The sequence below is a fragment of the Mycolicibacterium lacusdiani genome, assembly GCF_021916785.1.
GTDB lineage: Bacteria > Actinomycetota > Actinomycetes > Mycobacteriales > Mycobacteriaceae > Mycobacterium > Mycobacterium lacusdiani.
Genome location: NZ_JAKCFC010000004.1, coordinates 115,344 through 164,880 on the forward strand (window position 1 = coordinate 115,344; position 49,537 = coordinate 164,880).

Genomic DNA, 49,537 nt, shown 5'->3' on the forward strand with positions numbered 1-49,537 from the left:
GCAACAGCGTCTTCAGCGGCTCGTCGGGCAGCGGCGAGACGAATACCTGCTCGGCGATCTTCGCGACGTCGCTCGACTCGATGGCGGGCGGCGCGACCAGGTCGTAGGAGTTGGTGGCCCGCAACGCGGCTGCGGTGGTGCCGTTGACCTTTGCGACCCCGTCGGGCAGCACCACGTAGAGCTGCTCGCCGGACTCGGTGACGGTCTTGAACACCGAGCCGATGACGAGGTTCGGCGGCAGGCCGACGCTGTTGGGAGCGCCGGCGGCGCGGATCTGCGGCAGCTGCCACGGCCCGACGTTCGGCAGCGCGTTGAACAGCCCCTCGGAGATCGGCGTGGCCTTCGCGGTCACGGGGATGCCGACGGCCGAGGTCACGGCCCGGTCGGACAGGTCGATGGCGTGCCTGCCGGAATCGGTGACCAGCCAGTCGTCGCCGTCGAAGGTCACCAGCATGGCCTGGTCCGGGCGCATCGGGCCGACCGTGGTGTCGGTGATCAGCGGCAGCACGATGACGGACGTATCGATGGTCGGCGCAACACTTTCCGCCTTGGTGACGGTGTCGCACAGCGTCCACGTGGACTCGGCGACGGGTGACACGGGCGTCGCGTACGGCGCACCGGGGATCCCGATCGGCTGCCCCTTGGGCATCCGGTTGAGTTCCTCGGACTTCACGGCCGACGGCGTGCCCGGGTTGCCGAGCACCAGCCGCGCCGACGTGAGGTTGTACACCGGCCGCAGCTGGTCGGTGTTCGGCATCACGATGTAGAGCTGGTTGGTGGTCCGGTCGACCAGCAGGCTGTCGCCGCCGCGCTTGCCCAGGGGCTTGAAGTACGCCATGAGCGCCGCGCCCAGGCAGATCACCACCGCGAGCACGATGCCGAGGAACACTGCGCGGCTGTAGAACTGCAGCGGGTCGTCGAACATCCTGGTGTCGCGGCGCACGATCGCGTGCTCGACGCGGCGGAGCAGGAAGCGCCAGCCGCTGACCTGGATCTTGGTGGTGAGTCTGAAGCCTGCCATGGGATACCCGGCCTAGCCGCTGATGTTCAGCCGCGCGTGCACGGCATCGATGGCATCGGCCATGTCCTGGCCGCTGATCTCGCTGAGCTGTTCGACGTCGAGGCTCTCGAAGTCCAGCGACCTCGCCAATCTCATGTCGCGGCACTGCTCCCCCGCCTCGACCAACTGCCGGGCATACCGTCCGTTGCCTGCGATGTCGAGGGCGGGCTTGCCGTTGAGCGACCGCTGACCCAGCAGTGTCGCCGCCTCCAGCACTCGCTTGGCCGCCTCCTCGCTCAGCGCCGAATCATTGCTGCCGGCGAGCACTTTCGCGATCGCCACGATCTCGTCGGGCGCATATGAGTCGAATTCGACGCGGGTGGCGAAGCGCGACCGCAGACCGTCGTTGGTCTCCAGCAGGCGGTCGATGTCCGCGCTGTAGCCCGCAATGATCACCACGAGGCGGTCACGGTCGTTCTCCATGCGGGCGAGCAGCGTGTCCAGCGCCTCGGTGCCGAACGGGTCGGCCTGCCCGTTGCGCTCCTGCACCAGGGTGTAGGCCTCGTCGATGAACAGGACGCCGCCCAGCGCGCGGTCGATGGTGCGGGCCGTCTTCACCGACGACTGCCCTTCGTACTCCGCGACGAAGTCCTTCCGGCTGGTCTCGACGAGCTTGGGTTCGGTGATCACGCCGAGCCCGGCCAGGATGTTGGCGACCACTCGAGCGATGGTGGTCTTGCCGGTGCCGGGCGGACCGGTGAAGATCATGTGCTTGGACTGCTGGGCCACCTTCATGCCGCGCGCCGCCCGTACCTTCGCCATTTGCGTTGCCGCGCGGTAGCGCTCGATCTGATCCTTCACTCGGCTCAGCCCGATCTGCCGGTCGAGTTCGGCTTGCGCCTCTGCCAGCAGCTTCTCCCGGCCGCTCGTGTCGGCGACCACACTGTCGGGGTCCCACGGGTCGCGGCGGGAGGCGATCTGCTCGGCGGTGGTCGTCTGCAGCCGGTAGGTCGGATCCCGAAGCGCGGCAGTGACCTTGGGCTCCGGATGAGTGGCCTGCAGCCACTCCAGCAGCGCGACGGCCGATTCCTCGTTGCCCTGGCTGCGACGCGTCATCGCGAGGAACCAGGCGATTGCGGTCGCGCACGCCTCGCCGGCGGGCGACGAATTCGATTCGGTGAGACGGCGTTCCGCCTCGGTGAACAGACCCAGGTTCGCGGCGGCCACGCCGTGCGCCACCCCGCCGGCGGCGCCGAGGAACTTGTCCGGCCAGTTGCTCGCCCCACGCACCTCGTCGATGACGTCGGTCCACCGCTGCGCGGCGGCGTAGGTGACGGCCTTGACCCACGACAGCAGGTGCTCCGCCCCCGCGGCGGGGGCGTCCTCGAGCGCGTCCATCGCGTCGGCGAAGTTGCCGCCGTTCGCCTCGTTGACGGCGAAGCCCATCGTGATGGCCAAGGGCGAGTTCACCGGGTAGGTGATGTCGCCGAACTGGCCGCCTATCGGCATCCGGGCGTTCACCGCATTCATCGAGATCTCGGCGGCGCCCGCGAGCTGCCCGAAGTTGCCGCGCGAGTACCAGGCCCGGAACACCGTGACGCGGTCCGTATCGCCGCATCGGATCCGGCCGACCCACGCGTCGCACGCCGTCTCGTCGATGTTCGTGATCTCCGTGAACATCTCGAGCGAACGCGCCGGCGATGTGGGCAGCATGCCCACGGCGCTCCCGAAGAGTCCGGCCAAGTGGTCAGTCATCATCACCTGCATATCGTGTCGCGAATACGGATGCTCGTTCCCTGTCGGCTTCCTCCGGTGACGGCAGCTCGAGGTCCCGGCTCAGGAAGTCCCGCGTGGACGCGTCGTCGTGGCCCTGCTGCCGCATGCCCTCGAGCATGAATTCATACTGCGCCGACCTGGCATCCTGCGTCGCCAGTCGGGCCAGCACGACGACCTCGTCGGCCAGCTGCGACTCCGACATGCGGGACACCCTGGGGGAGAGGTCGATCCGACTGACCCGGCCGTCCATGAACGCCGTGACGGTGACCGTCCCAGGCGGGTTCGTGACGCTGAACAGCGGCACGGGGACACCGTCGTCGTCCACCTCGGGCAGCCGTTCGGTGATGACCGGATCGGCGACGGCCGCGGCCTCCGCCGGGTGGTCCACGAACTCGTCGAAGGCGGCCAGATCGGAGTCGAGACCGGCATCGGGCGCGGAGAAGTCCAACGCGGACAGGGCGTCGTGGTCGTCGTCCGGTCCGTCGTCGAAGTGATCAGGCGAATTGTCGTTCACCCCCGGTTTGCCCTCTCTCCGTTCGCCATCAGTCTGGGTAGGCGTCGCGCCCGGCGCCACCAGTTCTAGTCGTGCATGTCCCCGTCGAAGTCACCGCGATCGAACCACCCGCGGGACGGCAGGAACTCGAGCAATCCGTCGAGCGCCCGCTGCAAGTTCTCCTTGGTACCAGACAGGAAGCTCCCGTAGAGGTCGCCGTTGACCCGCCGCGGGATCGACACGATGCGGCCCTGTCGCGCGTCGAGCACACCGGCGGCGACGTCGGTGTGCGTGGTCGTTCCGCCGGGATGCCGCTCGATGGCAGTGATCTCGACCCAGCTGTCCGGTGCGGCGACGGCGTCGGCGTAGATCCTCGCCGAGGTCGGCGCGATGCCGAACTGGCCCAGTTGATTCGCGGTCGCCGAGTCACCCAGCTTGCTGGCCACCCCGGTGAGCGGTTCGACTTCCGCGGGCGTGCCTGGCCCGAGTACGACGTTGACCATCCCGGCGAGACCGATCTGCGGGGCCACGCGCTGCAGGACGATGAGGTCTTCGTCGCGAGCAGCGATGACGTGCCGATCTCCCTTGCGGCACACCGTGAATCGGACCATCTTGCCGCCCTGGTCGCGACGCCACCATCGCCCCTCGAGCGTCCGGTCGGCGCGGCTGAGCGTGTCCAGCATCGCCGCGACCTCCGGGTGCGGCTCGCCGAAGACGTCGAGGACGCCCTGCGCCATCAGGTCGCGGGTGACCTGATCCCACACCAGATCGCGCAGCTCGGGAATCGGGATGTTCGGACGGATGCCCATCGATGGTGGGAAGTCCACGAGGTTGAGCTTGTCGGCGATGAGCAGGAGGCCGTCGATGGTCACTTCGACGCCCACGACGTCGTCGAAGTGGGTGCCGCCGTGGCCCGCGCCGAATGCACTCGTCATGGTCACCTCGGTGCCATCTGCGCACCGAGCAGCGCGCCCGCGTCCTGATCGGTCGCGTCGTACCGGCTCGCCGCGGTCCGAAGGTCGTCCTGGAGTTCCTCGGACGCCTGCCCCATCGCGGTTCCGGCCGCCACGCGTGCGTGCTGTGCCGCCTCCACCGCCCCTGCGGTCGACCAGGCGATGACGCCGTGGCTGAATCGCACCGCCGTGTCCACGCCGGCCGTGACCTCGGTCGCCGACCGGATCTCCGCGGCTGCCTGCCCCTGCTTCGCGGCCAGCTCCCGGACGTGTGCCGTGGTGACCTGCAAATCGCTCGACATCTAGACCCCCCTCGCTCTCATTGTTCTACCGTGCCGCCACTGCCGTCGACCCGGTTCCTGCATCCCGGCCGTCCGACGACCCGATTCGGTCGCCCACCGGCCGCTCGGGGTCGACGGGCGCGCGCTCGCCGCCCGGCGCTCCGGGCCCTGCCCCAGCGGCGTCGGGCTTGCCGTCGCCATCGGTGTCCTGTTCGACGTCGAGCACTCCGTCGCGGTTCTCGTCGTCCTCGGCGTCGGTCACGCCGTCACCGTCGGAGTCGTCGCGCACGTCGGGCACGCCGTCGCGGTCCGAGTCCTTGCCGGCCTCGTCCTTCGCCTTCTGCTCGGCGTTCTGGTTCAGCGCCTGCTGCACCGCTGACTGGATCAGGCTGGCGAGTTGGGCGGCATTCACGCCCGCCGCCGTCGCGGCGGGTAGCGCACCGGCAGCGGCGGGTGATGCGGCGGCGGGCGCGGCTCCCATCGGGGGTGCCATCCCGCCGCCGGATCCCACCGACCCGGCCGGCGGGGACGCGGGTGCGCTCGGCAGGTCGGACGCCGGCACGTCGTCGTCCGCCGGTGCTGCGCCGACGTCCGAGGCCGGGGCTCCGCCCGATCCACTGCCACGGGACGCCCCGCCACCCGCGCTGCCGCCACCCGGGGTGCCGCCCAGCGCTCCGCCGGGATGATCGCGAGAACCTTCGTCGCGGTCGGTCTGCTCACCGTCGGAGGACTCGCCGCCGGGCTCGTCACCGGGCTTCATGCCCCCGTCGTCGGTTGGCTCCGACGGCGGCGGCACGTCGGAGCCCAGAGTCTCGATGCTCGGACCCCCGCGCGACATGGTTCCCAGCCCGGTGACGCCCTGGTACCGATCGGCGGTCTGGTGGATCTCCGCTGCGTTCGCGTTGACCTGCTGAGTGAGTTCGACGAGTTGGGTGGTGCAGACGCCGAGTGCTCTGGTGACGGCGGCGATCTCCATCGCGAGGGCGGCGCCCTGCCCGACATACGGCGTGGCCGCGACGAGCATCGACACCAGGCCGACGTCGGCCAGCCAGTCGCCTTGGTCGTCGAGTGCGGTGCGGGTAGCGACGATCTGATTCGCTTCCCGGGTCAGAACCGCGTTGACCTCTTGGTCCGCCGCCGACACCGCCCGGACGCGGCCGACCTGTCGCTCGTTGGCATCCCCGTAGGCGCCCGAGCCGCGGCCCGACCAGCAGTCGTCAGGGTGCGCCGACGACAGCGTCGCGCCTGCCCGTTGGAACCGCGCCGCGCCCTCGCCGAACCGCGCGCCGTCCTCGGGGGCGCCGAAGCCCGTCGTGAGCTTCATCCCGCCGATGGCCTTCTGGCCGCCACTGAGGATCGGCCGGTTGGCGCGCTTGAGGAACCGCTGGACGTCGGGACGCGCGAGGAACTTGCACGCGTCGTCGGCGTAGTTCGACAGCTTCCGGCCGAGCTTGGCGAGATCTGCCAACCTTCCGACAGGGGAGAACCGTTCGAAGAGGTTGCCGAGCCCCTTCAGCCCGCGTGCGAGCGTGTCGGCTTCACCGGCCAATTCCTGTCCTGCCTTGCCCACCTCCCACAGCGCATCGCCGACGTCCTTGATGTCCCCGACCAGACTCATTCACCCCAACCCCTTCGCCGATGAGGACGCTACCAGCGGTTCCTGCCCCTTGGATGCACCAATTTTCAGCGCTCAGTGAGTGCGGTCGGCGTCAGGTCACCGCAGCTGAGACGGTGCTCCCGACGCCGTCACGTCGGCTGACTTTGCTCCGCAGCGCACCCCGAAACGTCGAAACAGGTGTTTGCTGACGATCACCGCGCAGCGGTCGGAACGCTGCGCTGCCTCGGGTCTGGCCGCGGCGTGGTTGATACTGGCCGTGGTTGTCATTGGCGAAAGTCGAACTGGCGATCAGACCGCCTCGTTCCATATCCGGGAAGGGAGTCGTGTGCCGTGAGCGATCGCGACGATGCTCTGCGCAGACAGCTCGGGTGGACAGGACCCGAGGAAACCGACTACGAACCGCCACCGGCGGAGCCAATGGCGGCCCCGGCGGCATCCCCGTTGCCCAGCCGGCCTCCCGTGGACCCCCCGCAGTACGCCCCGCCACCGCCTCCGCAGCCACAACCACAGCCACAGTGGAACCAGCACCAGGCGGGCTGGCCGCAGCAGTACCCGCAGCAGCCGCCGCCTCCCCCGCCGTCGCAGCCGCCGCACGGCCAGCATCCGCAGCGGCCGGGTGGCCCGATGCACCCCGGCCAGCAGGCGCCGGGCGGATGGCAAGGCCAGCCCCCGATGCACGACACCCGCGTCATGCCGCCCACCGCACCCGGGTCCTACGCCGATCGCATCCGCGCAGACCAACTCGTCCCCGCCAAGCGCACTGCACCGGCGCGCGGTTGGCGACGCACGCTGTTCCGCGCCAGCTTCGGCTTGATCAACCTCGGACCGTCGCCCGACGAGATCCGCCAGGCCGAACTCGAGGCGCGCATCCGCGGCGGCCTACGCGGCCACTACAAGATCGGCGTCATGGGCAAGGGCGGTGTCGGCAAGACCACCGTCTCGGCCAGCATCGGCTCGGTGTTCGCCGAACTCCGACAGGACGACCGCGTCGTCGCGATCGACGCCGACACCGCGTTCGGCAAGCTCGGCTCCCGGGTCGACCCCAAGGCGATGGGCTCCTACTGGGAGTTGGCCGCCGACCAGCACCTCGAAACCTTCGCCGACATCCGCAGTCGCGTCGGCAACAACGCCGCAGGCCTGTTCGTCCTCGCCGGTGAGGGCAGCCCCGCCCGCCGACGCGTCCTCGATCCGGCGATCTACCGCGAGGCCACCGCCCGCCTCGACAAGTACTTCACCATCTCGATCGTCGACTGCAGTTCCACCATGGACACCCCCGTCACCCAGGAGGTGCTGCGCGACCTCGACGCGCTGGTCGTCGTGTCCTCGCCGTGGGTGGACGGCGCTGCAGCGGCCGGTCAGACCTTGGATTGGCTGGCGGCGCGCAACCTGCACAGCCTTCTGCAGCGCACGGTCGTCGTGCTGAACGACTCCGATGGGCACGCCGACAAGCGGACGCGAGGCATCCTCGCCCAGCAGTTCGCCGGGCAGGGCCAGAAGGTCGTCGAGGTGCCGTTCGACGGGCACCTGCGGCCCGGTGGCGTCATCGAACGCACGGCAGAGATGGCACCCGCGACGCGGCGCAAGTTCCTCGAGATCGCCGCCGCGCTGGCCGAGCACTTCCCGACGAGCGACGACCGGGAGCGCGGCCGCGACCGGTTCTAGCGGTCAGCGCCAGTCGATTTGGGTCACCAGCGACTCGATGAGGTCGGTGACGTCGTCGGGCACCGTCTGCCCGGCCTCGGTGGCGACCACGGCCGAGTCCGGCACGCCGGCGGCCTGGGCAGTCTCCTCGATCGTCAGGTTGGCCCGGCGCCGCGCAGCGTAGAGCCGCTGGCCGAGCGGCGCGCCCGGTGCCGTCGCACCGAGCAACGACAGGTCGTCGATCTGGCGTCGCACGGCGCTCAACGCCTTCAACAGCGACGGCGTCACTCGGCCGATGCGGGCCGCGCTCGCCGCCACCGACTCCAGTTGACGGAGGTCGGCCAGCATCGCGGTGACGCGCGGCGTGAACCCGGAGTCCTCCACCGGCGGTAGCGATGTGGCGGCGTCGGCCAGGGAGCGGACGGCTGTGTCCACGGCCTGCGCGACGAGCGACACCTCGTCGCCGTTCGCGGGCGGTGCGCTCGGTGGCGGTTCGGGTGCGGCGGCCGTGGCGACGCCTTGGCGCAGCCGGGCGATGGTGCCCTGGGGCCACTGCAGCACTTCCTCGAGCTTTGCCCGAGTGCGCTCCCGCGGCCAGCTGCGCCCCTTCTCGAACGAGATGAGCGCGCCGGCGTTGATGATCCCCTCGGCGGCAAGGCGGCGCTGACTGATGTCGAGTTCGCGGCGGCGGGCGGCCGCGGCAGCGCCGGCGCGAACCATGCCCGGGTCGACGGAACCAGCCGCATCGGCTGGCTCGACGTTGACCACGCGCCGTCCCTCTCGTTCAACTGCTGCACTGCTACGTCTGACCCACCTTAGACGGGTCAGCCGGTCACCGAAAGCGTTGCGGCCCGGCAATTACAACCATGTCATTGCGATGGTTCGGCGGCAGAGTGTCAGCGCTGTGCGCACCGTTTGCCCGTACCACGCCCCGCCTGACGTGCCTTGATGCGTCGAAACGCACCCCGCTCGAACCAACCATTGCAAAACTGTTGCATCGCTACGGTTACTGCTATAGATTCGCTCCATCGCGCATCGGCAACGTGGCGCACGACCCAATAGGAGCCAGAAATGAACGCAGTGGGGATGGACGGACTGCCCGTCGGAGAATGCACCCGCGACCCCGAACGCTGGGTGTCCAGGGCCGACGAGGAAGCCAAGGCCATCTGCCGGCTCTGCCCGCGCCGATGGGCCTGCGCCCGGGAGGCCGTCGAACTCCCGCGCGCCGAGGGCCTGTGGGCAGGCATCGTCATCCCAGAAGCCGGCCGGGGCAGGACCTTCGCCCTGCGTCAGCTCCGCTCGCTGGCCGAGCAGAACGGCTACTCCGTCCGCGCCCGCAGACTGTTCCTCGAATCCGCCTGAGACCGCCTGACCACGCGCCTCGCTGCCGGTTTCGAGGGGACGGCAGCGGGGCCGCGAAATTCGTGGGCCCGGTAGGAACAATCTTGGGCGAGAGGCCGTTAAGCTATTCGTACGGCTCCGGACAATGCCCCGGGTACCACCCCTTAAGTCGCCGAGAGCGACCACTTGCCGAGAGGCGCATAGGCGGGGCCGTACTTGGAAGCCGCCGACGCTCACGCGTCGGCGGCTCTCCTCGTCTTTGGGACCAACACGCCTGTTGGGGCCGGACGCTCCTCCTGGACCGAACGCGCGCCGCGTAACCCGCTTGCGCGGCGTGTGAACCATCCACGCGCAATCGCGACAAGCTAGCAGCGGACCCGTCGACAACCACCCACGACGACCTCCGGCGACCGAACCGCTCACTTTTGCTTTTCGGCCCGAGATCTATAGGGAGAAACCCTATCCCTCGCGCAAGCGGCAACCATTGCCAAAGGCGGGCGTTACCGTCCGAACATGAACGAGCAAGACATCACTGCCCAATCAATCGCCGTCACGCTGAAGAGGTCCGCCCGTATCGCGGCGGCGCTTCCCGACGAAGTCCAACTCATCCGCGACATAACGATCGAGCGCCTCAAGTCCGGTCCGAAAACTGAAACGGCCGACTTGTGGGCACACCTCGGCGAGCACATGCGAGAGGTCATCCCAGGAGTTCTGAACGACCCTCGCTTGGCGGGACTCGGCGACAAACTCGAGGCGGAGAACAAGAAAATAGAGGAAACGGGCCCAGAACACTTCAGCCCGGCGAAGGTCGCCGGCACGGCAGCCGGCGCTATCGCCATCCTCGCCATAGCCGTCGGTGCATACTGCACCACCGGCCCGTATCCCGCGAAGGGCGAGTCTCTGCCAGCTCATTGCACCTAGGCCGCGAAGCGGGGGTGTACTTCCTTCATCGCCGAACGATCCCGCGCCTGTGGATGAACTCGCCACTGTGGATGACCAACGCGATCTGTCGTGAACCGCTCCTAGCGTGATCTCCATGACGTACTGGATCAACACGGTCAGCCGGGGCCACGTGCAGCGCGGCGTGGCCGGTGGCTTCACGCAGGCCAATCACGGACGACCGCACATGCTGCGCAAGATGGTGAAGGACGATTGGATCGTCTTCTATTCGCCGAAGACCGACTATCCCGACGGCGATCCGCTGCAAGCGTTCACCGCCATCGGACAGGTCACCGACGACGAGGTATATCAAGCCGACCTAGACCCCGAGTTCCAGCCCTGGCGTCGCGGCATGCGCTTCCTGCCGTGCGCGGAGACACCCATCCGCCCGCTCCTGGACGACCTCGACTTCGTCGTCGACAAGTCGCGCTGGGGGTACCGCTTTCGGGCCGGCGCCTTCGCGATCGACGAGCACGACTTCGAGGTGATCCGGACCGCCATGACGGGCTGAGTAGACCGCCACCTCACTACTGTGGTTGCGGTGAGCAACACCGAGGTGGCGCCGGACGAAGTCGCCTGCGGCGCCGAGCCGTTGGCGACCGTGTCGACGGAGGTCCTGCATCCTCGCGACGTCCCGCTGGGCGGTCCCCGCGCCATCCGGGTGCGCCGTACGCTCCCGCAGCGCGACCGTTCGATGGTCGGCGCATGGTGCTTCGCCGACCACTACGGGCCACACGACGTCACCGGTGGGTCGGGCATGGACGTGCCGCCCCATCCGCATACCGGTCTGCAGACGGTGAGCTGGCTGTTCGCCGGTGAGATCGAGCACCGCGACAGCGGCGGCGTGCACGCCATGGTCCGGCCAGGGGAACTCAACTTGATGACTGCGGGCTCGGGCATCTGCCATTCGGAGGTATCGACGCCGAGCACGACGACGCTGCACGGCGCTCAGCTGTGGGTGGCGCTGCCCGATGCCGACCGCGACACCCCTCGCGACTTCGCCCACTACGTGCCGCCGGCCCGGACCCTCGGCGCGGCAACGGTGCGGGTCTTCCTCGGCGAGCTGGCAGGTGACCGCTCCCCCGTCGCCACGTTCACGCGACTGCTCGGCGCGCAGATCGACCTGCCGGCCAACGGGACCGTCACCCTCGACGTCGATCCCTCGTTCGAGCACGGCGTCCTGCTCGACCAGGGTGATCTTCGCGCCGGTGGCGACGACCTCGGCATCGGTGATCTCTGGTACCAGTCCCCCGGCTGCGATCGCGTCGAGTTGACCAACCGCGGCGACACCCCCGCCCGCGCCCTACTCCTCGGCGGCCCACCGTTCGAGGAGCAACTGGTCATGTGGTGGAACTTCGTGGGCCGCAGCCACGACGAGATCGAGGCGTTCCGCGCGCAGTGGCAGGATCAGGACGAGCGGTTCGGTGAGGTGACGGGATATCCGGGTACCCGGCTTCCGGCGCCGTCGCTGCCCAACGGCAGGCTGCGCCCCCGCCGCAACCCGACCCAACGAGGAGCACCGTGAGTTCCGAACCCATGACCGACAAGACCGGCGCACCCGTCACGGTCTCCGAGGAGCCCGGCCGGTTCACCATCGCCGTGGACGGCCGCACGGTCGGCCTCGCCGACTATCACGACCGCGGCGGTCAGCGCGTCTTTCCCCACACCGAGGTCCAGCCGGAGTTCGAGGGTCGGGGCCTAGGCACGATCCTGGTCGCCGAGGCGCTACGGGTCACCCGCGAGGAGGGCCTGCGCATCGTGCCGTCGTGCTCAATGGTGGCCCACTACATCCAGAAGCATCCGGAGTACGCCGACATCACCGACTGAACCGGTTCCCCGGCGTCGGCTTCGCACTGGTGGAGAACACCACGGTGCGACGGCGCTGCGCCTTGGCGGCGTACATCGCGCGGTCGGCGACGCGGAGCAGCGTCGCGCCATCGCGATCGTCGGCGGCGCCGGTCTCGACGACTCCGACGCTCGCGCCCATCTGCACCGCGAAGCCGGCGACGACCACCGGCTCGGCGAGCATCGTCTGAATCCGCTCGGTCACCGCAGGCAGTTCGCCCGGTTGGAACGGCCCCACCAGCAGGACGACGAACTCGTCGCCGGCGAATCGGCACACCACGTCGTCCTTGCGCACCGCGCCCCGCAGCCGTTGCGCTGCAGCCTGGATGACGGCGTCGCCGGCGTCGTGGCCCAGCGAGTCGTTGACACCCTTGAGGTCGTCGAGGTCGATGAACAACACGGCCGCCAACTCGCCGTGATCCCGTAGCCGTCGCACGCTGTCGAGCAGGTACGCGCGATTGGGCAGGCCGGTGAGAGGATCGTGCAGCGCCTGATGGGCGAACCGCTCGGTTGCCGACCGGCTGGCCGAGATGTCCCGGAATGAGATGAGCACGGCCGAGCGGTCCCCCTCCTCGGGATTCAGCCGGCACGTGCTGATGGCCAGCCAGCGTGCTTGGCCGTCGGCGGCATTCATGTTGAGCGCCTCACCGGTGAAGGGCGTGCCGTCGCGCAGCGTCTGCAACACCGGCGGCTTGGAGAACGACCGGATCGGCGCACCGTCGGCGTCGTAGACGAGGTACTCCCAGTGCTCCGACCACACGCGCGTCAACTCGCGATAGCCCACCACGAGGTGGTCTGCAGTGACACCGAGTAGCCGCTTCACGGCGGGGTTCACCGAGAGAATGCGGCCGGTGTGGTCGAGTACCAGTACACCCTCGTCGAGTGAGGCCACCACCGTCTCGAAATGCTGCTCGGCACGCCGCAGAGCCGTCTGGTCCGTGCAGAGCAGAACGTAGCCGTCGTCCATCGCCGCCGCCGAGACTCGCACGGTGAGCATGCGGCCGCCGACGTCGTAGTGCGTCATGGTCGCCACGCCGCCGAGGTCCATGATCTTCTGCGGATCGAGTTCGGCGCCAACGGCTTCCGTCACCGGCCGCCGCATCACCTCGTCGGCCGAGCGGCGGTAGATCGTCTCGGCGGCCGGGTTCCAACTCGTCACCTCGCCGTCCGCGGTCGTGGCGATGATCGCGTCGCTCACGTGCTGGACCAGCGCCGCCTGGTAGCGCAGCGCCGCCTCGACTGCCTTCTGCGCCGACACGTCGCGAAAGATCACCTGATAGGCGGGCTCACCGCTCCATACCGTCAGCACCGACACCGCTTCGACGTCGAGGCGGGTCCCGTCGAAGCGCAGCATCGTCGCCTCGGACGGTTCCGAGATATCGCCCTGGCGACGCAGGCCGGCGATGCGCGACAGCATCGCGGGAACCGATTCGGGATTGACGAACGCCGTGATCATGTGGCCGATCATCTGGTCCGCGGAATCCGCTCGCATCCACCGCAAGCCGGCCTTGTTGACGTAGACCAAGCGACCGTGCTGATGCACGCAAATCGCATCCGGGCTGTGTTCGAGCAGCCGTCGGTACCGCTCGTCGGCGGACTCGTTACCGGCTAGGGACAGCTCCGCGGGAGAGTCATCGGTAGCGCTGACGTCTGCCGCGGCGTCAATCTCGTCATCCCCCAGTGTCACGAACATCCTCGGCGATTTCTGCGTTGCGTCTGACAATCCAAGGTAACACCGAATTCTGGGCCCTTCCTGCGCAAATTCGATTCACCTGACTGGTCAATAAGCCCTCGGTGACGGTTAATCGAAGGCAGGCGGGCCCAACCCTGGGCTCGACCAATCGGGAATGGGGAAATCACATGCGTGCAATTCACAACGGCACCAACATCATCGGCGTCGGAGCGGTGACTGGCTACGGCTGGGGCGCCGGATTGCTGTGGGACGGATTGATGAGCAGCAAGCCGGCCGCGGACCTGGTCGACGGCTACGGAGCCGACGGTGAAGCGGCCTGGCTGGCAAAGGTGCCCGTGGGCGGCGACGCCCGCGACGGAGCGAGCCGCTCGGCGCGAGCCATGCGGTTCGCCGCCCGCGAGGCCATCACCGACGCCGGGGAGCGCGGCTGGACGCCGGGCCGCCGGGTCGGCCTGCTCCACGCCGTCGTGCTGCCCGAGATCGAGGAGTGGCGGCAGTTCTACCTCGCCGACGGCGGCCAGCGGAAGGTGCGCGACTACCTGGCGCTCATGCCGTCCACGCCGGTGTCGATGCTGATGCAGGAGTTCGGCTTTCACGGTCCGGCGATGAACGTGTCGGCGATGTGCGCGTCGGGCAACGCCGGACTGATCACCGCGAAGATGTGGCTCGACACCGGTCTGGTCGACGACGTCGTCTTCGTCGCCACCGACCTGTCGCTCACCCCGGAGAACGTCGAGCACTTCGTCAAGCTCGGCGTCGCGGTGATCGACGCCGAGCCGCTCGACGCGTGCCGGCCGTTCCAGCAGGGCAGCCGGGGGTTCGCCGTGGGCGAGGCGTCGGTCGCGTTCGTCCTGTCCGGCAAGGGCGTCGTTCCGTATGCCGAACTCCTCGGCGGGTCGATGACGCACGACGCGTTCCACGTGACGTCGGTCGACCCGGCGCGCACGCTGGTCGACGAGTGCGTGCGGGAGGCTCTGGACGCATCCGGGGTCACACCGGCCGACATCCGGTACGTCAACGCCCACGGACCCGGCACCCAGCAATGTGACACCGCCGAAGCAGGCGTGGTCGACGAGGTCCTGCGCGGCCGGCCACAGATGTTCTCGATCAAGCCGCTGGCCGGGCACTGCCAGGGCGCGGCCGCGGCCGTCGAGGTCGCCGCGAGCGCACTCGGCTACGAGTACGGCGTGATTCCCGCGCCGCCCTCGGTGGCGCCGGGCCACGCGCGCCTGCTCGACGGCCCGACGCCGATCTCGGGCGGCCTGACGCTCAAGACGTCGCTGGGCATGGGCGGGCAGAACTCGGCCGTGGTGCTGGCACCTCCAGGCGTCCGGGCGGCGTGACGTGGACGGGGTCGTCGTCGGTCGGTCTCGGCGGTGGTGCGACCATCGAGCACGGCCGACGACGCTCCGCTCGCCGTGGCGGACGGGCGGACCGCCCGTAGCGGTCTGCGTCCGTACGTGGTCTTCGCGTTAGTGTGCCTTGGCCGGCCCAGGCGTCCGATCAGATGGAAGAGTTGAACGATCCATGACTGCAGCAGCTGAACCGTTGGCACTCGAAGCGCGGGTCGGACACTGGTACCAGATGGCCGACACCTACGTCGTCGGGCGCGAGAAGATCCGCGAGTACGCCCGCGCCGTGCAGGACTACCACCCTGCGCACTGGGACGTCGCGGCCGCCGCGGAGCTGGGTTATTCGGACCTGGTGGCACCGCTGACGTTCACCTCGACCCCGGGCATGACCTGCAATCGCCGCATGTTCGAACAGGTCGTCGTCGGCTACGACACCTACATGCAGACCGAAGAGGTCTTCGAGCAGCACCGCCCGATCGTGGCGGGCGACGAACTGCGGATCGACGTCGAGCTGACCTCGGTGCGCAGGATCGCGGGCAGGGACCTCATCACCGTCACGAACACGTTCACCGACACAGCAGGCGAGCGGGTACACACCCTGCACACGACGGTCGTCGGCGTGACGGCCGATGACCTCAACCCCGAGATCAAGACCGCGGTGCAGAACGCGATGATGCACGACGTCGACATCTTCGGCGTCGGCGAAGAGGAGTACCACAAGACGGAGCGTCCCGACGGGGACGTTCGGCTCTCCGACGGCGTCTTCAGCCGTACGCCGGGCACGCCGTCGTTCGATGACGTGAAGGTCGGCGACGAACTGCCCGCGCGCCACGCCAAGTTGTCGCGCGGCGACCTGGTGAACTACTCCGGCGTGGCCGGTGACGCGAACCCGATCCACTGGGACGAGAGCATCGCCAAGCTGGCCGGCCTGCCCGACGTCATCGCCCACGGCATGCTCACCATGGGACTCGGCGCGGGTTTCGCGTCGTCGTGGTCCGGCGATCCGGGCGCGGTCAGCCGCTACGCGATCCGACTGTCGGCACCTGCGATCGTCTCGGCCACCGAGGGCGCGGACATCGAATTCAGCGGCAAGGTCAAGTCGCTCGATCCCGAGACCCGCACCGGTGTCGTCATCGTTGGCGCGAAGTCGGCGGGCCGCAAGATCTTCGGGCTGGCGACGCTGGACGTGCGCTTCCGCTGACGCTCGGCCGTCACTGGGCCGACGGGGCGTCCTCGACGACCGCCGAGGTGGCCTCGTCGATGATCGCGCGCATCGCCTGCTCGGCCTGCTTCTCCTCGCCCATTCTGATGGCACGGGCAACCTCGTCGTGCAACGCGATCGCCGCGATGTTCGGCCGTTCCGGCATCATCCCGTGATGCGTTCGGCCACTGAGCAATTCGGCCACCACACCGTTCAGTGCCCGGAACATCTCGTTCCCGCTGGCCTCCAGCAGCGCGCGATGAAACGCCCTGTCGGCCACCAGATACGCGTCGAGATCACCCGACCGGCCGGTGACCACCATGTCGGACACGGCGGCGGCCATGATGCGGCACTGGTGTGGATCGGCACGCCGCGCTGCCAATGCCGCCGCGGCCGGCTCGAACCCGAGGCGTAGTTCGGACAGCGAGACGAGCAGGGCGACGCGGTCGCCGACGTCGAGTCGCCACCGGATCAACATCGGGTCGAAGACGTTCCACTTCGACGCAGGCTGGACCGTGATGCCGACCCGGCGTCGCGACTCGACCATGCCCATGGACTCCAGGACGCGGATCGCCTCCCGCGCGACGCTGCGTGACACTCCCTGGTCGGCACTGACCCCCTCCAGGGTGAGAACGCATCCGGCGGGGTACCGGCCGGACACGATGGCCGTGCCCAAGGCAGTAACGACGCTGCCGTGCAGTGCGCCACCATTGGGCCGGTCGACCATCTTCAAATGATGTCAGAGAGTCGCATCGGGCGGTAGAGATCGCATCTTTGCGTCCACCCCTTGCAATCGTATGACGATTGTTGGAAGCTGTGTGATGTCGCACACAGGAAGGTGGAGGGCATGGCCACACCGATCGTCGTCATGGGGGTCTCCGGGTCGGGCAAGTCGACCGTTGGGGCCGCACTGGCGCAACGGCTGCGAGTCCCGTTCGCCGACGCCGACGACTTCCACCCGCCGGCCAACATCGCGAAGATGACGGCAGGCCATCCGCTCGACGACGACGACCGCCTTCCCTGGCTCGATTCAATCGGGGAGTGGCTGGCGGCGCACGGCGACGGTGGCGTGATGAGCTGCTCGGCCCTCAAACGCAAGTACCGGGACCAGTTGCGCGGGCATTGCCCGGCAATCGAGTTCCTGCATCTCGAGGGCACGCTCGAGACCATCGGCAGGCGGCAGGCCAGCCGACCCGGACACTTCATGCCCGCAGCGCTACTGGCCTCGCAGTTCGCGACGCTCGAGCCCCTCGAACCCGATGAGCGCGGCGTCAGGATCGACGTCGACCAGAGCATCGACACGATCATCGAAACGTACGTAACCACAACGGATTCACGCTCAACTGAGGAGGACCAATGATTCGGGGCATTGAGATCGACGTGATTGGGGGGTCTCGTGGAGGCCATTGATCCGGCGTACGGAACTGCGACGCTGCTGCTGATCGCGGCGGGCGCGGTCGCCCTACTGCTGTTCCTCATCATCAAGGTGAAGCTGCACGCCTTCCTGGCACTCGTGCTGGTCAGCCTCCTGACGGCACTGGCTGCTGGCATCCCCGTCGCCGACGTCCCTAGCGCGCTGTCCTACGGGTTCTCCAACACGCTCGGCTCGGTGGCCCTGCTCGTCGGCTTCGGCGTGATGATCGGTCGCCTACTCGAAATCACCGGTGGCGCGCAGGTTCTCGCCGACACCCTGATTGGTCGGTTCGGCGAGAAGCGGGCACCGCTGGCGCTAGGCGTGGCCGCGCTGCTGTTCGGCTTCCCGATCTTCTTCGACGCCGGTCTCGTCGTCTTCCTGCCGATCATCATGACGGTGGCCCGGCGCTTCGGCGGCTCGATCCTGTTGTACGCGTTCCCCGCCGCAGGAGCCTTCGCCGCCATGCACGCGCTGGTTCCTCCGCACCCGGGTCCGGTGGCCGCAGCCGAGCTGCTCGGCGCCAACATCGGCCTCACCCTGGTCATCGGCGTTCCGGTGGCCATCGTGTCCTGGTACGTCGGCGCGTTCCTGGTGTCCCAGTTCATCGGTCGGCGCATCCACGTCGACATCCCCACCTCGCTGTTCGGTGAGATCAACGGAGGCCGCGACGCCGACGCGGGCGATGGCGTCGACGGCGTGGATCGCGACGGTGGCGCCGGGGTGTCCGACACGGGCGGCGCAGCCGCGACCGGCACGGCACGCACGGCAACCCGCACGGCGCCTGCCTTCCCGACCGTGCTCGGCATCTTGATGCTGCCGTTCGTGTTGATCTCGTTCAACACCGTGCTGGACACCCTGATGACTGCGGGTGTCATCGAGGAGGGCGCCACGTGGGCGGAGTACCTCAAGCTGCTCGGAACCACCTCGATCGCTCTGCTGATCACCGTGATCGTGGCGACACTGGTGTTGGGGTTGCGCGGTCGGTCGATGGCCGACGTGACCGACATCCTCGACAACGCCCTCGGCCCGATCTGCGCGATCATCCTGATCACCGGCGCCGGCGGGATGTTCGGTGGCGTGCTGCGGCTCAGCGGCATCGGAGATGCTCTCAGCGGCTCACTGTCGAACCTCGGCATCTCGCTGATCTTGCAGGCCTTCATCATCGCCACCCTGCTGCGCGTAGCGCAGGGCTCGGCCACCGTCGCCCTGACGACGACGGCCGGACTGCTCAGCGCCGCTGTGGCCGCTGCCAACCTGAGCAGCATCCAGCTCACGGCGCTGGTGATGGCGATCGCCGCGGGTGCCACGGTGCTGTCGCACGTGAACGACTCGGGCTTCTGGTTGGTCAGCCGGTTCTTCGGCATGGACGTCAAGACGACGCTGAAGACGTGGACGGTCATGGAGACGACGCTCGGGCTCAGCGCGTTCGTGTTGGCTCTCGGGTTGTGGGCCATCGGCTGACGAGGCGCACGTGGTCGACGCGGATCACCAGTCGCTCGTTGGGTCATCGCGCCCAGCGGTCACTGGTGGTCCGCGCAGACCGTCTTGTCATCGACGTTCCCGACCGGCTGACGTTCATCGCGCCGATTCAGGTAGCGGCAGACCAGCAATACGACGGTCGTCGGGCCGAACAACACCAGAACCGGAAGCAGATCCGAGAGGCATTCCGCCAAAGAACTCGAAGACATGCATCGATTGCACGCCGTTGCAGGTCGGCCGTCGACGGCCTTGACGGAATCCTTGCGGCCGAGTGTCCATCGTCACTCGTTGTCTGCAAGGTTTCCGTCACGATGCGGAACTTCGTTGCAAGGAATCCGTCAGCACCTTGCGGCGCATACGCAGCACGCTGGCTCCGCCACTGGATATCCTTTGGTTTGGAGTTTGCCCAGTCGGGGCAGCCGAACACTCGTGGCGTCGATCGACGCTTGACGAAGCGAGCGGGGGCAACGTGCTCGACTACACATCGCGTGTGAGTAGACGCCCATGACGCGTGCCCCGGTCACCCCCTCGCGTGAGGACCTCGATGGTGCAGTAGCCGGCACCGGCCTCAGGGCGGTGTTCCAGCCCATCGTCTCCCTACCCGGGGGCCGAGTCGTCGGGTACGAGGCGTTGGCGCGTTGGCCTCACCTCGCCGGTGTGCCGCGTGAGGACGTCTTCACCTACGCCGTGCGGACGGGGCGGGCAGCCCTGCTGGAACGTCACTGCATCGAGGCAGCCATCGGTGGCGCGCGGGCCGCCGGTCTAGCGCCTGGTTCGACGCTCTTCATCAATTGCGAGGCGACTGCGCCATTCCTCAGCCGATCCGACAGTGACGTCCTGGCGCGTGGCGCCGAGCGATTCCGGATCGTCTTCGAAGTCACCGAACGCAGCCTGCTCGCCCACCCGCCCGACCTGCTGCGAAAGGTCGTCGCGCTCCGCGAGGAGGGCTTCGCCATCGCACTCGATGACGTGGGCGCCGACATGAACGCGCTCGCTCTGCTCGACGTGCTGGCGCCCGACGTCATCAAGCTCGACATGTCTCTCGTCCAGTCGCGACCTCACTACGAGCAGGCCCGCACGTGGGCAGCGGTGCTGGCCCATCACGAGCGCGCCGGCGCACGCGTGCTCGCGGAAGGCATCGAGACGGTCGAACACCTCGATCGTGCGCTCGCGTTGGGCGCAACCCTCGGACAGGGCTACCGCTTCGGGCATCCCGCTCAGTTGGCGAGCGATGCGACGGCGGAGGCCCCGTCGCCTCCGATCCGAACCCAACACCCGTGCGTCGACTTCGGGTCGCCGTTCGACACGGTGGCGAGCCACCAGTCCACTCCTGGCGACTCGGCACCGATCGCGATACACCGGCACGACAAGGCCACCGTGGTGGCGCTGTCGCGGTACCTCGAGCAGCAGGCGTTGCAGGCCAGCGACCCTCCGATGGTCCTCACGGCGCTTCAGGAGGCGAAGTACTTCACGGGCGAGACCCGAACCCGGTACGAACGTCTCGCCATGCGGTCCCCGCTGGTCGCCGTCTTCGGCCGCGACGTCGCAGACCACCTCGGCTCCGGAATCCACGGCGTGCGCTTCGATCGCGATGACTCGTTGCAGGATCAGTGGATCGTCCTCGCGCTGGGGGCGAACATCGCGACGGCCCTGGTGTCGCGCGAGGTTCCGTCCCACAACGGCGCGGGCGATCGTGGCGAGCAATCCTTCGACGTGACCTCGATCAACGACAGGACCCTGGTGACGGGGGTGGCACGCCAACTGCTGAGCCGGATGCTGACGCCGGCGCACCCGAATCACCGACGATTGGTCAACTGAGCAATCCCGCGCCAGACGACTCCGACCGCGAAAGCGCTTGTCGGGCCGCTAACGACCTAGGCTCAGCGGCATGGCGGACTCATGCGGATGCCAATCCGATCAGGGGCATCCCATCTCGAGGCGGGCAATCCTGGCGTCGGCCCTCGCCAGCGGGGCAGTGCTGAGCGCGACGGCGGGCACTCCGAGAGCATCGGCGCAACCCACGCTCAGGCTGCCCGACACTGCGTTGATCACGCTGGGCGTGCAAGCCGGTCCGCCGCCCGTTCCCAACAAGACGGGAATCTCCTCGGCGCTCGTGGTCGGCGGCGACGTCTATCAAATCGATTGTGGCCTCGGCTCGCTCAACGCATTCACGAACGCGGGACTTCGCTTCGACGATCTGAAGAGCATGTTCATCACCCACCTGCACACCGACCACGTCGTCGACTACTTCAGCTTCTTCCTCTCGGGCGGCTACACCGCGGCGAAGGGCAAGGCCCCGGTGACCGTCTACGGTCCCGGCCCGGCCGGCGGGTTACCGCCGAGCCGGGTCGGCAACGCGAACCCCGCCACGATCGATGTCGGCAGCCCGACGCCGGGGCTCGCCGCCACCACGGCTGCCCTGCAGCAGGCGTTCGCCTATACCAACAACATCTTCATCCGCGACATGGGCACCGATGACATCGCTACCCTCGCCGACGTCGTCGAGATCGCCGTGCCGCCAGGCTCCGACTTCCTGAACCGCTCGCCGGTGATGGCACCGTTCCCGGTGATGTCCGACGGCAACGTGACTGTCACGGCGACACTGGTGTCCCACTACGACGTGTACCCGGCGTTCGCCTTCCGGTTCGACCTGCTGAAATCTGGTGTATCCGTTACGTTCTCCGGTGATACCACCAAGTCCGAGAACGTAATTGCGTTGGCGCGGGATACGGACGTCCTCGTGCACGAGGCGCAGTTCAGTTTGGACGACGCCTACTACGGCAACAGATTCCCGCCGGACTATCTGGTGAAGTCGCATACCTCCGCAGAGCAGGTCGGCGAGGTGGCCGCCGCGGCGAACGCCAAGCACGTCGTCCTGAGCCACTACTCCCCGACGGACCTGCCCGACACAGAATGGCAGACCGCCGTAGGGAGGAATTACTCCGGCAAGATCACCGTTGCGCGCGACGGCCAGATCTTCGAACTCTGAGCGTCCTAACCGCCCAGATGCCGGGGGAGTCGGTCACCGAACAGCCGAATCGCGTTCTCGGAAGCGACATTCCGGCGGTCGCCATCTTCCATGGGAAATGACGACAGGAAGTTGGCACCGTCGGCGTTGTCGTCCATGGGGTAGTCCACGGAGAACATGACCCGGTCGGCGCCCATGACCTCGAGGGTGCAGGCGAAGGCCGGCGGGCAGAAGTTGCCGCTCGTCGTGACGTGGAAGTTGGTGAGCAGGTACTCAGACGGCAGGCGTCGAAGACTCCTCGTCGAATCCCCACCGAGCCCGTAGTAGCGGTCGATCCGATAGGCGGCGAACGGCAACATCTCGCCGAGGTGACCAATGATCATCTGTAGCCCGGGGAACTTGTCGAAGAGGCCCGAGTAGATGAGCCGCAGCACGTGGGTCCCCGCCTCGGCGGCGAATCCCCAAGACGCGAGGTGCAGACCCTCGGCGACATAGGGCTTGAACCAGGCCTCCATCACCGCGGGATGCGGCGTCGTGGGGTGCAGATAGATCGGCGCCGCCAGGGCTTCGGCGCGCTCGAACAGTGCTTCGTATGGCGGATCGTCCAGGTAGCGACCCTGGCAGTGCCCGTTGATGAGTGCGCCCACGAGTCCTAGATCGGTGACGGCGCGCTCGAGTTCGTCGGCCGCGGCGTCTGGGTCCTGGGTCGCCAGTGTGGCGAAGCCGCCGAAGCGGCCGGGGTTCGACCGAACGCTCTCGGCCAACTCGTCGTTGGCGCCGCGGGCGAGGTCGATCGCAGTGGCCACGTCCCCTTCCTCCTGCACGCCCGGGTCGAACAGCGACATGATCTGGAAGTCGATGCCGGCGGCGTCCATCTGCTCGAGACGCAGGGTCCCCCGGTCGTACAATCGCTGGTGCGCAACCGGATCGTGGGACTTCAGCCAGGTGGCGACGGGGTTTCCGACACTCGCCGGATCCCAGGCGAAGTGCTCTTCCAGTGCGATCAACGGCATGCGGCACCCCTACGGTCAGACGACACGAGCGCAATCGTTCGTGAAGGTATCCCATCATCGGCCGCCGCCATCGGCGTCGGGCGTAACGTCATGAACAGGCTCTTCAGACACAGGAGCCGGAGGAAGGGCCATGAAGCCCAAGCACCACCCATCCACGAGTTTCCGGTCCGCGCGCCTGCGGCGCCTGACGGAGCGGCTCGAGGGCATCAGGCGACGCCGCTCCGAACTCGCCGTCGGTCGGCCCATCACACCCGATGACGCCGAGACCGCTCGCCTCAACAGCGTCGCGGCCAGCATGCAGGCGGCCCTCGCGCACGACAGGTTGGCGGAGTTCCACGATCGGGCAGCCGCAGGTAGGCGGACTCCTGATGCAGAACGTCACCGCGCTGCCTCGGCTGCCCACCGCGAGGCGAGCGACGACGACCTCCGTTCGGCTTTCGAGCAGTAGAACGAGTTCTCACCGTCGGCCATGGCGAGGCGCATACTGAAGCCCTGACCGCCAGCACGAACCCTCCATCGCGGCAGCGGGAAGTAGCTCCCATGACGAGCCGCGAAGACCACGACACGTTCTTGCGTACGGCGATGCACGACATCGCCGACCACCTCAGCCGTCATGACGACATCGGCGACACCCTGGCCTCGGTCACGGCGTCGGCGGTCGAACTCATCGACGGCATCGACTACGCGGACGTCCTGATGATCACCGATGGCGAGTTCCGCTCGGTCAAGCCGACGACGCCGATGCTCAGCGAGTTGGACCAGCTGCAACAGCAGGCCGGCGAGGGTCCCTGTCTCGAGGCCGTGGTCACCGACTCGATCATCCGCTGTCCCGACCTGTCGAGCGACGAACGTTGGCCCCGCTTCGCTGCGGGCGCGGTCGAACGCGGCGTCTACAGCATGCTGTCCTTCCAGCTCTATACGACCGACAACGGTGGCGGTGCACTCAATCTCTTCGGTCGCAAACGCCAGACGTTCGACACGGCTTCGGAGACCGTCGGCGCCATGCTGGCCACACAGGCGGCCATAGCGATCATCGCCAGCAACCGGCACACTCAGTTCGAGTCGGCACTGGCCAGCCGCGATTTGATCGGTCAAGCGAAGGGCATTCTCATGGAACGCTTCTCGATCGACTCGGTCGCAGCCTTCAACATGCTGCGCACGCTGTCGCAGACCAGCAACGAAAAGCTTTGGCACATTGCGCAGCGCGTCGTCGACAGTCGCTGACGGGCCGGCCGCCTACTAAATTCGTCGCGTCGTTTCGACGCGAACTCGCCGGGTATCGGTGCTGTGACCAACCAGCACTGCACGAGGAGTCCACAGCGTGAAGACAGAGAAGCTCGTGGTCGCCGTCGCGGCCACCGCAGTTGCATTCGGCATCGGCGTCGCTCCCTCGGCGTCGGCCGCGGGCAATGTCCAGACCGTGGGCATCGAAGAACTGCTGCGAGACCCCACCGGCACGGAGATCGCCTACACGGTGACCAAGATCGTCCCCAGCGGCGATTCCGTCGCGTACCCGGTCGGTGGCCGACTCTACGAGGCGACGGTGATGGCCAGAGCGCTACGGGGAACGGTCAATCCAGTCGTGCCGTTCTTCAACGCCCGTTCGGCGAGCGGAGCCAACTACCCCGCACTCGCCCAGGTGTCGACGCTGAGCGCAGGCCCACTCTTCGAAGGTAATACGACGACCGGCAAGGTCTACTTCGACGTGGTGGGCGACCTGCCGAACAGCGTCGTCTACGACAACGGACCCGAGGACCTATTGACCTGGGTCCAGGCCGGCGAAGCGATGCCCGGCGGAGCCTCCGGCGGTGGATCGACGGGCGAGGGCGGTGGCGGCTCGCAAGGAGTTACCGGGTCGACGGGACCCAACAACGTCAGTACCTCGACGTCCGGCGGCGAGTCCGGGAACACCGGTGAAGGCGGCACCGAAGGCGGCGGCGGGAATCTCGATTCCGGTGGCGGTGCCGGCGCACCCAACGGCGACACGGGCGACTGACCCGACCGTCAGGAGCTGATGTCCGTTGGCACCCAGTTCCCGTGGAAGCCGGCGGGAACTCGGTGCGGCAGCTTGATGGCGGCCACCTGATCGAGCGTGCGGGCGTCGACGATGACCAGCTCACTGCGGTCCGTCGGCCGGTCGTAGACGTACCCCATCAGTACGCCGTCGTCCTCATCGGCGTCGGGCGAGGACGGATGAAACACGAACTCGCTCAGCGCCTTGTCGACCCCGAACGACCGTGCCTGGCCGTTGCCGCCCGTGAAGTCGTGCTTGAGCAGCGTGCCGGCACCGGCGGTGCCCTCGCCGACCGCAGGCGCATAGCCGTACCGATGCCGCTTGCCGACGAGACGTTCGTCGACGCGGGGAAACTCCTGCGCCCGATCGTCGATTCGCGACTCGCGCACCTTGCCGTCAGCGAGGTCGACCGTCCAGCGATCCAGCGTGGGCGGCCCCTCGTTCGGCCCGAGGTGATCGGTGTCGAACATCTTCGGGTGGCGGATGACGTCGAGTACGACGGTGTCGCCTTCGTCGTAGGCGTTCATCGGATGGAAGACGTAGCAGGGCTCGACGTCGAACCAACGCACGTCGGCGCTTCCGCCGTCACGCGGCATGACACCGACCCTGGCGGGGTACTGGGTATTCCACGAGTACGGGAAGCGCCGGTCGGCGCTCATGCCCGACGGCGTTCTGGCGCTGATCGGATCGGGGATGCGAACCCGACCGATCAACGCCGACAACAGGAGTCGAGCGGGCAGGCGTAGCCCCCGCGGAACCGTCATCTCCGCAGCCTGGCGGCTGTCGAACGTCACAGGGAGGTCGTAGAAGACGACGTGCCGCTCGGTCAGCGAGAAGTCGTGCATCATCGGGCTGCCGGTGACCTCGATGTCGACGGTGCGCCGCGCTTGGCCGTCGATGCCGATCACCGAGTACTGCACGGTGTTGCCGCGGTACATGTTGTACGAAACCGCATGCAGCTCACCCGTTTCCGGGTCGCGCTTCGGGTGCGCGGTGTAGCCGCCGGTGAGCTTCCCGTCGAAGTCGCACGGTCCGACGGTGTCCAGTTCGTCGGTCAACTCGTAGGTGGCGACGCCGCCCTCGACCAGCGCGAGCGTCTTGCCCGCGTGACCGATCACGTTGGTGTTGGCGCCCATCCCGGAGATGCCGAAGTGCCGGTATGACGGCGTCTCCCCGAGCATGCGGGCGGCATGCGGGCTGCGCACCCACCGGTTGCGGTACCACTGCGCCTTGCCGTCGCGGAGGCGCATGCCATGCACCATGCCGTCGCCGACGAACCAGTGGTACAGCTCGGGATCGATCTCGCCGATGGGGTTCGGACCGTTGCGTAGGTACCGCCCGTCCAGGTAGTCGGGGATGGCGCCGGTCACCTCGAGGTCGGTGAGCGTGAACTCCTCGCTGACCGGTGCGAACGAGTCTTCCAAGTAGCGGTTGGTCATGACGTGCCCTCCATAACGGTGTTATGCCTTACCCATGTATAACAGCGTTATGGCAAGATCGCAAGGGTGAGTGACGTTCGGGAGCGACTGATCGACGGCGGCCTGCGGCTTCTGGAACGCGACGGCCTCCAGTCGCTCAGCGTGCGCAACCTCGCCGCCGAGGTCGGCACGTCGACCATGGCGGTCTACACGCACTTCGGGGGGATGACCGGCGTCATCGAGGCAGTCGCGAACGAAGCCTTCTCGCGATTCGGCGACGCCCTGACCGACGCCGAGGAGACCGCCGACCCCGTCGCGGACTTCTTCGTGATGGGCGCCGCCTACCGGAGGTTCGCGCTCGCGAACCCCCAGCGATACCAACTCATCTTCGGCGCCGCGGCACCAACGTCGGTCGCCGGATCCCGCACCGACGTCACCAGCACCGGCAGCGCCACCGACCGCTCCGAATCGGCGGCATCGTTCGAGGCGCTGCGCAATGCCGTGCGGCGCATGATCGCGGCGGGTCGCATCCGCGACGACGGCGAGCTGAACATCGCCGGCCGGCTCTGGAGCCTGGTCCACGGCGCGGTGATGCTCGAGTTGGCAGGATTCTTCGGGCACGAGGGCCACGGACTCACCCACGTCCTCGCTCCACTGACGCTCGACACCATCGTCGGGATGGGCGACGAGCGAGACAGGACGACCGAATCCCTCAGCAGGGCAATGGCGTCGGTGTCGTGACCGGTCGAGTGACCCCCGGGATGGACCTCACACCGTGATCAGCAGCTCGGCGCCCGGGTGCGAACTGAGCGTGATGACGACGTCTCCCGGGCCCGTTGCGAACGTGGTGTTGGCATAGCCGACGAAGCCGTAGTGCCCATCGATCGTCGAGACCGCGCTGATGTCGCCGGTCCCCGACGCTCCCGTCTGGCGGTTCTGCCACGCGGCGGAGACGGTGAGCGCACAGGAGCCGTCGTATGTGCCTGCGTCGTAGTTGATCGCAACGCGTACGCCGTTCTCGACGCGGTCGTCGACCTGGATCGGCGCCACCTGCGCCTCGGCGCTGACACTGCCGGCGCACGTCGGAGACGCCACCACCGGAACTCGACCGAGTTGGGCGAAGCCGTCGGCGTGGGCCGTCGACACGGACGACCAGGTCGCGGCCATCGCGACCACCAGGGCGCCGGCGACACGGAACGGAGTCATGCCGTGATCATCGGCGGGCAGGGCTGCGGTGTTTCAGGCTGACCACTCCGGCGTCCCGTCAGCCGTGCGGCGTGATGACGGCGCGGCCCTGGATGCCGCCGTGGTGCAGGAGGTCGTAGGCGTGCGCTGCCTGATCGAGTGTGAAGTGCTCGACGAGCATCTTGATCTTGCCGCGCTGGGCCAGGGCGATGACGTCGATCAACTCAGGAATGGATCCCCAGAATGGCGACGCGACGGAGCACTCCGTTGCGGGGCTGTGAAAGTTCACCGGAAGCGCGGCGTTCCCGAGTCCGACGATCGTGATGTGTCCGAGAACTCGAGACACCCGAGCTGCGGTGGCCAACGTGGGGTCGATGCCGACGAAGTCGAGGACGACTTCGGCACCCTGTCCCCCTGTGATGTCCTTGATCCGCGTGATGCCATCGTCACCCGATGCCAGTGCCTCGTCGGCGCCCATCTGCTTGGCGATCGTCAACTTGTCGGGTGAGGTGTCGAGTGCCACGACGGTGGTCGCGCCACTCAGCGCCTTGAGTACTTGAATGGCCATCTGACCCAGGCCGCCCGCGCCGATGACGACGGCGGTCGAGCCCGGGCCGAGCAGGTGCAGCGAGCGCTTCACCGCGTGATAGCTCGTCAGTCCGGCGTCGGTGAGCGGTGCGGCCTCGCGCGGATCCAACCGTCCCAGCGGTATCAGATATCGGGTGGCGGGGACGAGGAGGTACTCGGCCATCCCGCCGTTCGTGCCGCCGAGACCGCCGGGGCTGGGCTTTCCCGCCGTCTGGCAATAGTTCTCCATACCCTGACGGCAGTTCATGCAGAGTCCACAACCCCACGGCCCGTAGACGATCACCGGGTCGCCGGGCGCGAATCCCGTTGCGCCGGATCCCATCTGCTCCACCCAGCCGGCATTCTCGTGGCCGAGCGTGAAGGGCAGCGTCACGGACGACGATCCCGCTGGGGCCTCGAGGAGGTGCAGGTCGGAGTGGCAGGCGCCGGCGCCTCCGACCTTGATCAGTACCTCCCCCGGGCCCGGCTCGGGTACAGGCACCTCTCGAAGCTGGCCCGGCCGTTGCCATTCGACGAACTGGAAGGCCTTCATCACTAGCCGGTGATCTGGTCGAACTCGATCTCGAGGTGCAGGGGGCCGCGGAACACCTGATTCACCCGGTACGGCGGGGGGTCGACGACCAGACGTGGGTTGTCGACCCGTCGGAGGAAGGTCTCCAGCGCGATGTTGACCTCCAGTCGTGCGAGCGGTCCTCCGACGCAACTGTGCACGCCGCGGCCCCAGCCCACGTGCTGGTTGTCGGGCCGCTGTACGTCGAACGCGTTCGGGTCGGGGAATCGCCTCGGGTCGCGGTTGGCGGCGCCGTAGAGCAAGTGCACCGCAGATCCGGCCGGGATGACCGTGCCGCCGACCTCGACGTCGGCGGTGACGCTGCGGCTGGGAAAGAACTGCACGGCCGACTGCAGCCGAAGTACCTCCTCGATCGCCTTGGGGATCAGCTCGGGCTTCTCGTGCAGCAAGTCGATGGACTCGGGGTGACGCAACAGCGTCAGCACGCAGTGCGCGATGGTGTTCACCGTGGAGTCGTGACCGGCGATCAACAGCAGCATGGCGTTGGCGGCCGCCTCCTGCGGGGTCATCGGACCGTCGGGGCCGTCGTGGTCGTTGACCATCTTCGAAAGGACGTTGTCCTGTGGTTCGGCGAGGAATCCTTGGACCAGGTCGGCCATGTAGGCGGTGAGCGCCGCAATGCTCTCCTTGCCCTTGGCGTTGCGAGCTCGCCCTTCTTCGGTGGCGGCATCCGGCCCCAGGTCCGCGCCGGCCATGAAGTCGAAGATCCACCCGTGGAAGGTGGGCTCGTCCTTCAGCGGGACGCCGAGGATCTGGCAGATCACCGCAACGGGAACGGGGTAGGCGTAGTCGTCGACGACGTCGAAGACGTTGCCGCCCTTGGCCTTGACGTTGTTCAAGGAGTCATCGCAGAGCGCCTGAATGTCGGCTGCCATGTTGGGAATGACGTTCGGCGAGTGCGGGGGCGCGAAGTGCCGCATCACTTGCCTGCGCTGCCTGTCGTGCTTGGCGGGGTCGGACACGATGAGACTCGGTTCTCGGCCGTAGGCAGCCATGTGCTCGGCGCCGACGTCAGCCCTCGCATCCGCCGGTTGCTTCGAGATCGGGCTTCGGCTGATGTCGGAACTCACGTGAGGGTCGTGGGCGAGCTGGAGCAGCTCGCGGTAGCCGGTCACGACGTACACCCGGTCGGCCACCTGCACGACGGGCGTCTCGCGAAGTTCGTCGAAGAATCGATAGGGATCGTGACGGTTCTCGTACTTCATCGCCTCGGTCCAGGCCGTGGTCGCTGCGGTCGTCATCTCGAGTCCGTTTCTACCGTGCCTTGGCGCGGAATTCGGCGCCGCGGGAAGTGGGGTCGTGGCCGGTGAGCACCACGTCGGGAATGCCGGTGGGCGCCCGCGGATCGCCGAAGCGAGCCGACATCGGCTCCGAGTTCGCCGGTACGTCGTAGCCAGGCGGCGGAGGTGGGAAGGGTGCTGACTGTTCGATGAGTCGCGCGTAGTACTCCAGCCACTTGCCGTGATTGAAGGTCAGCGCTCCGACGATGCGGCCGTTCTTGCCGAAGGCCGCGGCAAAGCGAAGATCTTCGACGGAGCCTTGGGTGAAGACGATCTCGTCACCGAAGGAGCAAACGCCGACACCCTTGATGTTGACCCCGAATTGACCGGACCAGAACTGGGGCAGCGGCAGATGCGGGCGTCGTCCCCTTTCGAGATTGACCATGTTGTGCGCGGCGGTTTGGGCACCCAGAACGGCGGCGTCGACGTGTTCGATTGCCATGAACTGATATTCGTAGAGGACGTGCGGGGCACGCGCGATGTCGCCGGCCACGAAGACGTTGTCGGTCACCACGCCGTTGATGTCGAAGGCGCGGCACCCCGCATCGCAGGCGACCCCCCAGAATCCGGCGGCGAGTTCGGCGCCGTCGAGCCATTCGATGTTTCGGACCGAGCCCAGCGACGCGACCACCACGTCGACGTCGAGAGTCGTGCCGTCGGACAACTGCGCCTGCCGAACGTGGCCGTCGGCGTCACCCTTGAGTGCCTCGACTGCGACGCCGGTTCGTAGGTCGACCCCGGCGTCACGTTGCATCTTGGCGGCGATGTCGCCGATCACCCCGCCCAAGGGGCCGACCAGCGGCGCGCTCGAGCGTTCGGCGACCGTGACGTCCAGTCCCAGATCGCGGCACACGGAGGCCATCTCGGATCCGATGAAGCCTGCCCCGACGATCAAGACACGCTTGGGCCGGGCCTTGAACGCCTCTTGGATCTTGGCCGCGTCATCGCTCGTACGCAGCGTGAAGAGGCCCTTGAGCTTGGCCTCCTCCGGGTTGAACCAGGCACGCGACCGGACGCCGGTGGCGATGAGCAACCGGTCGTAGGGCACCTTGTCCCCGTTGGCCAGCAACACCTCCCGGTTGTCGCGGTCCAAACCGGTCGCGGCGACGCCGAGCCGCCAGTCGGCGTCGACCTCTCGCATCCGGGGCAGCTTGGTGTTTCCCGCGGGTACCCATCCCTTGAGGACCTGCTTCGACAGCGGCGGGCGGTCGTAGGGCTCGTGTACCTCGTCGCCGATGATGGTCAGCGAGCCGGTGAAGCCCTCGTCTCGCAACGCCTCGGCAGCGCGCAGCCCAGTCAACGACGCACCGACGATGACGATGCGGCCCTGCGCCTTGAACGTCCGGACCAAGTCGTCGATCAGCGCGTACGCGGTCACGTGGTCGTCCGATCCGCAGGTGGATCCATCTCGGCGACGATGGCCTGCACTGGACAAGAGGCCACGGCACGGGCCACCTGTTGCCGTTGCGACTCAGGGGGATTCGGGTCGTAGGCGAGCGCCTCCTCGCCGTTGAGCTGAAGCACCTCCGGAGCCAGTGGCACGCACTGCGCATATCCGAGGCACCTGTTCAAATCCACGACGATGCGCATGCTCTTCGGCTCCTTCTCAACCGACGCTGAGGGCTGGTCAGCGCTGCTCCGAAGTCGGAGTGATTGAGCCGACGGTACGGCAGGGACCTGCTCGCGGGGCGGTATTCGAACAGGAGGAATGACCTTGCCGAAACGGCGCTGACCAGCGCTTGCAAAGGCAACGAGATGTCGCCGCGGGCATGCCTCTACCTGCTCGGTGCAGGCGTCGGGCACGGCACGCAGACCCGATGTTCGCTGCGACAGCAGCAGCACACTCGGCCGCCCGACCAGAGCGTGTATGTCGGGATCGTGACGGCATCACCCGATGCTGCCGGTTCGCCCCGTAGGGCGGTCTAGCCTCCTTCCCGTGAACCAGTACCGCCGCGTTCTCGCGAAGTCGGGATAGGGACGCCCATGCCCGGACCGGTTGCCATCCACTTCTTCCTCGAACTCGCCGTCATCCTCGCGGCCTGCCGCGTCGTGGGCCTCCTGGCACGGCGCATCGGTCAACCGCAGGTCGTTGGCGAGATGATCGCCGGCGTCGTCCTCGGTCCATCCCTGCTGGGACTGATCGCACCCGGCGTCCAGGACTGGCTGTTCCCGCCGGGCGACGCGAACACCGTGCTGTACACGGTGGCGCAGATCGGCCTCGTGCTCTACATGTTCCTCATCGGGCTCAACTTCGACGTCGACCTGATCAAGCATCGCGCGGCCACCGCGGTGGCGGTGTCGACGGCGGGCTTCGTGACGCCACTCGCCCTCGGCGCGCTCATCGCCGCGCCGCTGCTGGGCGCCGGCATCTTCTTCGGCGAGAACGTCACGCTGCTGATGGCCATGCTGTTCCTCGGCGCGTCGATCGCCACGACCGCCTTCCCGATGCTCGCCCGGATCATCTTCGAGAAGCGGCTCACCGGAACACCCTTGGGCACATTGGCATTGGCATGTGGGGCGACCGACGACGCGCTGTCCTGGTGCATCCTCGCGGTCGTCCTCGCCATGAACCAGGGCAGCTCGTCCACCGCCATCCTGGCGATCGGTGGCGGCATCCTCTACGCGCTGTTCGTCCTGACGATCGGACGACGGGCGCTGCGCCCGCTCGGACCGCTGTCGGAACGTCAGAACGGCATCAGCGCGCCCGTGCTCAGCATCGTGCTTTGCGTGCTCATGCTGTGCGCCTGGTTCACCGACCTCATCGGCATCTACGCGATCTTCGGTGCGTTCATCCTCGGCGTCGCCATGCCCTCCGGATTCTTCGCCAACCGACTCACCGGCACGCTCGAGCCGACGGTCACCACGTTCCTGCTGCCGCTGTTCTTCGTCTACTCGGGCCTGAACACCCAGATCGGCCTGGTCGACACCCCTGGGCTCTGGGCGGTGACGCTCGGGCTCCTCGTCGTGTCGATCGCCGGCAAGGGAGTCGCGTGCGCGCTGGCCGCGCGTCTGCGCAAGGTTCCACTGCGCGAATCCGTGGCCCTCGGCGCGCTCATGAACGCACGGGGGCTCATCGAACTGATCCTGCTCAACATCGGGTTGCAAGCCGGGATCATCACCCCCACGCTCTTCACCATCCTGGTACTCGTCGCCATCGTCACCACTCTGATGGCCTCGCCGATCTTCGAGTTCGTCTACGGACGCCACCGCTCGGCGGCGGATCGCAGCGATGCGGGGCCGAACGAGGTCAAACCGCCTGCCGTCAATGCCAACGAAACGTAAGTGATCGGTAACAACTAATGCGCCGTGCTCGTAGTGCGTTCGGACACCGCGCAATCCACACCGACAGCGCCGATTTCGCGTCACTCACCTGCGTTCTTCTCGCTGGCAGTGGCGGCGGGCGCGTGTACCGTTCGAACTGCTGAGTGACTTCTTCGACCCGGCCCGAGGGAAGGCAAATCGTGGACGTGCAAGCACACCTGTCGCAGCTAACTTCAGAAGCCCGAGAAGCGCTCGCGGACAAGATCAAAGCCCGCCTCGCACGGGCCGGCGACGTCACCACCGATCACGACGTCAGCATCATCGGCGGCGGCATCGCGGCGCTCACCCTCGCGCTCGAGATCCGCAGCGCACGCCCCGGTACCCGCGTCCTGATCATCGAACCGACGCCGCACCCGGTCCCGGAGATCACCCACACCGTCGGTGAATCGACCGTCGAGGTGTCCGCGCACTACCTGCGCGACCGGCTCGGCATGGCCGACCACCTGCGGACGTCCCAGATCCGCAAGATGGGGCTGCGGATGTTCTTCTCCCGCGAGGGCAACACCGACATCACCCGACGCGTCGAACTCGGCAGCTCGACGTTCACGTCCCAGACCACCTATCAGATCGACCGGGGCAGGCTGGAGAACGAGCTACACCAACGCTGTCTCGCAGCGGGTGTCGACATGATCGTCGGCCGTGCCCGGTCGATCGACGTCGGTGCCGGTGACAGTCCGCACACGCTTTCGATCCAGAGCGACGACGCAGTCACCCGGACGACGGCGCGCTGGGTGGTCGACGCGTCTGGTCGCAACCGGACGCTCCCCCGCGAACTCGACCTCAAGCGCGACAACGGCCACGCGTGCAATGCGGCATGGTTCCGGGTCGGCGCCGAGATCAACGTCGGCGAGTGGAGCGACGACCCCGACTGGCATTCGCGCCTGGACGAGGGCGACCGCTCGTTCTCCACCAATCACCTCATGGGTGAGGGCTACTGGGTGTGGCTGATCCGTTTGGCGTCCGGTGCGACCAGCGTCGGCATCGTCGCCGACCCCGCCTTCCACTCGTTCGACGGCTTCAACACCCTGGCCAAGGCCAAGGCGTGGCTCGCCGAGCACGAACCGCAATGCGCGGCGGAGGTCGCGAAGTTCGACGACCTGATCATGGACTTCCGCGTGATGAAGCACTACAGCCACACAGTGACGAAGGTCTTCGACGGCGGTGACCGCTGGTGCGTCACCGGCGACGCCGGAGTCTTCCTGGATCCGCTGTACTCGTCGGGTCTGGACCTGGTCGCCATCGGAAACGGCCTCATCACCGACATGATCGGCCGCGACCTCGACGGCGAGAACGTGATCGCCCGCGCGGCGATCAGCGATTCGCTCTTCCGGTCGCTGACCGACATGTGGCTCAACATCTACCGCGACCAGTACGTCCTGATGGGTTCGCCGACGGTCATGTCGGCAAAGGTCATCTGGGACATCGCCTTCTACTGGGGCTTCGTCGGATTCCTGTACAGCAACGACCGATTCACCCGCGTCGCCGACGACCCGGCATTCGTGCCGTACCTTCAGGGACTCATCGACCTCAGCAACCGCATGCAGGCGTTCTTCCGGGAGTGGGCGGCAGTCGAGGGCGCCGACTCTCCCGTCGACTTCGTCGACCTGTACTCGCCACTGGACTTCATGAAGACCCTGCACCACGCGATGATCGGCGAATCAGAGGGGTTCGACGAGGGCTTCGACGCCAACGCGCGACTGCTCCGGCAGGTGGCAGGCCAGATGATCGACACCGTGCTCGCGGACAAGTCGTCGAACTTCTCCGACGATGCGGTCATGGCGCAGGTGCAGGCGTGGCAGCGCGACGGCTTGGTGCGCGACCTCCGGGCGACCTACCGGCACGAGCAGGAGACCAACCCGATCACGACCGACTGGGTTCTCAGCGCCGCGCCCGCGCACTGACCGATCTGAAACCAGGCAAGACCGTGCCGACCTCTCCGGGCATCACGCCACGGATCGCCGCCACGTGCCGCACTATGAATTCAGGCTGTACGGAAGAGGATGAAGGTGCCCGATAAGCAGGACCGACCAGACCGCGAGCCGTTGGCGATCGTCGGGATTGGATGTCGTCTTCCGGGTGACGTCGGTTCACCGGAGGACTACTGGGAGCTGCTGTGCAGCGGGACCGACGCCACCCGCGTCGTCCCCGAGACACGGTGGACCGCAACGCGGTTCTTCGACTCCAATCCAACCAAGGCCGGCAAGATGGTCACCCGCCGGGGCGGGTACCTCGAGGAGATCGACCAGTTCGACGCGCAGTTCTTCGGCATCTCGCCGCGCGAGGCGAACCTGCTCGACCCGCAACAGCGCCTGCTGCTGCAGACCACGTGGGAGGCGCTGGAGGACGGCGGCATCCCTGCACAATCGCTGGCCGGTACCGCGGTCGGCGTGTTCATCGGCGGATTCACCCTCGACTACCAACTCCTGCAGAACCAGGGCACCACCAGCCGCTTCCGCTTCAAGACCCATTCCGCCACCGGAATGATGATGACGATGCTGGCGAACCGCATCTCCTACGCGTTCGACCTGCGGGGACCCAGCATGTCGATCGACACCGCGTGCTCGAGTTCCCTCGTCGCGGTACACCTGGCCGCCCAGAGCATCTGGAACGGCGAATGCGATCTCGCGCTCGCGGGCGGCGTGAACGTCATCGTCGGACCCAACACCGCCATCGCGGAGTCCAAGAGCGGATTCCTCAGTCCCGACGGCCGCTGCAAGGCCTTCGACGAGTCCGCCGACGGCTACGCCCGCGGTGAGGGCGGCGCCGTCGTCGTCATCAAGCCACTCGAGCAGGCACTCCACGACGGTGACCGGATCTACGCGCAGGTGCTGGGCTCGGCCGTCACCCAGGACGGCAACACCGACGGCATCACCGTGCCCAGCGAGGACGCACAAAGGTCGGCCATCACGACCGCCCTGCGGCGTGCCGGCGTCCACCCGAACGAGGTCGGCTACGTGGAGGCGCACGGCACGGGGACGCCGGTCGGCGATCCCGTCGAGCTGCGCGCCCTCGCCGGCGCGCTCGCGTCCGACCGGCCGACCAGCGAGCCGCTGCTGGTCGGGTCGGTCAAGACCAACATCGGCCATCTCGAGGCCGGCGCAGGCGTGGCCGGACTGATCAAGGCCGCACTGGTCCTCCAGCACGGCCACATCCCCGCCAACCTCCACTTCGACAACCCCACCAGCGTCTTCGCCGAACTCAACGTCGACGTCCCACGCGCCGGTCGCCCGTTCCCGGACGGCGAGCGGCGGATCGCGGGCGTCAACTCGTTCGGGTTCGGCGGTACCAACGCCCACGTCGTCCTCGCCGAACCCCCCACCCCTCGGCCGCAGCAGGCCGACGACCACCGTCGGCAGTCCTCGCCGACCGTCCTGCCGATCTCGGCGCGCAGCGAGGACGCCCTGGTGGCCGTCGCGCAGCAGTTGGCCGACCACGTGCGTGCGCACCCCGACCTCACGCTGGCCGACCTCGGCTACAACCTCAGCCAGCGCCGCTCCCACCTCACCTACCGCCGAGCCCTGATCGCCGACGGCATCGACGACGCGCTGGACCAACTCGACGCCATCGCCGCCGGCGGCGGGCAAACCTCCGCGGGGCGGACGTCGACGACCTCGCCCCGGCTGGCCTTCGTCTGCACCGGCATGGGACCCCAGTGGTGGAAGATGTGCCGCGGGCTGCTCGACGTCTACCCCGTCTTCACCGAGACGATCACCGCCTGCGACCGCGAGCTGTCGAAGTACACCAACTGGTCGCTGCTCGAGGAACTCCTGCGCGACGAGAACGACTCCCGCATGGGCGACACCGAGATCGCCCAACCCGCCAACTTCGCCGTCCAGGTGGCACTGGCCGCGCAACTGCGCGAATTCGGCATCGTCCCCGACGCGGTGGTCGGGCACAGCGCAGGCGAAGTCGCCGCTCATCATCTCGCCGGCCTCCTGACCTTCGAGCAGGCCGTCCACGTGATCTACCACCGGAGCCGGCTGCAGCAACGGACCACCGGCATGGGTCGCATGCTCGCCGTCGGCCTGAGCGCCGAAAGACTGCTGCAGACAGTCGATCCCGCCATGCTCGCCGAGTTCGGCCAGCGCGTGTCGGTGGCCGCGATCAACAGCCCGTTCGCGGTGACGATCGCCGGTGACGGAGACGTCCTCGACGAGATCGCCCGCCAGCTCGACGAAGCCGACGTGTTCAACCGACACCTCCCGGTCGCGGTGCCGTACCACACGCACTACATGGACACCGTGAAGGACGACCTCCTGAAGGCGTTCGCCGGACTGTCGTCGGCCACCGCGACCATCCCGCTGTACTCCACGGTCACCGGAGAGCAGCTCACCGACTACTCGGCCGGCGCCGCCTACTGGTGGCAGAACACCCGCGCCACAGTGCTCTTCGAGCCTGCCGCCCGCCGCATGCTCGAGGACGGCTACACGCACTTCGTCGAGCTGGGCCCCCACCCGGTGCTCGCGTCGTCCATCCACGAGATCGCCGGAACGCAGGCGGTATCGGTCCTCGCGACCCAGCGGCGCAACGGCGACGACGACCGCAGTCTCCTCGAATGCGTTGGCGCGCTGCACGGCAATGGTCACGACGTCGCGTGGGAGGCGTTGAATCCGCGACGCGGGTCGAAGCTGGTCAAGCTCCCCTCCTACCCCTGGCAGTCTAAGCGCTTCTGGAACGAGCCCCCGGAGGCGGCACAGGACTTGCACTACGAGCCCGTCCACCGGCTGCTGGGCCAACCGGTCAGCGCCGTGCATCCCACCTGGGAGGGCGAACTCAGCGTCGCGACCATCGGATTCCTGGCAGACCATCAGGTTCAGGGCACCGTCGTGGTGCCCGGCGCGGTGTTCGCCGAGATGGCCGCCGCCGCTGCACACGAGACGTACGGAACCGCGTGCAGCGTCGATGATCTCGTACTCCACCGTGCCCTCATCATCGACGACGCCTGCGACCCTCTCGTCAGGACCACGCTCGACGAGGACAAGGGCACCTTGGAGTTCGCCGCGTTCACGGCGACCGGCGACGGCGACTTCAAGTGGACGCTGACCGCGACCGCAGAACTCAACACCCTGCCCCCGTCACCCCCGTCGCCTCCGGATGCGGTCGAGGAGGGCACCCCGATGACCGGCGACGACTTCTACGCCCGCACCCGCGAGATCGGGTTCGGCTACGGCGACGCGTTCCGTGCCGTCTCGAGCATCGCCGCCGGGGCCGAGTGGGCAGTGGCCGAGATCGACGTTCCCGCCGAGATCGTCGACGAACTCGACGCCTACCACTTCCATCCAGCGTTGGTGGACAGCGCCTTTCAAACGTTGTTCGGTACCAGGTTCGTCGGCGCCGACGGCCAAGGCGGTGGAGGCGGGACCTACCTCCCCACCCGGGTCCGGCACAGCGCCATCTACGGTCCGCCCGAGAAGAGCATGACGGTGCACGTGCGCGTCGTATCGTCCACCGCGGAGGAGATCGAGAGCGACATCACCGTCGCCAACGGTCTCGGTGAGACCCTCGCCGTCTTCGACGGCTTCACCGTGCAGTCACTGCAGGCGTCGTCCGCCATGTCGACCGAACGCATCGACAAGGGCCTCTACGAGATGCAGTGGATTCCGGCTCCCGAGGATCCGGTCGGCGAGAACAGCTCTGCCGCCGACGATCTGGCGTGGCTGGTGCTCGCCGACGACATCGGGCTCGGCGCGCTCGTGGCCGCCGACCTGCGGAGCCGGGGTCACCGGGTGCACGAGGTTTCGCACCGCGCCGTCGACGACCTCACCGAGAGCCGAAACGGATACGCCGTCGATCCCGCACGGCCCGAACAGTTCCGCGCCCTCCTCGATGCTCACCTCGCCAAGGAGGGCGAACTCGCGGGCATCGTCGACTGCTGGGCGCTCGACATCCCGGCCACTCCGGTCGGCGCGAACGACGAGACCGCGCAGCGACTCGGCGTCTTCGCGATCCTGCACCTCGTTACCGCGCTGGCCGAACTCGACACCGTCACACCGCGGCTGCACCTGGTGACGTCGAACGCGCAACCCGCGCTGGGCACCGAGAACCTCGCCGTCGACCAGTCCGCGATCTGGGGGCTCGGGCGCGTCATCGGCCACCAGGAGTTCGCCGGGAACTGGGGTGGACTGATCGACGTCGACGACGCCGACGACCGCGATCTCACCGCGTCCCGGATCTGCAGCCACGTCCTGGACGCCAATGCCGAGGACCAGGTCGCGATCCGCGGCGAGGCGTCGCTGGTGCCGCGCCTGCGTCCCTGCGCCGGCCTGACGCGACCGTTCCCCACCAAGCTGTCGGCCGATGCCACCTACGTCGTCACCGGCGGTTCTGGCGCACTCGGCCGCACGGTGGCCGGTTACCTCGCCGAGCACGGCGCGCGGCACATCGCTCTGCTGAGCCGGCGGGCGCTGCCACCCCGGGCGCAGTGGCCGGACCTCGATCCGGAGCACCCGCACTTCCGGACCGTGGAGACCATCCGCAAGATCGAGAGGCTCGGCGCCGAAGTGGTCTGCGCGAGCGTCGACGTCACCGACCCCGCCGGGGTCGAGACGTGGCTGGCCGACCACGTCCGCTCGGGCGGCCGGCCCGTCCGCGGCGTCGTCCACACCGCCGGATCGGTCGACGACCGCCTGCTGGTGCACACGACCGAGAGCGACTTCACGGCGGTGATGGCCCCGAAGGTCACCGGAACCCGTGTGCTGCACCACGCCTTCGAAGGGCACGATCTGCAGTTCTTCGTCATGTTCGGGTCCGCGGGGTCGGTCGTCGCCTCACCCGGGCAGGGCAACTACGCCGCCGCCAACGCATTCCTCGACGCGTTCGCCTACTACCGCCGTGCCCAGGGGCTGCCCGCTCTCACCATCGGGTGGGGCCCGTGGTCGGTCGGGATGGTCGAGGAACTCAAGCTGGAACGGATCTACGCGCAGCGCGGCATCGAACTCATCACCCCGAGGGCCGGGGCACGCATCCTCGACCGGCTGATCAACCAGAAGACGCCGACCGTCACCGCCATCACCGCCGACTGGGGTCGCGCCCGTCAGATGGGCCTCGCAGGCCAGCTGCCACCGATGTTCTCCGAACTCGAGGTGCTCGAGCCGTCACTCGCGGACGGCGAGGCAGGATCGTCGATACTCGACGTCCTCGCCGAGACCCCGGAGGAAGGTCGACTCGACGTGGTCACCGAGCAGGTCCGCCGCAGCGTCGCGGCGATCTTCGACTGTGCGGTCGACGATGTCGAGGTCGACGAAACCCTCGACGACGTCGGTCTCGACTCGCTGATGGCGATGGAGTTCCGGATGCGCATCAACGCGATGTTCGCCATCGACATCCCGGTACTCGAGATCCTCAAGGGCGTGAGCGTGAACTCGCTCGCCGTGCGTGTGCTCGGCGACCTCGAATTGCCCCGCGCCGGTGAGGTTTCGGCGCCCCCGGCCGACGCCCCCGACTCGGCATCCGACGTCGAGCAGCTCGTGGCCGGGCTCTCGGACGACGAACTCCGCGAACTGCTCGCCGAACTCGAGGCCGACGGGTCTTGACGAACCCAGACCAGTCGCTTGCCGTACAGGTGCGCGGCATGTCGAAGTCATACGGGCGGTTGCACGCCGTCCGCGAACTGGATCTCGACGTCGCCTACGGCGAGGTGGTGGCCATCCTCGGACCCAACGGCGCGGGCAAGACCACGACCATCGAGATCCTCGAGGGCCACCGCAGGCGCGACACCGGCCACGTGCGCGTTCTCGGTGAGGATCCGGGCAACGCAGGCCGGGGCTGGCGGTCCAGGATCGGCATCGTGCTGCAGGAGGCCAGCGACTTCGGGATGCTCACCGTCGCCGAGACGGTGAACATGTTCGCCAAGTGCTACGGCCGGGTCCGGGGATCCGGGGAGGTGCTCGACCTGGTGGGCCTCGGTTCGACGTCCGGGTCGAAGGTCAGGACGCTGTCCGGCGGGCAGCGCCGCCGGCTCGACGTCGCCCTGGGCATCATCGCCATGCCCGAACTGCTCTTCCTGGACGAACCGACCACGGGATTCGATCCCGAGGCCAGGCGCCAGTTCTGGGACCTGATCAGGCTATTGGCACGCGACGGCACGACCATCGTGCTGACCACCCACTACCTGGAGGAGGCAGCAGCCCTGGCCGATCGCGTGGCGGTCATCGCCGCTGGCCGCGTGGTTGCGGTCGATTCGCCGACGATGCTTACGGCACATGCGAACTCGGCCGCAACGGTCCGGTGGGTGGCGGACGGCGAGGTCCACGTGGAGGAGACGCACCACCCGACCGAGTTGATCAGGCAGCGATCCACCGGCGACGTGGAACTCGAACAGCTGACCGTCACCCGGCCGACGCTGGAAGACGCCTATCTGCGCCTGATCGGGCTGCAGTGATGGCCGCCGAGCGGGCGGAGAATTCGACGCAGCCACGGCACCGCGCCGACGACACGGAGTCCGCGCTGCCGTCCCCGCTGCGCATCGGGTTGTCGCGCGTCGTACCCGAACTAAAGATGTTCTACCGGCGGCCGGAACAGTTGGCCCTGACGTTCTCGATGCCCGCGGTCATCTGCATCCTGCTGGGCTCGATCTTCTCGGCGAAACTGCCCAACAGCGAGACCAGCACCGGCGCCGTGATCGCGGCGAGCATGCTGGCCTACGGGATCCTCTCCACGTCGTTCATCAACTTGGGCATCAGCATTGCCGCCGATCGCGAGAGCGGCGCGTTGCGCCGGCTCCGCGGCACTCCCGCAACCGCGTCGTCCTACTTCATCGGCAAGGTCGCGCTGGTCGCCATCGCCAGCTTCGCCGAGGCGGTCATCCTGCTGCTGGTCGGGGTGTTCATGTTCAAGCTGCGGCTGCCCACCGGTGTCTACGAATGGTTCACCCTCGGTTGGGTTTTCGTCCTCGGCATCACGAGTTGCTCACTGCTGGGCATCTTCGTCAGCAACCTCGCCAGCAACGCGGTCTCCGCCGCCGTCATCACCAACGGGCCGGCGGTGGGCCTGCAATTCCTGTCGGGTACCTACGTGCCGCTGATGGTGCTGCCCATGTGGATGCTCACCATCGGGTCCATCTTCCCGGTGAAGTGGATGGCCCAGGGGTTCCGGTCGGTGCTGCTGCCGCCGGAGATGGTCGTCATCGAACCCGCTGGCACGTGGGAGCACGGGCGGATCTTCCTCGTGCTGACCGCCTGGAGCGTCCTGGGCCTGATCTGTTGCCTGCGCGTGTTCCGGTGGTCCGACAAGACCTGACGTCAGCCGAGGTACTGCGCGGTGGTGCCGCCGACGGGCATCTCGGGCATGCCCAGCTTGCGGTGATCCCAGCTGCGCATGCGCGCCGGCACCACGCGAACGGCGATGCGGTTGTTCATCATCTGGTCGACGAACGGCTTCATCTCGTCGGTGTAGGGCCCGGTGTAGCGCTCCCACACGCTGACCCCGACGCGGTGCAGCAGATCCGGGTCGTCGTCCACGATCTCGGCCCTGCCGTCGATCGAGACGCCGCGCAGGGTGTCGTAGGTGAGGCCGTCCTCGATCATCACCGTGACGGTCGGGTCGCGCCGCAGGTTGACCGCCTTCTGCGACTTGGCCTTGGTCTCGAACCAGATCTCACCGTCGAGGACGGCGTACCACATGGCGACCAGGTGCGGCCGGCCGCTGGGCAGCACCGTCGCCATCGTCGCGGTCCTACTGTGCTCGATGAACTCGGCGATCTGCTCGTCGCTCATGACGATCTTGCCGCGCTGGTTTTGCCCCACGGGTCATCCCCTCTCCGGCGAGCAGTCGCCAACTCGCACTTATTCGCTCGATTTCATGCGATTTCGCGTCTGCTCACGATAGGACCGTGGCCGCGACGACCGTCACCGGGATGCCGTTGAGCGCGCCATTGCCCGACGGCTCGTCGAGGAAGTCGGGCGGTGACAGCACGTTGGTGTTCACCCCGGGCGAGGAGTTGGCGACGCCCATGCGCGTGCCCGCCTTGCCGTGTCCCCAGCCGTGGGGCATCGACACCACGCCCGGCTTGATCGCGTCGGTGACCTCGACCGGCACCTCGATGCGCCCGCCGGACGACTCCACTGCGACCAGTTCGCCGGTGTGCAGTCCGCGACGGCTGGCGTCCTCGGTGTGCATCAGCAGGGTGCATCGGTCCCGGCCCTTCATCAGCGGACCCACGTTGTGCAGCCAGGAGTTGTTGGAGCGCAGGTGCCGACGGCTCACCAGCACGAGGTCGTCCGGGTCACGAGCGAGGCGCCCAGCCAGCCGGGGCAGGTCGTCGAGCAGGTACTGGGGTGCCAGGCGGATCTTCTGGTCGGCGGTGCCGAGCACCTCGGGCACGCGCGGGACCATGTGGCCGTAGTTGATCCCGTCGGGCGCGGCCTTGAGCTTCTCCAGCGTCAACCCGTCCGGGTTCTCCCCGTAGCGGTCGCCGAACGGCCCGGTGCGCAGCGTCAGGTCCAGCGTCCGCTCGGGCCCGCCGTGGTCGTAGTGCTTGCGGATCTCGGCGCCGTCGAGCCCCTGGGTGAAGCACAGGTAGTCGAAGAACCCGTCGTCGATGGCAGCGACGTCGACGTCCTCGGCGGGCGTCCCGGTGCATAGCCCGGTGAGACGGATCAGGATCTCCCACTCGTCGCGCGCATCGTGGTCGGTTCTGTGGAACACCGGTGGCGAGAAGTTCGCGACGGAGTTGACCGCGAAGTTGAGGATGAGGTCGTCGTGGTGCGGCTGTTCCAGCGGTGACGGTCCGGGCAGGATCACGTCGGCGTGGCGCGTGGTCTCGTTGAGCCACAGGTCGATCGAGATCATCGCCTCCAGCGCCGGCAGGGCCTCGTCGAGGAGGTGGCCTGCCGGCGTGGACAACACGGGGTTGCCGGCCACGGTGATGAGCGCCTTGATCTGGCCCTCGCCGGGAGTGGCGATCTCCTCGGCCATGCACGACACCGGCACCTGGCCCAGCACCTCCTTGGCGCCGCGGACGCGGGTGCGGTAGCGACCGAACTCCGGCACCCCGTCTTCGAGGCCCGGGATGGGCTGCACCGTCACCGACCACGCCGCGGGCGTCGGGAACATGGCGCCGCCCGGCACGTCGAAGTGGCCGGTGAGCACGTTGACGACGTCGACGAGCCAGCTGGCCAGGCTGCCGAACTCCTGGTTGCAGGTGCCGATCCTGCCGTAGACCACCGCGCGGGGCGTCGTCGCGAGTTCGCGCGCCAGCCCGCGAATGCGTTCGGCTGCAATGCCCGTCGTGTCGGCTACTCGCTCGGGCGCCCAGTCGGCGACCACCTCGCGCAGCGCGTCGACGCCGTCGAGGTACGGCTCGACCGTCCCGAGGTTCACCAGTCCCTCGTCGAACAGCGTGTGGGCGACGCCGAGGAGCAGCGCCGCGTCGGTGCCCGGGGTGATCGGCAACCACTCGTCGGCGCGGTCGGCGGTCGCGGTGCGCACCGGGTCGATGACGATGATCCTCCCCCGCTTGCGGATCGCGCCGAGCAGACCCATGACGTCGGGTGCGGCCAACAGTGAACCCTGCGATGCGGCGGGGTTGGCACCCATGACCACCAGTAGATCGGTGCGTTCGACGTCGGGCACGGGGAAGCTCCACCACCCGCCGTACATCAGGTGTGACGACAGGTTCTTCGGCCACTGGTCGATGGTGCCGGGGGAGTACGTGATCGGCATGCCGGACATCCCGAGCAGGATCCCGGCGTAGCGCGCCAGTGAGAACGAGTGCGCCAGCGGGTTGCCGGTGTAGGCGGTGACGGCGCCGATCCCGTGCTTCTCGATGACGGGTGCGAGCAGTTCGGTGCAGCGGCGGAAGGCGGTCAGCCAGTTGACCTCCTGCCACTCGCCGTCGACCTTGATCATCGGCGTCCGGATGCGGTCGGGGTCTTCGTGCAATGCGCCCAGCGACGCGCCCTTGGGGCAGATGTGCCCGCGACTCCACACGTCCTCCCGGTTGGGCCGGACGCCGGCGACGTGGCCGTCGCGGACCTGAATCTCCAAGCCGCACATGGCCTCACACAGCGGGCAGGTATAGAGGTGCAACCCGTCCTGGCCGACGTCGGCCAGTTCCCGGTGCAGTCCGTTCGTCATCGAAGTGCCTCTCGACGTCACTTGGGTGACAGGCGTTTGTCGTGACAGACTGTATCGACAACGTGGCGCGGATGGAGGGCGAATGGCGGACGTCGACGCAGCGCCACGGCACCGCAGGCAAGGCTCGCGCCGGGATCCGGCGATCGACGAGGCGGTGCTGGCGACCACCCGCACCCTGCTGATCGAGCGGGGCTACTCCGCGACCACCATCGATCTGATCGCGGCGACGGCCGGTGTGAGCAGGCCGGCGATCTACCGGCGATGGGCCTCGAAGGCGCAGTTGGTGCACGAGGCGGCGTTCCCCGACCTCGGGCCCGAAGCTCCCGAGGACGACTTCGCGGCCGAGGTCACCCGACTGTGCCGCGGCGCGATCCGCATGTACGGCGACCCGGTGGTGCGCGAGGCCATTCCCGGCGTGCTCGTCGATCTACGCTCCGACCGACGGATGCGCCGACTGCTGAGCGACCGCCTGGAGGCCGCGGCACGCAGCCAGATGGCCGAACGTCTGCACGCCGCGGTGGGCGAGGGCACGGCCCGAGCCGTGGCCGCGGACACGCTGATGGACGTCATCGCGGGCGGCGCCTGGTACGCGGTGTGCGTGCGACGGGTCAGGGACACCGACGGCGCCGCACGCGACCTCGCCGAACTGGTACTGCGCGGGGTGCTGAGGTGAGGGTTACGCGCTCCGGTCCAGCAGCGGCAGCAGCGCCTGGCGGCGCGCACCGGAGATGTCGGCGAAGTAGCGCAGCCCTTCGCGGACCGAGCGTGCGACCGCGCAGTTGAGGTCTTCGCCCATCAGCCCGATGCCGTCGATGAGTTCCTCGGCGGCAACCAGCACCCAGTCCACGCCCGCGGCCTGGCAGGCGTCGTCGACGAAGTAGAGCAGGTCGCGGCATTCCGGGCTGGCGGCGTCGACGCCACCGAGATCGAGCAGCACGTCGTCCTCGAGCACGTGGCGGCCGACGCGCGCGGCCACGAAGTCCCAGTTGTCCGAATCGACCCCGCCGCTGACGCTGACGACCGTCGCGAGTTGCCGGCTGTAGGCCCGGACCAGCGCGCGGTCGCATTCGTTGGAGGACGTGCCGTAGCTGAAGTCTTGAATCATGGTGGTCATGTCGGCCCCCGTCTCGTCGTTGACTTCAACGCTAGGGCGCAAAACTAAGGCCTTGGGGAACAGCGTCTAATGGACTGCTAAGAGCCGACTTTCACAGTCCGATACTCGGCGAGAAAAGTGGTCATCGGGGCGTTTGAGCCCCCCTGACCGGGGTATCGATGACAGTCGCGCTTGCTATGACGACGATCTCGACCCCCAGTTCGGCCGGTCCGAGGGTTAATCTCTGTTGGCTCACCTCAGGACCGACAGATCGTCAGGACATGTTTCGACGCAGCGCAGTGTTGATGGCGGTCGCCGCCTCGTGTGTGGTGCTCCTCGTCGCGGGCTGCTCGTCAGTTACTCAGGGCCGAGCGGTGTCGAATCTCTACGATCCGTTCCGCGTGGGCGGGCTGCCCGCAGAGGACGGGCCCAGCGGCGTCAAGGACGACTCCCCCGACCCGACCGGCGAGGTGCAGAACGGAGACGGCGGCGACGTCGACCGGCTCGCCCTGCTGTCGGTCAACGACATCGTCGACTTCTGGCAGCAGAACTACGCGGGTGCGCTCGCCGGCCAGTTCACCCCCATCGAGAACCTGCTGTCCTACGACTCGGAGGATCCGTCGAGCCCAACGGTGTGCGGCACCGGCACCTACGACGAACCGAACGCGTTCTACTGCCCAGGGGGCGACATCCTGGCGTGGGACCGCGGCGTCATGGTGCCCATCGGCCGCGAGTTCTTCGGCGACGTGTCGATCGCGGCGCTCGTGGCCCACGAGTACGGACACGCGATCCAGCACATGGCCGGTCTCGTCGACGACGACACCCCGGTGATCGTCCTGGAGCAGCAGGCCGACTGCTTCGCGGGCACCTACATCCGCTGGGTCGCCGAGGGCAACTCCCCCCGCTTCGACCTGTCGACGGGTGATGGACTGAATCACGTTCTTGCCGCCGCGATTACGTTGCGCGACCCCATTCTGGGTCCGGACGACCAGGATCTGCTCGAGGACGGCCACGGTACCGCGCTCGACCGCGTGAGCGCCTTCCAAATGGGCTTCATGGCCGGGGCGTCGGAGTGCGCCGCCATCGACTTCGACGAGATCGCGCAGCGCCGCGGCGACCTGCCGATGGAGTTGCCGCTCGACGACGGCGGGTACGTGCAGGGCGGCGAGGTGCCACTCGACGAGGGCACCCTCTCCCTACTGATGGACGTGCTCGGCGAGGTGTACCGGCCGGCACAGCCGCCGACGCTGACGTACGAACCCGCTCCGTGTACCGACGCTCCGCCCAGCCCTCCCGCGTCGTACTGCCCCGCGACGAACACCATCTGGGTGGACGTCGGGTCGATGCAGCAGCTCGGCTCGCCCGCCGATGAGTCGAATTACGTTCTGCTGCAGGGTGATAACACCGCCCTGTCGGTGCTGACCTCGCGGTACGCACTTGCCCTCCAGCACGAGAACGGCGACCCGCTGGACACGCCCGTCGCGGCGCTGCGGACGGCCTGCCTCACCGGCGTCGCCCAGGCCGCGATGGCCGACTCGATCTCCACCCCCGACGGGCGGAGCCTCAGCCTGACCGCCGGCGACCTCGACGAAGCCGTCGCCGGGCTGCTCACCAACGGTCTCGCGGCGAGCAACGTCGAGAGCCAGACCTTGCCCGCAGGCTTCACTCGCATCGTCGCCTACCGGTCGGGCCTGTCCGGCGATCGCGACCTCTGCTACGCGCGCTTCGAGTAGCCGCGGAATTCCGCAGGGCCTCGGGGCGTTCCGACGTTCATGAGGAAGTTCTCCCTGGCCGGCGTATTCGCCACCGTGTTAGCGGCCGCGATCGTGGTCACTGCTGCCCCCGCCGGGGCCGACATCACCAACGACGTCTCGACCATCGGGTCGGTGGCGCAGGGGCCGACCGTCGACCGGCAGGGCCCGACGATCGGCTGAAGTCTCGGCTTGCGCTGGTTCTTGCCTCGCGACGTCTACACCACGGTCGTGCACGTGCCCCGCGTCACGACGCTGGGGTACATCTCGCGACGCGCACATCGCTCGACCTCGGCCGGCTCGGCCGCTGACACCAGACCACACCAGAGGGGCGTCCGGAAACGTACGTCCCCGTTGGCGTTTGGGACGGTGATGAGGGCCGGCGTTCACGCATTGCACCCTCGCGACGTCTACACCACGGTCGTGCACGTGCCCTGCGTCACGACGCTGGGGTAGATCTCGCGACGCTCACATCACCCCACGACCATCGCGTTCCTGCCACCCGTCGATCAATTACTGCCAGCGGAATTAAACCGTTGACCTGCCGGTTTACACCATCAGACCGGCCGGAGATTCACTACCGGCCCACTGCAAGGAAGAGGATCACCATGAAGAAGTCAGCCATCACCGCCACCATCGCCGCCGGATTCGCCGCCGCACTGTTCGGCCTGGCCGCCCCCGCCAACGCGGGCATCGACCACCACTCCTGGCTCAACGACATCCAGCAGCAGGCAGTCGTCGGCTCGGCCACCTCCACGGTAGGCAACGGCCGCTAACACCACGCCACACCAGAGGGGCACCCGGAAACGGGTGCCCCTCTTGGCGTTTCGCGACTACCGGGGCCGCGGCGTTCGGCGCATTGCACCCTCGCGACGTCTACACCGCAGTCATGCACCTGCCCCGCGTCACGACGCTGGAGTAGATCTCGCGACGCTCACACCGCTCGACCTCGGCCGGCTCGGCCGCTGACACCAGACCACACCAGAGGGGCGTCCGGAAACGTACGTCCCCGTTGGCGTTTGGGACGGTGATGAGGGCCGGCGTTCACGCATTGCACCCTCGCGACGTCTACACCACAGTCGTGGACGTGCCCTGCGTCACGACGTTGGGGTAGATCTCGCGACGCTCACATCACCCCACGACCATCGCGTTCCTGCCACCCGTCGATCAATTACTGCCAGCGGAATTAAACCGTTGACCTGCCGGTTTACACCATCAGACCGGCCGGAGATTC

At 67.8% G+C, this 49,537-nt stretch carries 45 protein-coding genes (1 of these 45 running past the window's edge); 25 read left to right on the forward strand and 20 right to left on the reverse strand.

From position 1 onward, the window contains the following. The 6 genes from eccB to LOK44_RS14215 all read right to left on the reverse strand — a co-directional run. On the reverse strand, positions 1–1,021 hold the 5' portion of the coding sequence (gene eccB, locus LOK44_RS14190; RefSeq protein WP_237570708.1) for a type VII secretion protein EccB. 458 nt of this gene lie to the left of the window's left edge; 1,021 of the gene's 1,479 nt are visible here — the first part of the coding sequence; it begins with the start codon at positions 1,019–1,021; the stop codon falls past the left edge of the window. A gap of 12 nt (positions 1,022–1,033) precedes the next feature. Beyond that, positions 1,034–2,755 carry a type VII secretion AAA-ATPase EccA gene (gene eccA / locus LOK44_RS14195; protein ID WP_237570709.1) on the reverse strand — a complete coding sequence of 574 codons (1,722 nt, stop codon included), beginning with the start codon at positions 2,753–2,755 and terminating at the stop codon, positions 1,034–1,036. Beyond that, positions 2,748–3,290, reverse strand: a complete 543-nt coding sequence (locus LOK44_RS14200; protein ID WP_237570710.1) for a YbaB/EbfC family DNA-binding protein — start codon at positions 3,288–3,290, stop codon at positions 2,748–2,750. Before LOK44_RS14200 ends, eccA begins: the two co-directional genes overlap by 8 nt. 65 nt (positions 3,291–3,355) lie before the next feature. Further along, positions 3,356–4,204 (reverse strand): ESX secretion-associated protein EspG, encoded by an 849-nt coding sequence (locus LOK44_RS14205; protein WP_237570711.1) that lies wholly within the window; start codon positions 4,202–4,204, stop codon positions 3,356–3,358. A gap of 2 nt (positions 4,205–4,206) precedes the next feature. Next, positions 4,207–4,524 (reverse strand): ESX-1 secretion-associated protein, encoded by a 318-nt coding sequence (locus LOK44_RS14210; RefSeq protein WP_237570712.1) that lies wholly within the window; start codon positions 4,522–4,524, stop codon positions 4,207–4,209. Between the two features lie 25 nt (positions 4,525–4,549). Further along, positions 4,550–6,121, reverse strand: coding sequence for an EspA/EspE family type VII secretion system effector (locus LOK44_RS14215; RefSeq protein ID WP_237570713.1), 1,572 nt, complete (start codon positions 6,119–6,121; stop codon positions 4,550–4,552). A gap of 330 nt (positions 6,122–6,451) precedes the next feature. Here LOK44_RS14215 and LOK44_RS14220 point away from each other — a divergent pair, with 330 nt between their 5' ends. Beyond that, positions 6,452–7,783 (forward strand): MinD/ParA family ATP-binding protein, encoded by a 1,332-nt coding sequence (locus LOK44_RS14220; RefSeq protein WP_237570714.1) that lies wholly within the window; start codon positions 6,452–6,454, stop codon positions 7,781–7,783. A 3-nt stretch (positions 7,784–7,786) separates the two neighbouring features. On the opposite strand, the gene LOK44_RS14225 is transcribed toward LOK44_RS14220, so the two are convergent. Beyond that, positions 7,787–8,530, reverse strand: a complete 744-nt coding sequence (locus LOK44_RS14225) for a helix-turn-helix domain-containing protein (RefSeq protein WP_372481242.1) — start codon at positions 8,528–8,530, stop codon at positions 7,787–7,789. 303 nt (positions 8,531–8,833) lie between these two features. Here LOK44_RS14225 and LOK44_RS14230 point away from each other — a divergent pair, with 303 nt between their 5' ends. The 5 genes from LOK44_RS14230 (at position 8,834) to LOK44_RS14250 (ending at position 11,869) form a co-directional block, all read left to right on the forward strand. Further along, positions 8,834–9,124 carry a WhiB family transcriptional regulator gene (locus LOK44_RS14230; RefSeq protein ID WP_237570715.1) on the forward strand — a complete coding sequence of 97 codons (291 nt, stop codon included), beginning with the start codon at positions 8,834–8,836 and terminating at the stop codon, positions 9,122–9,124. A 492-nt stretch (positions 9,125–9,616) separates the two neighbouring features. Beyond that, positions 9,617–10,024, forward strand: coding sequence for a hypothetical protein (locus tag LOK44_RS14235; protein ID WP_237570716.1), 408 nt, complete (start codon positions 9,617–9,619; stop codon positions 10,022–10,024). A gap of 115 nt (positions 10,025–10,139) precedes the next feature. After that, positions 10,140–10,553: an EVE domain-containing protein gene (locus LOK44_RS14240; protein WP_237570717.1), complete on the forward strand. Its 414-nt coding sequence runs from the start codon at positions 10,140–10,142 to the stop codon at positions 10,551–10,553. A gap of 30 nt (positions 10,554–10,583) precedes the next feature. Continuing rightward, positions 10,584–11,567: a pirin family protein gene (locus LOK44_RS14245; RefSeq protein WP_237570718.1), complete on the forward strand. Its 984-nt coding sequence runs from the start codon at positions 10,584–10,586 to the stop codon at positions 11,565–11,567. Between the two features lie 11 nt (positions 11,568–11,578). Continuing rightward, positions 11,579–11,869 carry a GNAT family N-acetyltransferase gene (locus LOK44_RS14250; RefSeq protein ID WP_237571177.1) on the forward strand — a complete coding sequence of 97 codons (291 nt, stop codon included), beginning with the start codon at positions 11,579–11,581 and terminating at the stop codon, positions 11,867–11,869. Here the strand turns inward: LOK44_RS14250 and LOK44_RS14255 are convergent. After that, positions 11,859–13,574: a sensor domain-containing protein gene (locus LOK44_RS14255; RefSeq protein WP_237570719.1), complete on the reverse strand. Its 1,716-nt coding sequence runs from the start codon at positions 13,572–13,574 to the stop codon at positions 11,859–11,861. The two genes, LOK44_RS14250 and LOK44_RS14255, sit on opposite strands and share 11 nt — an antisense overlap. Positions 13,575–13,747: 173 nt before the next feature. Here LOK44_RS14255 and LOK44_RS14260 point away from each other — a divergent pair, with 173 nt between their 5' ends. Next, positions 13,748–14,923, forward strand: a complete 1,176-nt coding sequence (locus LOK44_RS14260) for a beta-ketoacyl synthase N-terminal-like domain-containing protein (protein ID WP_237570720.1) — start codon at positions 13,748–13,750, stop codon at positions 14,921–14,923. 184 nt (positions 14,924–15,107) lie between these two features. Next, positions 15,108–16,133, forward strand: coding sequence for a fused (3R)-hydroxyacyl-ACP dehydratase subunits HadA/HadB (locus LOK44_RS14265; protein WP_237570721.1), 1,026 nt, complete (start codon positions 15,108–15,110; stop codon positions 16,131–16,133). 10 nt (positions 16,134–16,143) lie between these two features. Here the strand turns inward: LOK44_RS14265 and LOK44_RS14270 are convergent, their stop codons facing one another. Further along, a complete protein-coding gene (locus LOK44_RS14270; RefSeq protein WP_237570722.1) occupies positions 16,144–16,860 on the reverse strand; it encodes a FadR/GntR family transcriptional regulator in 717 nt (238 codons plus the stop codon). 120 nt (positions 16,861–16,980) lie between these two features. On the opposite strand from LOK44_RS14270, the gene LOK44_RS14275 reads away from it, so the two are divergent. Next, on the forward strand, positions 16,981–17,493 hold the full coding sequence (locus LOK44_RS14275; protein WP_237570723.1) for a gluconokinase: 513 nt from the start codon (positions 16,981–16,983) through the stop codon (positions 17,491–17,493). A 36-nt stretch (positions 17,494–17,529) separates the two neighbouring features. Then, positions 17,530–19,008 carry a GntP family permease gene (locus LOK44_RS14280; RefSeq protein ID WP_237570724.1) on the forward strand — a complete coding sequence of 493 codons (1,479 nt, stop codon included), beginning with the start codon at positions 17,530–17,532 and terminating at the stop codon, positions 19,006–19,008. Positions 19,009–19,067: 59 nt separating this feature from the next. On the opposite strand, the gene LOK44_RS14285 is transcribed toward LOK44_RS14280, so the two are convergent. Continuing rightward, the gene (locus LOK44_RS14285; protein ID WP_237570725.1) at positions 19,068–19,235 is read right to left on the reverse strand and encodes a hypothetical protein; all 168 of its coding nucleotides are present in this window, start codon (positions 19,233–19,235) and stop codon (positions 19,068–19,070) included. A 295-nt stretch (positions 19,236–19,530) separates the two neighbouring features. Here LOK44_RS14285 and LOK44_RS14290 point away from each other — a divergent pair, with 295 nt between their 5' ends. Both LOK44_RS14290 and LOK44_RS14295 read left to right on the forward strand, forming a co-directional pair. Continuing rightward, a complete protein-coding gene (locus tag LOK44_RS14290; RefSeq protein ID WP_237570726.1) occupies positions 19,531–20,844 on the forward strand; it encodes a sensor domain-containing phosphodiesterase in 1,314 nt (437 codons plus the stop codon). A gap of 70 nt (positions 20,845–20,914) precedes the next feature. Then, positions 20,915–22,015, forward strand: coding sequence for an MBL fold metallo-hydrolase (locus LOK44_RS14295; RefSeq protein ID WP_237570727.1), 1,101 nt, complete (start codon positions 20,915–20,917; stop codon positions 22,013–22,015). A gap of 5 nt (positions 22,016–22,020) precedes the next feature. Here the strand turns inward: LOK44_RS14295 and LOK44_RS14300 are convergent, their stop codons facing one another. Further along, positions 22,021–23,007 carry an amidohydrolase family protein gene (locus tag LOK44_RS14300; RefSeq protein ID WP_237570728.1) on the reverse strand — a complete coding sequence of 329 codons (987 nt, stop codon included), beginning with the start codon at positions 23,005–23,007 and terminating at the stop codon, positions 22,021–22,023. A gap of 130 nt (positions 23,008–23,137) precedes the next feature. On the opposite strand from LOK44_RS14300, the gene LOK44_RS14305 reads away from it, so the two are divergent. The 3 genes from LOK44_RS14305 (at position 23,138) to LOK44_RS29755 (ending at position 25,003) form a co-directional block, all read left to right on the forward strand. After that, positions 23,138–23,455 (forward strand): hypothetical protein, encoded by a 318-nt coding sequence (locus LOK44_RS14305; protein ID WP_237570729.1) that lies wholly within the window; start codon positions 23,138–23,140, stop codon positions 23,453–23,455. 92 nt (positions 23,456–23,547) lie between these two features. Continuing rightward, on the forward strand, positions 23,548–24,231 hold the full coding sequence (locus LOK44_RS14310) for a GAF and ANTAR domain-containing protein (protein ID WP_237570730.1): 684 nt from the start codon (positions 23,548–23,550) through the stop codon (positions 24,229–24,231). Positions 24,232–24,328: 97 nt separating this feature from the next. Then, positions 24,329–25,003 (forward strand): DUF1942 domain-containing protein, encoded by a 675-nt coding sequence (locus LOK44_RS29755; RefSeq protein WP_308192747.1) that lies wholly within the window; start codon positions 24,329–24,331, stop codon positions 25,001–25,003. 8 nt (positions 25,004–25,011) lie between these two features. Here the strand turns inward: LOK44_RS29755 and LOK44_RS14320 are convergent, their stop codons facing one another. Then, the gene (locus LOK44_RS14320; protein WP_237570731.1) at positions 25,012–26,460 is read right to left on the reverse strand and encodes a carotenoid oxygenase family protein; all 1,449 of its coding nucleotides are present in this window, start codon (positions 26,458–26,460) and stop codon (positions 25,012–25,014) included. 66 nt (positions 26,461–26,526) lie between these two features. Here LOK44_RS14320 and LOK44_RS14325 point away from each other — a divergent pair, with 66 nt between their 5' ends. Continuing rightward, positions 26,527–27,180, forward strand: coding sequence for a TetR/AcrR family transcriptional regulator (locus LOK44_RS14325; protein WP_237570732.1), 654 nt, complete (start codon positions 26,527–26,529; stop codon positions 27,178–27,180). A 27-nt stretch (positions 27,181–27,207) separates the two neighbouring features. On the opposite strand, the gene LOK44_RS14330 is transcribed toward LOK44_RS14325, so the two are convergent. From LOK44_RS14330 to LOK44_RS14350, 5 genes are read right to left on the reverse strand one after another with little or no spacing between them, the layout of a single operon-like run. Next, a complete protein-coding gene (locus LOK44_RS14330) occupies positions 27,208–27,645 on the reverse strand; it encodes a hypothetical protein (protein ID WP_237570733.1) in 438 nt (145 codons plus the stop codon). Between the two features lie 58 nt (positions 27,646–27,703). Next, positions 27,704–28,744, reverse strand: a complete 1,041-nt coding sequence (locus tag LOK44_RS14335; RefSeq protein WP_237570734.1) for an NAD(P)-dependent alcohol dehydrogenase — start codon at positions 28,742–28,744, stop codon at positions 27,704–27,706. A gap of 2 nt (positions 28,745–28,746) precedes the next feature. Further along, entirely contained in the window at positions 28,747–30,024 is a 1,278-nt protein-coding gene (locus tag LOK44_RS14340; RefSeq protein WP_237570735.1) for a cytochrome P450, read from the reverse strand. Positions 30,025–30,037: 13 nt separating this feature from the next. After that, complete coding sequence (locus LOK44_RS14345) at positions 30,038–31,441, reverse strand: NAD(P)/FAD-dependent oxidoreductase (protein ID WP_237570736.1); 1,404 nt, start codon at positions 31,439–31,441, stop codon at positions 30,038–30,040. Next, a complete protein-coding gene (locus tag LOK44_RS14350) occupies positions 31,438–31,653 on the reverse strand; it encodes a ferredoxin (RefSeq protein WP_237570737.1) in 216 nt (71 codons plus the stop codon). The genes LOK44_RS14345 and LOK44_RS14350 overlap by 4 nt, the downstream gene beginning before the upstream one ends. A gap of 393 nt (positions 31,654–32,046) precedes the next feature. Between LOK44_RS14350 and LOK44_RS14355 the strand changes: the two genes are divergently transcribed. The 5 genes from LOK44_RS14355 (at position 32,047) to LOK44_RS14375 (ending at position 42,621) form a co-directional block, all read left to right on the forward strand. Continuing rightward, the gene (locus tag LOK44_RS14355; protein WP_237570738.1) at positions 32,047–33,345 is read left to right on the forward strand and encodes a cation:proton antiporter; all 1,299 of its coding nucleotides are present in this window, start codon (positions 32,047–32,049) and stop codon (positions 33,343–33,345) included. A gap of 185 nt (positions 33,346–33,530) precedes the next feature. Further along, on the forward strand, positions 33,531–35,285 hold the full coding sequence (locus tag LOK44_RS14360; RefSeq protein WP_372481252.1) for an NAD(P)/FAD-dependent oxidoreductase: 1,755 nt from the start codon (positions 33,531–33,533) through the stop codon (positions 35,283–35,285). 99 nt (positions 35,286–35,384) lie between these two features. Further along, on the forward strand, positions 35,385–40,916 hold the full coding sequence (locus LOK44_RS14365) for a type I polyketide synthase (RefSeq protein ID WP_237570740.1): 5,532 nt from the start codon (positions 35,385–35,387) through the stop codon (positions 40,914–40,916). A gap of 38 nt (positions 40,917–40,954) precedes the next feature. Then, positions 40,955–41,764, forward strand: coding sequence for an ABC transporter ATP-binding protein (locus LOK44_RS14370; protein WP_237570741.1), 810 nt, complete (start codon positions 40,955–40,957; stop codon positions 41,762–41,764). Continuing rightward, on the forward strand, positions 41,764–42,621 hold the full coding sequence (locus LOK44_RS14375) for an ABC transporter permease (protein WP_237570742.1): 858 nt from the start codon (positions 41,764–41,766) through the stop codon (positions 42,619–42,621). Before LOK44_RS14370 ends, LOK44_RS14375 begins: the two co-directional genes overlap by 1 nt. A gap of 2 nt (positions 42,622–42,623) precedes the next feature. Here LOK44_RS14375 and LOK44_RS14380 read toward each other — a convergent pair whose 3' ends face one another. Together LOK44_RS14380 and LOK44_RS14385 are read right to left on the reverse strand one after the other, a co-directional pair. Beyond that, positions 42,624–43,127: a pyridoxamine 5'-phosphate oxidase family protein gene (locus tag LOK44_RS14380; protein ID WP_237570743.1), complete on the reverse strand. Its 504-nt coding sequence runs from the start codon at positions 43,125–43,127 to the stop codon at positions 42,624–42,626. Between the two features lie 73 nt (positions 43,128–43,200). After that, positions 43,201–45,459, reverse strand: a complete 2,259-nt coding sequence (locus LOK44_RS14385; protein ID WP_237570744.1) for a molybdopterin-dependent oxidoreductase — start codon at positions 45,457–45,459, stop codon at positions 43,201–43,203. A gap of 82 nt (positions 45,460–45,541) precedes the next feature. On the opposite strand from LOK44_RS14385, the gene LOK44_RS14390 reads away from it, so the two are divergent. Continuing rightward, positions 45,542–46,132: a TetR/AcrR family transcriptional regulator gene (locus tag LOK44_RS14390; protein ID WP_237570745.1), complete on the forward strand. Its 591-nt coding sequence runs from the start codon at positions 45,542–45,544 to the stop codon at positions 46,130–46,132. Positions 46,133–46,135: 3 nt separating this feature from the next. Here LOK44_RS14390 and LOK44_RS14395 read toward each other — a convergent pair whose 3' ends face one another. Beyond that, a complete protein-coding gene (locus LOK44_RS14395; RefSeq protein ID WP_237570746.1) occupies positions 46,136–46,573 on the reverse strand; it encodes an anti-anti-sigma factor in 438 nt (145 codons plus the stop codon). Between the two features lie 260 nt (positions 46,574–46,833). Here LOK44_RS14395 and LOK44_RS14400 point away from each other — a divergent pair, with 260 nt between their 5' ends. The 3 genes from LOK44_RS14400 (at position 46,834) to LOK44_RS14410 (ending at position 49,079) form a co-directional block, all read left to right on the forward strand. Continuing rightward, positions 46,834–48,285, forward strand: coding sequence for a neutral zinc metallopeptidase (locus LOK44_RS14400; protein WP_237570747.1), 1,452 nt, complete (start codon positions 46,834–46,836; stop codon positions 48,283–48,285). Between the two features lie 39 nt (positions 48,286–48,324). Then, entirely contained in the window at positions 48,325–48,486 is a 162-nt protein-coding gene (locus tag LOK44_RS14405; protein ID WP_237570748.1) for a hypothetical protein, read from the forward strand. A gap of 425 nt (positions 48,487–48,911) precedes the next feature. Further along, positions 48,912–49,079 carry a hypothetical protein gene (locus tag LOK44_RS14410; protein ID WP_237570749.1) on the forward strand — a complete coding sequence of 56 codons (168 nt, stop codon included), beginning with the start codon at positions 48,912–48,914 and terminating at the stop codon, positions 49,077–49,079. Positions 49,080–49,537 lie beyond the last annotated feature (458 nt).

Coding starts and splice junctions, on each gene's coding strand:
- LOK44_RS14260 (WP_237570720.1), top strand. CDS start 13,748: ATGCGTGCAATTCACAACGGCACCAACATCATCGGCGTCGGAGCGGTG.
- LOK44_RS14355 (WP_237570738.1), top strand. CDS start 32,047: ATGCCCGGACCGGTTGCCATCCACTTCTTCCTCGAACTCGCCGTCATC.
- LOK44_RS14320 (WP_237570731.1), bottom strand. CDS start 26,460: ATGACCAACCGCTACTTGGAAGACTCGTTCGCACCGGTCAGCGAGGAG.
- LOK44_RS14305 (WP_237570729.1), top strand. CDS start 23,138: ATGAAGCCCAAGCACCACCCATCCACGAGTTTCCGGTCCGCGCGCCTG.
- LOK44_RS14385 (WP_237570744.1), bottom strand. CDS start 45,459: ATGACGAACGGACTGCACCGGGAACTGGCCGACGTCGGCCAGGACGGG.
- LOK44_RS14350 (WP_237570737.1), bottom strand. CDS start 31,653: ATGCGCATCGTCGTGGATTTGAACAGGTGCCTCGGATATGCGCAGTGC.
- LOK44_RS14310 (WP_237570730.1), top strand. CDS start 23,548: ATGACGAGCCGCGAAGACCACGACACGTTCTTGCGTACGGCGATGCAC.
- LOK44_RS14390 (WP_237570745.1), top strand. CDS start 45,542: ATGGCGGACGTCGACGCAGCGCCACGGCACCGCAGGCAAGGCTCGCGC.
- LOK44_RS14370 (WP_237570741.1), top strand. CDS start 40,955: ATGTCGAAGTCATACGGGCGGTTGCACGCCGTCCGCGAACTGGATCTC.
- LOK44_RS14395 (WP_237570746.1), bottom strand. CDS start 46,573: ATGACCACCATGATTCAAGACTTCAGCTACGGCACGTCCTCCAACGAA.
- LOK44_RS14375 (WP_237570742.1), top strand. CDS start 41,764: ATGGCCGCCGAGCGGGCGGAGAATTCGACGCAGCCACGGCACCGCGCC.
- LOK44_RS14295 (WP_237570727.1), top strand. CDS start 20,915: ATGGCGGACTCATGCGGATGCCAATCCGATCAGGGGCATCCCATCTCG.
- LOK44_RS14290 (WP_237570726.1), top strand. CDS start 19,531: ATGACGCGTGCCCCGGTCACCCCCTCGCGTGAGGACCTCGATGGTGCA.
- LOK44_RS14285 (WP_237570725.1), bottom strand. CDS start 19,235: ATGTCTTCGAGTTCTTTGGCGGAATGCCTCTCGGATCTGCTTCCGGTT.
- LOK44_RS14205 (WP_237570711.1), bottom strand. CDS start 4,204: ATGACGAGTGCATTCGGCGCGGGCCACGGCGGCACCCACTTCGACGAC.
- LOK44_RS14250 (WP_237571177.1), top strand. CDS start 11,579: ATGACCGACAAGACCGGCGCACCCGTCACGGTCTCCGAGGAGCCCGGC.
- LOK44_RS14215 (WP_237570713.1), bottom strand. CDS start 6,121: ATGAGTCTGGTCGGGGACATCAAGGACGTCGGCGATGCGCTGTGGGAG.
- LOK44_RS14365 (WP_237570740.1), top strand. CDS start 35,385: ATGAAGGTGCCCGATAAGCAGGACCGACCAGACCGCGAGCCGTTGGCG.
- LOK44_RS14300 (WP_237570728.1), bottom strand. CDS start 23,007: ATGCCGTTGATCGCACTGGAAGAGCACTTCGCCTGGGATCCGGCGAGT.
- LOK44_RS14405 (WP_237570748.1), top strand. CDS start 48,325: ATGAGGAAGTTCTCCCTGGCCGGCGTATTCGCCACCGTGTTAGCGGCC.
- LOK44_RS14410 (WP_237570749.1), top strand. CDS start 48,912: ATGAAGAAGTCAGCCATCACCGCCACCATCGCCGCCGGATTCGCCGCC.
- LOK44_RS14400 (WP_237570747.1), top strand. CDS start 46,834: ATGTTTCGACGCAGCGCAGTGTTGATGGCGGTCGCCGCCTCGTGTGTG.
- eccA (WP_237570709.1), bottom strand. CDS start 2,755: ATGACTGACCACTTGGCCGGACTCTTCGGGAGCGCCGTGGGCATGCTG.
- LOK44_RS14270 (WP_237570722.1), bottom strand. CDS start 16,860: ATGGTCGACCGGCCCAATGGTGGCGCACTGCACGGCAGCGTCGTTACT.
- LOK44_RS14340 (WP_237570735.1), bottom strand. CDS start 30,024: ATGACGACCGCAGCGACCACGGCCTGGACCGAGGCGATGAAGTACGAG.
- LOK44_RS14240 (WP_237570717.1), top strand. CDS start 10,140: ATGACGTACTGGATCAACACGGTCAGCCGGGGCCACGTGCAGCGCGGC.
- LOK44_RS14335 (WP_237570734.1), bottom strand. CDS start 28,744: ATGAAGGCCTTCCAGTTCGTCGAATGGCAACGGCCGGGCCAGCTTCGA.
- LOK44_RS14235 (WP_237570716.1), top strand. CDS start 9,617: ATGAACGAGCAAGACATCACTGCCCAATCAATCGCCGTCACGCTGAAG.
- LOK44_RS14210 (WP_237570712.1), bottom strand. CDS start 4,524: ATGTCGAGCGATTTGCAGGTCACCACGGCACACGTCCGGGAGCTGGCC.
- LOK44_RS14230 (WP_237570715.1), top strand. CDS start 8,834: ATGAACGCAGTGGGGATGGACGGACTGCCCGTCGGAGAATGCACCCGC.
- LOK44_RS14275 (WP_237570723.1), top strand. CDS start 16,981: ATGGCCACACCGATCGTCGTCATGGGGGTCTCCGGGTCGGGCAAGTCG.
- LOK44_RS14330 (WP_237570733.1), bottom strand. CDS start 27,645: ATGACTCCGTTCCGTGTCGCCGGCGCCCTGGTGGTCGCGATGGCCGCG.
- LOK44_RS14265 (WP_237570721.1), top strand. CDS start 15,108: ATGACTGCAGCAGCTGAACCGTTGGCACTCGAAGCGCGGGTCGGACAC.